General features: G+C 51.7%; 52 protein-coding genes (2 of these 52 cut by a window edge). 23 read left to right on the top strand and 29 right to left on the bottom strand.

What is annotated here, in order from left to right; all coding sequences use genetic code 11:
- Positions 1-255, top strand: partial view of an efflux RND transporter permease subunit gene (locus AC6I8A_RS19955; RefSeq protein WP_497819008.1) — the 3' end only. Its footprint begins 2,790 nt before the window's first position; the window shows 255 of its 3,045 coding nt (coding positions 2,791-3,045); the start codon falls outside the window, past its left edge; its stop codon occupies positions 253-255.
- A gap of 69 nt (positions 256-324) precedes the next feature.
- On the opposite strand, the gene AC6I8A_RS19950 is transcribed toward AC6I8A_RS19955, so the two are convergent.
- Together AC6I8A_RS19950 and AC6I8A_RS19945 are read right to left on the bottom strand one after the other, a co-directional pair.
- Positions 325-1,365 carry an AI-2E family transporter gene (locus AC6I8A_RS19950; protein WP_256699156.1) on the bottom strand — a complete coding sequence of 347 codons (1,041 nt, stop codon included), beginning with the start codon at positions 1,363-1,365 and terminating at the stop codon, positions 325-327.
- A 117-nt stretch (positions 1,366-1,482) separates the two neighbouring features.
- Complete coding sequence (locus AC6I8A_RS19945; RefSeq protein WP_479490754.1) at positions 1,483-4,170, bottom strand: cation-transporting P-type ATPase; 2,688 nt, start codon at positions 4,168-4,170, stop codon at positions 1,483-1,485.
- 760 nt (positions 4,171-4,930) lie between these two features.
- Between AC6I8A_RS19945 and AC6I8A_RS19940 the strand changes: the two genes are divergently transcribed.
- From AC6I8A_RS19940 to AC6I8A_RS19930, 3 genes are read left to right on the top strand one after another with little or no spacing between them, the layout of a single operon-like run.
- Complete coding sequence (locus AC6I8A_RS19940; RefSeq protein WP_265301760.1) at positions 4,931-6,016, top strand: efflux RND transporter periplasmic adaptor subunit; 1,086 nt, start codon at positions 4,931-4,933, stop codon at positions 6,014-6,016.
- Entirely contained in the window at positions 6,016-9,078 is a 3,063-nt protein-coding gene (locus AC6I8A_RS19935) for an efflux RND transporter permease subunit (protein ID WP_497819007.1), read from the top strand. Before AC6I8A_RS19940 ends, AC6I8A_RS19935 begins: the two co-directional genes overlap by 1 nt.
- On the top strand, positions 9,075-10,040 hold the full coding sequence (locus AC6I8A_RS19930) for an acyltransferase (RefSeq protein ID WP_497819006.1): 966 nt from the start codon (positions 9,075-9,077) through the stop codon (positions 10,038-10,040). The genes AC6I8A_RS19935 and AC6I8A_RS19930 overlap by 4 nt, the downstream gene beginning before the upstream one ends.
- Here AC6I8A_RS19930 and AC6I8A_RS19925 read toward each other — a convergent pair.
- Both AC6I8A_RS19925 and pagP read right to left on the bottom strand, forming a co-directional pair.
- Positions 10,027-11,544, bottom strand: a complete 1,518-nt coding sequence (locus tag AC6I8A_RS19925; protein WP_497819005.1) for an alpha/beta hydrolase — start codon at positions 11,542-11,544, stop codon at positions 10,027-10,029. The two genes, AC6I8A_RS19930 and AC6I8A_RS19925, sit on opposite strands and share 14 nt — an antisense overlap.
- Positions 11,534-12,091, bottom strand: a complete 558-nt coding sequence (gene pagP, locus AC6I8A_RS19920) for a lipid IV(A) palmitoyltransferase PagP (RefSeq protein WP_372340049.1) — start codon at positions 12,089-12,091, stop codon at positions 11,534-11,536. Before pagP ends, AC6I8A_RS19925 begins: the two co-directional genes overlap by 11 nt.
- An 814-nt stretch (positions 12,092-12,905) precedes the next feature.
- Between pagP and AC6I8A_RS19915 the strand changes: the two genes are divergently transcribed.
- From AC6I8A_RS19915 to AC6I8A_RS19885, 7 genes are all read left to right on the top strand, one after another.
- Positions 12,906-14,807: an acyltransferase family protein gene (locus tag AC6I8A_RS19915; RefSeq protein WP_497819004.1), complete on the top strand. Its 1,902-nt coding sequence runs from the start codon at positions 12,906-12,908 to the stop codon at positions 14,805-14,807.
- Between the two features lie 261 nt (positions 14,808-15,068).
- Positions 15,069-15,281 (top strand): transcription antiterminator/RNA stability regulator CspE, encoded by a 213-nt coding sequence (cspE, locus tag AC6I8A_RS19910; RefSeq protein WP_007885867.1) that lies wholly within the window; start codon positions 15,069-15,071, stop codon positions 15,279-15,281.
- 189 nt (positions 15,282-15,470) lie between these two features.
- Positions 15,471-16,094, top strand: coding sequence for a dTMP kinase (locus tag AC6I8A_RS19905; RefSeq protein WP_436333219.1), 624 nt, complete (start codon positions 15,471-15,473; stop codon positions 16,092-16,094).
- Positions 16,095-16,486: 392 nt separating this feature from the next.
- Complete coding sequence (locus tag AC6I8A_RS19900) at positions 16,487-16,747, top strand: hypothetical protein (RefSeq protein ID WP_265301777.1); 261 nt, start codon at positions 16,487-16,489, stop codon at positions 16,745-16,747.
- A 425-nt stretch (positions 16,748-17,172) separates the two neighbouring features.
- Positions 17,173-17,442 (top strand): hypothetical protein, encoded by a 270-nt coding sequence (locus AC6I8A_RS19895; protein WP_256698966.1) that lies wholly within the window; start codon positions 17,173-17,175, stop codon positions 17,440-17,442.
- A gap of 335 nt (positions 17,443-17,777) precedes the next feature.
- Complete coding sequence (ycgZ, locus tag AC6I8A_RS19890; RefSeq protein ID WP_179452499.1) at positions 17,778-18,020, top strand: regulatory protein YcgZ; 243 nt, start codon at positions 17,778-17,780, stop codon at positions 18,018-18,020.
- A 249-nt stretch (positions 18,021-18,269) separates the two neighbouring features.
- Positions 18,270-18,554, top strand: coding sequence for a biofilm development regulator YmgB/AriR family protein (locus AC6I8A_RS19885; protein ID WP_256698968.1), 285 nt, complete (start codon positions 18,270-18,272; stop codon positions 18,552-18,554).
- Positions 18,555-18,669: 115 nt separating this feature from the next.
- Here AC6I8A_RS19885 and AC6I8A_RS19880 read toward each other — a convergent pair whose 3' ends face one another.
- From AC6I8A_RS19880 to AC6I8A_RS19855, 6 genes are all read right to left on the bottom strand, one after another.
- The gene (locus AC6I8A_RS19880; RefSeq protein ID WP_256698970.1) at positions 18,670-18,921 is read right to left on the bottom strand and encodes a biofilm development regulator YmgB/AriR family protein; all 252 of its coding nucleotides are present in this window, start codon (positions 18,919-18,921) and stop codon (positions 18,670-18,672) included.
- Between the two features lie 65 nt (positions 18,922-18,986).
- Positions 18,987-19,271 carry a hypothetical protein gene (locus AC6I8A_RS19875; RefSeq protein WP_256698972.1) on the bottom strand — a complete coding sequence of 95 codons (285 nt, stop codon included), beginning with the start codon at positions 19,269-19,271 and terminating at the stop codon, positions 18,987-18,989.
- 758 nt (positions 19,272-20,029) lie between these two features.
- The gene (locus tag AC6I8A_RS19870) at positions 20,030-23,080 is read right to left on the bottom strand and encodes an efflux RND transporter permease subunit (protein WP_497819003.1); all 3,051 of its coding nucleotides are present in this window, start codon (positions 23,078-23,080) and stop codon (positions 20,030-20,032) included.
- Positions 23,077-24,177 (bottom strand): efflux RND transporter periplasmic adaptor subunit, encoded by a 1,101-nt coding sequence (locus AC6I8A_RS19865; RefSeq protein ID WP_497819002.1) that lies wholly within the window; start codon positions 24,175-24,177, stop codon positions 23,077-23,079. The genes AC6I8A_RS19870 and AC6I8A_RS19865 overlap by 4 nt, the downstream gene beginning before the upstream one ends.
- Positions 24,178-24,250: 73 nt before the next feature.
- Complete coding sequence (locus AC6I8A_RS19860) at positions 24,251-24,865, bottom strand: TetR/AcrR family transcriptional regulator (protein ID WP_479490762.1); 615 nt, start codon at positions 24,863-24,865, stop codon at positions 24,251-24,253.
- A gap of 416 nt (positions 24,866-25,281) precedes the next feature.
- A complete protein-coding gene (locus AC6I8A_RS19855; RefSeq protein ID WP_256698977.1) occupies positions 25,282-25,806 on the bottom strand; it encodes a phenolic acid decarboxylase in 525 nt (174 codons plus the stop codon).
- A 373-nt stretch (positions 25,807-26,179) separates the two neighbouring features.
- Here AC6I8A_RS19855 and psrA point away from each other — a divergent pair, with 373 nt between their 5' ends.
- Positions 26,180-27,091 carry an L-proline-binding transcription factor PsrA gene (gene psrA / locus AC6I8A_RS19850; RefSeq protein WP_312180984.1) on the top strand — a complete coding sequence of 304 codons (912 nt, stop codon included), beginning with the start codon at positions 26,180-26,182 and terminating at the stop codon, positions 27,089-27,091.
- Here the strand turns inward: psrA and AC6I8A_RS19845 are convergent.
- The 10 genes from AC6I8A_RS19845 to AC6I8A_RS19800 form a co-directional block, all read right to left on the bottom strand.
- Positions 27,054-27,860: a substrate-binding domain-containing protein gene (locus tag AC6I8A_RS19845; RefSeq protein WP_497819001.1), complete on the bottom strand. Its 807-nt coding sequence runs from the start codon at positions 27,858-27,860 to the stop codon at positions 27,054-27,056. The genes psrA and AC6I8A_RS19845 overlap by 38 nt on opposite strands.
- Before the next feature lie 15 nt (positions 27,861-27,875).
- Complete coding sequence (locus tag AC6I8A_RS19840; protein ID WP_497819000.1) at positions 27,876-29,171, bottom strand: MFS transporter; 1,296 nt, start codon at positions 29,169-29,171, stop codon at positions 27,876-27,878.
- A 325-nt stretch (positions 29,172-29,496) separates the two neighbouring features.
- Complete coding sequence (locus tag AC6I8A_RS19835) at positions 29,497-29,685, bottom strand: YjfB family protein (RefSeq protein WP_110867097.1); 189 nt, start codon at positions 29,683-29,685, stop codon at positions 29,497-29,499.
- Positions 29,686-29,776: 91 nt separating this feature from the next.
- Positions 29,777-31,003 (bottom strand): L-fucose:H+ symporter permease, encoded by a 1,227-nt coding sequence (gene fucP / locus AC6I8A_RS19830; RefSeq protein ID WP_497818999.1) that lies wholly within the window; start codon positions 31,001-31,003, stop codon positions 29,777-29,779.
- Positions 31,004-31,039: 36 nt separating this feature from the next.
- Entirely contained in the window at positions 31,040-31,390 is a 351-nt protein-coding gene (locus AC6I8A_RS19825; protein ID WP_497818998.1) for an L-rhamnose mutarotase, read from the bottom strand.
- Entirely contained in the window at positions 31,387-32,163 is a 777-nt protein-coding gene (locus AC6I8A_RS19820) for an L-fucose dehydrogenase (protein ID WP_293792428.1), read from the bottom strand. The genes AC6I8A_RS19825 and AC6I8A_RS19820 overlap by 4 nt, the downstream gene beginning before the upstream one ends.
- The gene (locus AC6I8A_RS19815) at positions 32,141-32,995 is read right to left on the bottom strand and encodes an amidohydrolase family protein (RefSeq protein ID WP_479485694.1); all 855 of its coding nucleotides are present in this window, start codon (positions 32,993-32,995) and stop codon (positions 32,141-32,143) included. The genes AC6I8A_RS19820 and AC6I8A_RS19815 overlap by 23 nt, the downstream gene beginning before the upstream one ends.
- A 1-nt stretch (position 32,996) precedes the next feature.
- The gene (locus tag AC6I8A_RS19810) at positions 32,997-34,283 is read right to left on the bottom strand and encodes an L-fuconate dehydratase (protein WP_436331728.1); all 1,287 of its coding nucleotides are present in this window, start codon (positions 34,281-34,283) and stop codon (positions 32,997-32,999) included.
- Entirely contained in the window at positions 34,283-35,128 is an 846-nt protein-coding gene (locus AC6I8A_RS19805) for a fumarylacetoacetate hydrolase family protein (protein WP_277966511.1), read from the bottom strand. The genes AC6I8A_RS19810 and AC6I8A_RS19805 overlap by 1 nt, the downstream gene beginning before the upstream one ends.
- A 13-nt stretch (positions 35,129-35,141) precedes the next feature.
- Positions 35,142-35,882, bottom strand: a complete 741-nt coding sequence (locus AC6I8A_RS19800) for an SDR family oxidoreductase (protein WP_265301810.1) — start codon at positions 35,880-35,882, stop codon at positions 35,142-35,144.
- 195 nt (positions 35,883-36,077) lie between these two features.
- On the opposite strand from AC6I8A_RS19800, the gene AC6I8A_RS19795 reads away from it, so the two are divergent.
- Positions 36,078-36,830 (top strand): FadR/GntR family transcriptional regulator, encoded by a 753-nt coding sequence (locus AC6I8A_RS19795; protein ID WP_256698990.1) that lies wholly within the window; start codon positions 36,078-36,080, stop codon positions 36,828-36,830.
- A 72-nt stretch (positions 36,831-36,902) separates the two neighbouring features.
- Here AC6I8A_RS19795 and AC6I8A_RS19790 read toward each other — a convergent pair whose 3' ends face one another.
- Entirely contained in the window at positions 36,903-37,796 is an 894-nt protein-coding gene (locus tag AC6I8A_RS19790) for an ABC transporter six-transmembrane domain-containing protein (protein ID WP_256698991.1), read from the bottom strand.
- 94 nt (positions 37,797-37,890) lie between these two features.
- On the opposite strand from AC6I8A_RS19790, the gene AC6I8A_RS19785 reads away from it, so the two are divergent.
- From AC6I8A_RS19785 to AC6I8A_RS19760, 6 genes are all read left to right on the top strand, one after another.
- Positions 37,891-38,463: a TetR/AcrR family transcriptional regulator gene (locus tag AC6I8A_RS19785; protein WP_497818997.1), complete on the top strand. Its 573-nt coding sequence runs from the start codon at positions 37,891-37,893 to the stop codon at positions 38,461-38,463.
- Between the two features lie 514 nt (positions 38,464-38,977).
- Entirely contained in the window at positions 38,978-40,126 is a 1,149-nt protein-coding gene (locus AC6I8A_RS19780) for an autotransporter strand-loop-strand O-heptosyltransferase (RefSeq protein WP_256699158.1), read from the top strand.
- Between the two features lie 63 nt (positions 40,127-40,189).
- Entirely contained in the window at positions 40,190-43,432 is a 3,243-nt protein-coding gene (locus tag AC6I8A_RS19775; protein WP_497818996.1) for an AIDA repeat-containing protein, read from the top strand.
- A gap of 417 nt (positions 43,433-43,849) precedes the next feature.
- Entirely contained in the window at positions 43,850-45,085 is a 1,236-nt protein-coding gene (locus AC6I8A_RS19770; RefSeq protein ID WP_265301816.1) for an oligosaccharide flippase family protein, read from the top strand.
- Positions 45,086-45,090: 5 nt separating this feature from the next.
- Positions 45,091-45,960, top strand: coding sequence for an ATP-grasp fold amidoligase family protein (locus AC6I8A_RS19765; RefSeq protein ID WP_293792436.1), 870 nt, complete (start codon positions 45,091-45,093; stop codon positions 45,958-45,960).
- A 248-nt stretch (positions 45,961-46,208) separates the two neighbouring features.
- The gene (locus AC6I8A_RS19760) at positions 46,209-47,288 is read left to right on the top strand and encodes a mechanosensitive ion channel family protein (protein WP_497819337.1); all 1,080 of its coding nucleotides are present in this window, start codon (positions 46,209-46,211) and stop codon (positions 47,286-47,288) included.
- Here the strand turns inward: AC6I8A_RS19760 and AC6I8A_RS19755 are convergent.
- The 3 genes from AC6I8A_RS19755 to AC6I8A_RS19745 form a co-directional block, all read right to left on the bottom strand.
- Positions 47,269-47,817 (bottom strand): GNAT family N-acetyltransferase, encoded by a 549-nt coding sequence (locus AC6I8A_RS19755; protein ID WP_497818995.1) that lies wholly within the window; start codon positions 47,815-47,817, stop codon positions 47,269-47,271. The two genes, AC6I8A_RS19760 and AC6I8A_RS19755, sit on opposite strands and share 20 nt — an antisense overlap.
- A gap of 232 nt (positions 47,818-48,049) precedes the next feature.
- Positions 48,050-48,397: an outer membrane protein assembly factor BamE domain-containing protein gene (bamE, locus tag AC6I8A_RS19750; protein WP_265301821.1), complete on the bottom strand. Its 348-nt coding sequence runs from the start codon at positions 48,395-48,397 to the stop codon at positions 48,050-48,052.
- A complete protein-coding gene (locus tag AC6I8A_RS19745; RefSeq protein ID WP_265301823.1) occupies positions 48,394-48,897 on the bottom strand; it encodes a hypothetical protein in 504 nt (167 codons plus the stop codon). Before AC6I8A_RS19745 ends, bamE begins: the two co-directional genes overlap by 4 nt.
- 357 nt (positions 48,898-49,254) lie before the next feature.
- Between AC6I8A_RS19745 and AC6I8A_RS19740 the strand changes: the two genes are divergently transcribed.
- Positions 49,255-49,716: an OsmC family protein gene (locus tag AC6I8A_RS19740; RefSeq protein WP_497818994.1), complete on the top strand. Its 462-nt coding sequence runs from the start codon at positions 49,255-49,257 to the stop codon at positions 49,714-49,716.
- Between the two features lies 1 nt (position 49,717).
- Here AC6I8A_RS19740 and AC6I8A_RS19735 read toward each other — a convergent pair whose 3' ends face one another.
- The 3 genes from AC6I8A_RS19735 to AC6I8A_RS19725 form a co-directional block, all read right to left on the bottom strand.
- Positions 49,718-50,794 (bottom strand): diguanylate cyclase, encoded by a 1,077-nt coding sequence (locus AC6I8A_RS19735; protein ID WP_436331733.1) that lies wholly within the window; start codon positions 50,792-50,794, stop codon positions 49,718-49,720.
- A 171-nt stretch (positions 50,795-50,965) separates the two neighbouring features.
- On the bottom strand, positions 50,966-52,801 hold the full coding sequence (locus tag AC6I8A_RS19730; protein ID WP_497818993.1) for a methyl-accepting chemotaxis protein: 1,836 nt from the start codon (positions 52,799-52,801) through the stop codon (positions 50,966-50,968).
- A 150-nt stretch (positions 52,802-52,951) separates the two neighbouring features.
- The gene (locus tag AC6I8A_RS19725; protein WP_497818992.1) at positions 52,952-53,869 is read right to left on the bottom strand and encodes a LysR family transcriptional regulator; all 918 of its coding nucleotides are present in this window, start codon (positions 53,867-53,869) and stop codon (positions 52,952-52,954) included.
- Between the two features lie 110 nt (positions 53,870-53,979).
- On the opposite strand from AC6I8A_RS19725, the gene AC6I8A_RS19720 reads away from it, so the two are divergent.
- Entirely contained in the window at positions 53,980-54,420 is a 441-nt protein-coding gene (locus AC6I8A_RS19720; RefSeq protein ID WP_497818991.1) for an ester cyclase, read from the top strand.
- Between the two features lie 302 nt (positions 54,421-54,722).
- On the opposite strand, the gene AC6I8A_RS19715 is transcribed toward AC6I8A_RS19720, so the two are convergent.
- Positions 54,723-55,772, bottom strand: a complete 1,050-nt coding sequence (locus tag AC6I8A_RS19715; protein ID WP_497818990.1) for an NAD(P)-dependent alcohol dehydrogenase — start codon at positions 55,770-55,772, stop codon at positions 54,723-54,725.
- Between the two features lie 111 nt (positions 55,773-55,883).
- Here AC6I8A_RS19715 and AC6I8A_RS19710 point away from each other — a divergent pair, with 111 nt between their 5' ends.
- The gene (locus tag AC6I8A_RS19710; protein ID WP_312663778.1) at positions 55,884-56,315 is read left to right on the top strand and encodes a winged helix-turn-helix transcriptional regulator; all 432 of its coding nucleotides are present in this window, start codon (positions 55,884-55,886) and stop codon (positions 56,313-56,315) included.
- Here AC6I8A_RS19710 and AC6I8A_RS19705 read toward each other — a convergent pair.
- On the bottom strand, positions 56,257-57,081 hold the full coding sequence (locus tag AC6I8A_RS19705) for a helix-turn-helix transcriptional regulator (protein ID WP_256699004.1): 825 nt from the start codon (positions 57,079-57,081) through the stop codon (positions 56,257-56,259). The genes AC6I8A_RS19710 and AC6I8A_RS19705 overlap by 59 nt on opposite strands.
- 103 nt (positions 57,082-57,184) lie before the next feature.
- On the opposite strand from AC6I8A_RS19705, the gene AC6I8A_RS19700 reads away from it, so the two are divergent.
- Positions 57,185-57,671, top strand: the 5' portion of a protein-coding gene (locus tag AC6I8A_RS19700; protein ID WP_497818989.1) for an SDR family oxidoreductase. It continues 401 nt past the right edge of the window; only the first 487 of its 888 coding nucleotides appear in the window; the start codon lies at positions 57,185-57,187; the stop codon falls past the right edge of the window.

Here is a 57,671-nt window from a genome sequence, read left to right as displayed (position 1 = left end):
CTGGTTGAGGAGACGCGCCAGCTGGCGCGGCATCAGCCGTTGCAGCAAGCGATTCTCGATGCCGCAACCTCGCGTCTGCGCCCGATTCTGCTCACCGCCTTCACCACCGTGCTCGGCCTGTTACCGCTGCTGCGCGATGTGTTTTTCCAGAGCATGGCGGTAGTGATTATTTTCGGTCTGGGATTCGCTACGGTGCTAACGCTGCTGGTGTTGCCAGTGCTGTATCAGAGTTTTTATCCGGATAAGAAGGTTTGATGCTTGGGGTTGAGGTCGCCATAAATGGCGACCCTACAAAAGCGAGATCGGTGTTCGTAGGGTCGCCATTTATGGCGACCTTTTTGAAATATGCTCTCCCTGCTTTTCGTTTCCTGCACTCGCCAGCAATATCTTTTTCAACATAAACGTCAGCGGAATCGCCAGAATTGCGCCGATGATGCCCAACAGCGATTGCCAGACAAGAAATGCCAACAGCTGTGTGGTGAGCGCCATATTTAATCGTTTGCCCAATAATAGCGGTTCAATCACTGAACTCAGGATTAAATTCAGTGCCACAAAGAACAGCGCGACCACCAATGCAGTTTGGATATCGTACAGCATATAACTTTGCAGCACGGGCGGGATCGCCGCCATAAATGAACCCAGCACCGGAATATAGTTGAAAACAAACATCAACACGCCCCAGAAAAAGGCGAACTTCAGACCAAGAAGATGCGCGCCAGCCCAAACAATAATGCCGCCGACAATACTGGTCAGGGTTTTTACCTGGGCATAAACGATAACGCTTTGCACGCCCTCTTCAAGCGCCACGTAATAACGCTGATATTTTCCTTCAGCCTGCTTGCGTAACAGGGTTTTCAAATTTTTCATTTCATACAGCATGAAAAACAGCATCAGAAATACCATCAGCCACCAGGAAAGAATGCTCGGTATTTGCGTGAGGAAACCAGTGACAAAGCGCACCACCGCACCCGCATCGACAAACGCCAGCATGTCGTTGGGCGTCAAAACAATGCCCAGATGACTAAACGTCTGCGTCACCGGGTCGAAGCGTTCGGCCAGTAGCTGGGGTGCCTGGCGGCTGAGCTGAATTAAATCGGGGGTTAATACCGTGAGCTTGATGATGGTGAACACAATCACCAGTAACAGCAGCACAATCACCAGCAAGGATGAGAGTAAACGCGGCACGCGTTTTGTTTCCAGCCGACTGATTAATGGGTCGAGCATTATCGCCAGAAACAGCGACAGCATCACCTGATTAATTAACGCTGATGCCAAATAAATACCGGTCAGAATTATGGTCAGCGTGGCGAGAATTAACAGTACGCGCAAAAGTCTTGACCATAAAGGAAACTCGTTCAATCCCATCATTAAGATCCTTCATCCTATACACAATGTATTATAGAGAAAAACCTGTGTGCTGGGCCTTGTTTGAGGTCAAAAACATTCAGGCCGTGATTGCTCCGGCCTGAATGTCACGCGCAATTAATTGATTCTGAATCTCCGCGTTAATGGTTTTTCAATTTCGACAATTAAAAACATCACGAAGCCAATTATCAGAGTAATAATCCAGTAGCGTAACGGTAGCGCGGTGGTGCCAAACAGCAGTTGCATAAAGGGCGCGTAAATAATCAGCAATTGCAAAACTAACAGCACGCCGCTGACAATCCAGATGCCCTTATTCATCAGCAAACCTTTGCTCAATGAGAAGCCGTCAGACACACGGCAGTTCAGCATATAGAACCACTGCGCTGTCACCAGCGTTTGTAATAACACTGTACGGATAAATTCCGGCGAATAGCCGCGCGGTTGCAGCCAGGCTTCCAGCACGAAGGCGCTGATGGCAATCATCGAACCAACAAAAATCACGCGCCAGATGGCGAAACCATCCATCACATGCAATTTGGGATCGCGTGGCGGACGACGCATGATGTTGGGTTCACCCGCTTCAAATGCCAGGCCAAAAGAGAGCGTGGCGGAGGTCGCCATGTTCATCCACAGAATCAATACCGGCGTCAGCGGAATTAAGTTACCGGCCAGCAGGGCAATGATGATCAGCAAGCCCTGCGCGAGGTTGGTTGGCATGATGAACAAAATGGTCTTTTTCAGGTTGTCATAGACACGCCGCCCTTCACGCACCGCGCTGGCAATGGTGGCAAAGTTGTCGTCGGTTAACACCATATCGGCCGCTTCTTTGGTCACTTCGGTGCCTTTAATCCCCATGGCGATACCGACATCGGCCTGCTTCAGCGCAGGCGCATCGTTAACGCCATCGCCGGTCATCCCGACCACCTCTTTCTTGCTCTGTAGCGCCTGCACCAAGCGGAACTTATCTTCCGGGCTGGTGCGGGCAAAGATGTCGTACGCCTGCGCCGCCTCGCCGAGTTGGTGTTCGTCCATTACTTCCAATTCGCGTCCGGTAATGGCGGTACTGGCGTTACCGATCCCCAGCATCTGCCCAATACTCATCGCCGTTTGCGGATGGTCGCCGGTGATCATCTTGACGCGAATCCCGGCTTGCAGGCAGTCGCCAATCGCGGTGATGGCTTCGGGTCGTGGCGGATCCATCATCCCAGCGATGCCGAGCAGAATCATACCCTGCTGCAGATCCTGATGCGTCAGTTCACTTTGCCCTGGCGTGGCCGGTTTCCAGGCCGCCGCCACCATGCGTAATCCCTCGCGCGCATACTCTTCAATTTTGGCTTCCCACCACGCCAGATCGATCGGTTGCAGCCCGGCTTCGGTTTGCTGCTGCTGACAATGCCTGAACAGCACGTCCGGCGCGCCGGTCAACAATACGCACTCTTCATCGCCGATCAGATAGTGCGTCGACATATATTTGTATTGCGAATCGAAGGGGATTTTATTGCGCAGTTCGGTGGTAACTGAAGGCAGATGTCCTTTGGCGGCCAGCACTTTGAGCGCGCCTTCGGTCGGGCCGCCGGTGATTTTCCACAGGCCGCTTTCATCTTTGATCAGCTGGCTGTCGTTACACAGATCGATGGTGCGCAGATAGCGCTCCAGTATCGAACCCTGTGCCACTTTCACCGGCACGGTGTCATCGGCTTTATGGATGGCGCCCACCGGTTCATAGCTGACGCCATCAACGCGGTAGATCTGATCGGCGGTGATAATCGCTTTCACCGTCATTTCATTCATGGTCAGCGTGCCGGTTTTATCCGAGCAGATCACCGTCATCGCGCCCAGCGTTTCCACGGTCGGCAGCTTGCGGATGATCGCCTGCTGCTTCGCCATGGTTTGTACGCCAAGCGACAGAATGATCGAGATAATCGCCGGTAATCCTTCAGGAACAGATGCCACCGCGAGGCTAATCAGTGACAGCATCAGCTCGGAAACCGGCATATCGCGGAACAGCAAGCTGAAGACAAACAGCGCGGCCATCATCGCCAGGATGATCAGGAAAATCGCTTTGCCGAGTTTATCCATTTGCACCAATAGCGGTGTGCGGTGCTTTTCGATGTCGGACATCATCTGGTTGATGTGGCCAAGTTCCGTGGCGCCGCCGGTGGCGATCACCAGCCCTTTTCCGCCGCCCGAACTGACGGTGGTACCGGAGAACAGCAGATTGGTGCGGTCGCCGAGCGGCAGCTCGCCGGTCAGCGCGTCCGTGCCCTTCTCGACCACGGTGGATTCGCCGGTCAGAATCGCTTCTTCAACGCGCAGGTTATGCGCCTCAATCACGCGCAGATCCGCCGGAATGCGGTCGCCGGCGCGGATCACCACCACATCACCCGGCACCAGTGCAGTGGTGGGCAGCGTTTCGTGATTGCCGGCGCGGATCACCACGGTTTCGCTGGAGAGCATATTGCGAATACTTTGCAGGGATTTCTCCGCGTTGCTCTCCTGAATATGTCCAATCAGGGCATTCACCACCGCGACACCAAGGATCACCAGCGTATCGACCCAGTGTCCCATTACGGCAGTCAGCAGCGCGGCGGCGAGCAGAACATAGATGAGAACATCGTTAAAGTGGGCGAGAAAACGCAGCCAAACCGGCTTGCCGGGTTTCTGTGGCAGAGCATTTTCCCCGTACTGTGTTAAGCGCGCCGCCGCTTCAGCACTACTGATTCCCTCGCTGGAACTTTGCGTACTGGCCAGCGTTTCATCGACAGAAAGTTGATAATAGGTACTTTCCGGTTTAGCAGTATTCATCGCTTTCTCCTCAAATCCTGTTTCGGAAATCAAGGCGGTGATATCCCGTGATTAACAAGTCGCCATTGAACGAAAAGATCAGACCTGACTTACCCGTCGAGTGAAGCGGTCCGTTTCAGATTGAAATATATGTAATTAATCGCTGCTCAGCGGCAGTGGAGCAGCCGTATTTTCTATACGAAATTGAAAGTCTTTTGGAAAATGAACGCTATAAACGTAGCACAGGGATATTCAACACATTCATTTCTCAATAAAAGTCGCGAGGCGGAAGCCATTTATCTCATCAGACTAATCCGATCGCGGAGAATAATAAAAATATAGTGTGATAATTCATAAGGCTGGCTGTTTTTAAGCAAATAATGAGGTTATTTTAAGAAAGTGTTTTATCCTTCTTTCGTGGTTTTTAAATCTTTTTATTAGATATTTAACGAATTTAAATACTGTTTATTTCGTCAAAAATATTACAAGCTATCTGCCTTTACTTTTTTTGACATCTGCGTCTATGCTCATCGATAACAAAAACATCCCGTTAATACTTCTCACCTTTTAGGGCGATGGCGCAGTTTTTCTGTGGTCATGGTTAATGGAGGCAACGATGTATGGTTATAGCCTGCTCCGTCTGAGTCTTTATGTTGTCATTGCAATCGTTACCTGCTCCGCCGTAGGACTATTCACTTATGCGGTTGTTTCTATGCTTGGTAATTAAATTATCCACTCAAATAATGCCAACAATGGATTCGTTGTTGCTGAGGATAAAACAGTGACTCGTTATATTACGCTGGTTGCCATTGTTATATTGATAACAACTGGTTGCGATCAAAAAACACAGGAAGTCACGCCACCGCCGCGCATGGTTAAAGTCGTTGAGGTTATGGCTTCCGGCGAATCTCAACAACGCATCTTCCCGGCACGCATTGAGTCCGGCGACTCCACCGATTTGTCGTTTAAACGTGCTGGACAAATTGAATCGCTGGATATTCGTCAGGGCAATCGCATTGAGCAGGGCCAGCTCATCGCCAGGTTAACGGCGCGTGAAGCACAGCAGCGCGTCAATGAACGCCAAACCGCCGCCACTCTCGCCCAACGGCAATTTGACCGCTTCCAAACGCTATCCGGTCGTCAGGCGATTTCAAAGGCAGAAATGGACGTGCAGCGTGCCAACCGCGATGCGGCGAATGCTGCACTACAGATTGCCCGTGAAGAGCTCAGCCAAATGACGCTGACTGCACCGTTCACTGGCGTGGCTGCCGTCGTCAACGTTCGCAACCATCAGGTGGTCGCCGCCGGACAGACCATCGCCACGTTGACCCGCAACGATCTGCTCGACGTGGTGTTCAGCGTGCCGGAAAACCTGTTTACCACGCTGGATATGCGCAATCTGAGCTATCGCCCGGTGGTGCGCATCAACTCGCTGCCGGACCGCGAATTCCAGGCCGATTACAAGGAGCACACCAACAGCAGTAACACCAACTCGCTGACCTGGCAGATCATTTTAACCATGCCGCGTCCGGACGATTTTCCCGCAGTGGGCGGCGTCAGTGGCACGGTGACGATTAACCTCGCCAATCTGCCCGCCAACGTGAACCGCGAATCGCTGGTGGTGCCGGTGGAAGCGGTGTTCAATCCCGATAACAGCCAGCGCAATGAGCCACATGTCTGGGTGGTGCAAGGCAGTGGCGATCAGCTGACGTTAGAGGATCGTAAAGTCAGCGTGGGTGAAGTGACCGATCGCGGCGTGGTGATCACCGCCGGGCTGCATGCCGGTGAGCGCGTGGTCGCTGCTGGCGTCAATGAGCTGCATGCTCAACAACCGGTTCGCATCTGGACGCGTGAGCGGGGGCTGTGATGGATATCTCCCGGCAGTTTATCGATAATCCGGTCCGCGTCTGGCTGGCGATTCTGTTATTGGGCGTCGGCGGTATTTTTGCTCTGCTCAATATTGGTCGTCTCGAAGATCCGGCGTTTACCATTAAAACGGCGGTGGTTGTCACCCACTATCCCGGCGCGTCTGCCCAGCAGGTGGAAGAGGAAGTCACCTTGCCGCTGGAAAATGCGCTGCAGCAGTTGCCCTATCTCGACAATGTCAGCTCCATCTCGTCCAACGGACTGTCGCAGATTACAGTGAACATTGACTCGCGTTACCACTCAAACCAGTTGCCGCAAATCTGGGATGAACTGCGGCGCAGAGTCGGCGATGCGGCGCGTTTCTTTCCTCCCGGCGTGGCCGCGCCGTTCGTTAACGATGATTTTGGCGATGTGTTTGGTTTCTTCTTCGCTATCTCTGGCGACAACTTCAGCAACCCGGAACTGGTGCAATACGCCGAACAGCTGCGTCGTGAACTGGTGCTGGTGCCGGGCGTCGGTAAAGTGGCGCTGGGCGGCGTGATCCCACAGCAAATCAATATCGATGTTTCCCTGACGATGATGGCCGCGCGCGGCATTTCGCTGCCGCAACTCGCCAGCGTGTTGAGCCGCCTCAACGTGGTTTCTAATGCAGGCGATATCAAAGCCGGCACAGAATCGATCCGTCTGCATCCGACCGGCGAGTTTCAGAATATCGAAGAGTTAGGTGACCTGCTGGTCAGCACCCCGGGCGATCACGCCACCACTCGCTTGCGCGATATCGCCACGCTGTCGCGCGGGTTGAGTGAATCGCCCGCCAGCATTTACCACGCTAGCGGACGTCCGGCGGTCACCATGGGCATTTCGTTTATTCCCGGCGTGAATGTGATTGATGTCGGGCGCGCGCTGGAGGCCAAACTGCAGCAGATGTCGGCAGAAAAACCGGCGGGCATCCAGATCAATGTGTTTTACGATCAGGCAGCGGAAGTGGCGCATTCGGTTAACGGCTTTATTGCTAACTTCCTGATGGCGCTGGCGATTGTGGTTGGCGTATTGCTGATTTTTATGGGCGTGCGCAGCGGCATTATCATCGCGCTGTCGCTGGCGCTCAATGTGCTGGGCACGCTACTGATCATGTATCTGTGCGGCATTGAGTTGCAGCGTATCTCGCTGGGCGCGCTGATTATTGCGCTGAGCATGCTAGTGGATAATGCGATTGTGATTGCCGAAGGCGTGCTGATCGCGCGTCAGCAAAATTCACCGCTAATGACCACCATCAACTTTGTCATTCGCCGCACCGCCTTCCCGCTGCTGGGCGCGACCATTATCGCCATCCTGGCGTTTGCGCCGATTGGTCTATCGCAGGATTCCACCGGCGAGTACTGTAAATCGCTGTTCCAGGTGCTGCTGATTTCCCTGCTGCTGAGCTGGTTCTCGGCGCTGACCATCACGCCGGTGCTGATCAAATGGTGGCTGTTCAAAGCGCAGGCACCGACCAAAGCGGCAGCCGAGGTTTCGCCTTACAACGGCGGTTTTTATCGTCTCTATCAGCGAATGCTCAAGGTGCTGCTCAGGCAAAAAACTGTCACGCTTGCGCTGATGGCGGTGCTGCTGGCGCTGGCGATTTGGGGCTTCGGATCGGTACGGCAAAACTTCTTCCCTTCGGCCAATACGCCGATCTTCTTCGTCGATCTCTGGCTGCCGTACGGCACCGACATCAACGCCACCGAGCAGATGGCCAGCGACGTTGAAAAATCGATTACCGGGCAGCAAGGCGTGGTGTCTACCGTCACCACCATTGGCCAGGGCAGCATGCGCTTTATCCTCACTTACAACGGGCAGCGTCAGTACAGCAATTATGCGCAAATCATGGTGCGCATGGACGATCAGCGTAATATCGCTGCGCTGTCACACCGCATTGATGCCTACATTGCGCGCCAGTATCCGCAGGTCAACGCCAGCACCAAACGGGTGATGTTTGGTCCTTCGGGCGGCAGCGCAATTGAGGTGCGGATTAAAGGTCCCGATCCCGACAGAATGCGTTTGATCGCCAGCCAGGTTGGCGACATCCTCACCGCCGATCCCGCCACTGACACCGTGCGCAATGACTGGCAAAACCGCAGTAAGGTGATTCGTCCGCAGTTCAATCTGGCGCTGGGCCGCGAGCTTGGCGTCGATAAACAGGACGTGGATAACGCGCTGGAGATGAATTTTACCGGGAGCCGCGTCGGGCTGTACCGTGAAGGCGCTGACCTGCTGCCGGTGATCGTGCGTCCACCAGCCAGTGAGCGCCAGGACGCCAATCATCTCAATAACGTGCTGGTGTGGAGCCAGAGCCAGCAGCAGTACATCCCGCTCAGCAACGTGGTAAGCGGCTTTACGCTGCAATGGGAAGATCCGCTGATTCTGCGCCGCGATCGCAGCCGGGTGCTCACCGTGCAAACCGACCCGAATCCGCTCAGCAACGATACTTCGGGGGATATTGTGGCGCGCGTGAAGCCGCAGATTGAGCAAATCCCGCTGCCGCACGGCTACAGCATTGAGTGGGGCGGCGATGCGGAGAGCTCCAGTGAAGCGCAGCAAGGCGTGTTTACCTCGCTGCCGCTGGGCTATTTAGTGATGTTCGTGATCACCGTGCTGATGTTTAGCTCGCTGAAAAACGCTGTCGCCATCTGGCTGACGGTGCCGCTGGCGCTGATTGGCGTGACGCCGGGCTTTTTGATCACCGGAATTCCGTTCGGCTTTATGGCGTTAATCGGCCTGTTGAGTCTGAGCGGCATGCTGATTCGTAACGGCATCGTACTCGTCGAAGAGATCGAACAGCAGAAGCTGTTGAAGCCGCAGGCTGAAGCGATCATCTACGCCGCCACTTCGCGTCTGCGCCCTATTCTGCTCACCGCCTTTACCACTGTGCTTGGGCTGGCGCCGCTGCTGCGCGATGTATTCTTCCAGAGCATGGCGGTGGTGATCATGTTTGGTCTGGGATTTGCCACGGTGCTAACGCTGCTGGTGCTGCCGGTAATTTACGCCTGCTTCCATCGTCAACAGGCGGCGAACGCATCATGAATGTGACCGGCCTAAACGTGATTAAAACGCTGGGATGTATGACGGCGGTGACGTTTTTTACCGTGTACAACACCTGGGATCGCTACGATTACGATTATCACTGGATTCTGGCGTTTCTGACCTTTATCTCCACCATCGCCACGCCGCTGTTTTTTGTCGTCGCCGGGATTATGGATGCCCGTTCCGAGCAGGATGTTAACTGGCAGATGGGCAAGATCCGCAATCTGGTGATCGTATTTCTGTTCTGGATGACGGTTTATTACCTGTGGGAACCCTATCAGCGCGGCTATCTGATTCAGCCATGGTTCGTCTTTTCGTTCATTATCATCTACAGCTTTCACCCGCTGATGCTGTGGCTCAGCCAGCATCGGCGCGCGTTCATTGGGCTCGTGTTGGCGCTGTTAACCTTTTCGTATGGCTACGATTTGCTGGCGGTACTGCATCCGGACGATCCGCTGTTCCGGCTCGAGCCGCAGTATCGGCTTTGGACCTGGCTGCTGTTTTATTTAACCGGCCAGCTGCTGTGCGATCCGCTGATTAATGACTGGATGGAGCGTAAAAAGGTGGCGCGCGGCGCGGTGATCGCCCTGCCCTTTATCTACCTGTTTACCTGGTTTTATGAGCAGCACTTCTTCTTTGCGTTATTCAAAGCCGATCGCAATGCCTTTATTCTCACCGGCTCGCAGATCTATCTGCTGGTGGTGGTGCTGGTGATCGCCGCCAGCCAGGTGCGCTTTCGCCGCAATGCGATAGTCAAAGAGACCATTCTGGCGGCCATCAGTAAAACCATGACCGGCGTTTACATTCTGCACTACTCGGTTTTCCATCTGCTCACCGCGCTGATTCCGATCACCTCGCTGGCCACCAAACTGACGCTGATTGCCGTGACCTTCGCCGCTTCGGTGCTGCTCTCCAAACTGATCCTCGCCAGCGGCTGGCTGAAAAAAGTCATAACGCTGTAAAGCACGCTGGCAGATTGGGCTGGCTGCTGCAATCAATGCGCCCCTTTATTTTCAGCATCATGTAATCAAAAAACGGATTGGAGGTGTTGCGCATCAGCGTATCCAGCCCAACGATCAGGCTGGCGGTTTCACCGCGCAGCGAGATGGTACCGAAGCTGATGCCATAGCGATTCTTCTCCGTCGGCTCGCGGCCATACAGCGAGTCGCTGAGCGGGAACGGCACGGCAATGTGGGATAACGAATAGGTATCCTGCGGCCAGGCTTCATGCATTGAACGCACGATCTCTTGTGTCTGATCCGCTGGCGTCATGCGCGCCAGCGTTTGATAGGTGGTCGGTGACGCGTTAGTGATCACCGTTGAGGCATAGCGGCGCGGCGCAGGCGGCAACAAATCATTGACCGCCGAATAGAGCGCGGGCCTGAACAGCGCGCGTAAGTTTGCGGCCTGGTTTACATCGAACATCACCAGTTCACTGCCGTTGTCCGGTAAATAGCGATAGAACGCATTGATCACCGCGCGGGTGCTGACGGTGGAATCCAGCACCGACTGGAAAGTCAGCACTGGCGGAAACGCCGTCATATTGCCGCCGCGAATCACATGCAGCAGCTGATCCTGCATCGCCTGAGTCAGCAGCCACGATTGACGCGCCGCGCGCACCGGAAACGAGTTGTACTTAAAGGGATTGTACTCCGGGATGATGCTCAGCCATGCCGCCTTGGCGAAGCCAGGAATGATGGCGGGCCAGCCGGCTAATCCGGCAAAGCGTGCATAAGCGGTGACGCCAATCATCGGCGACAGCAATACCAACTGTTGCGGCTTCCGCAGCGCGTTATTCTGCAGCGTATCAAGGCTGTATTTCACCGCCAGCGCACCGCCGTTCGAGTATCCAACCAGATGCAAAGGCACGTTGCTGCCCGCCAGGCGCGTCGCTTCCCGCACCGCCAGGCGGGTTGCCGCCATCCACATTTGCCAGTCAACTTTGGTAAGCGAACCGGGCGCCGTGCCATGTCCCGGCAGGCGCGGCACCACCGCCACAAAACCCTTCTGCTGATACGCCTGCGCCAGATAGCGCATGCTGTAGGGCGAATCGGTTAATCCATGCAGCAGCACCACCGCGCCTTTCACTTCGCCCTCTGGTTCAAGGATGTAAGAACGGTTCCAGTCGGTGTCGAATCGCGCCGGATAAACCGGGCTTTGTGTGTTGAAGCGATTGAGTGCCGTTTTCTCATCGTCACCGAGTTGATCGGTCACGTTGATTTTCATGTCGTGGAAAATCGCCGCTTCACGCGTCAGATAATCCGCGAAGCTGGCACGATCGATCTCATCCACCGACATTTCATCCGCCGACCACGTATGCCAGCGATGCAGTGGCGGTCCCTGCTCGGATTGGTAACCACGGATCACCAGGAACATCACCAGCAAAACCAGCAAACCCAAAGCGATGCGCTTAAGGACTTTGCTGATGCGGTCTTTGTGCAACGCGTTGGCGGAATCAGAAGGCATAGCGTACCCAGGCGAACAGCACGTTACCATTGTTGTACGTGCCAGGAATGTAGGTGAACTGCACGTTGAAACGTTTATAACCGGCGGAGAACAGCGGCAAAACAATCGGCAGCGGCACGTAATTGGCGAAGTCATCGCGCGCGGTAATCCCGGCGGTTAACCCAAGTCCAAGACGAAAATCTTGCGCTTGATCCAGATACCAGCCTTTCTCCCAGCCGTATCCGACAATAGGTTGCCATTTGTTATGCGAATCTTTAAACGCCATGGCATAGAGTGCGCTCCAGTTGCCGTCTTCGTTAATGCGAGAGACGCCAAACCCGCCGCCCCACGGCGTTTCATTGTAGTTATCGGTTTTCTCTTTATCGTAGGCGAAGCGCGCATGCCAGCTGATGAAAGGCAGATAGAGATCGTAATACTGCGGTTCCTGCCAGGTTTGTGAAACGTCCTGCTTTAGCCACTCCCAGCCATCGCTGATTGAGTTGGCCGCTGTGGCCGGACAGACAAACAGGGCCAGAGAGAGCAACCAGGCCGCCTGAAGAGTTCGCATCATGTATGCCTCTGCAATTCACCGCCACGAAAAGGAGTGGAAAAGCTGATGTGCTCTAAAGCAGATCAAGCCACTTAACCGGTTAGATTATATACCCTAAATAATTCGAGGTGCAGGAAGGCGGCAAGTATGTGAATCCCCTGGAGCTTACTTTAGTAAGTGACTGGGGTGAACATACGCAGCCAACGCACCTGCAGCTTGAAGTATGAAGGGTAAGTTGCTTGTTATTGCTATAGGAAATGACCCGGATTAGCTGTGATCGTGTTTTCAACCAAAAGCACGTGAAAGGGATATGTCGATAAAATGCGTTTTTTAAACATTTCGGATGAGACTAAGAAGCCCGGTATGGAGTTCTTCGTTTTTTATCAGGACGGTATCCACTTAATCGCCTAAGCTCATCAATTAAGCGCCTATCGGTCACCATAAATGGCGACCCTACAAAGGACTGGCGCGCTTTTCGTAGGGTGCGCATTCATGCGCACCTGCATACGTATGCAAATTAATGCTTAACTGAGCGGCATTACCATTGGCAACGGCTGAGCCAGTATATTTCTGCGTCTTTAGAAACAGAAGCGTGCGGCCTATTCTGAATATTAAGTGTGGTTTCTTATTTTAAAAATCAGCTGTTTAAAAAAGAGTGTGTTGATAAGCCGCTGAAATAGTTATTCGGCTAATTCAAAAATAAGATTAATGAGCTAGCAGACAGTTCCATCCCGATATCAACCAACCGAAAGTGATGGCTTTCACATCTGTTGATTCATATTTTCACAATCCTTACATTGTTTCTTATATTCTTCTGCGTGGATAACGCCTCATGAATTTCCGCACCGACATTAATGGCCTGCGCGCCTATGCTGTGATGCTGGTTATCCTTTATCACTTCGGATTTTCCAGCGTCAGCGGGGGTTTCCTCGGTGTGGATGTGTTCTTTGTCATCTCCGGATATTTAATGACGGGGATTATCCTGACGCGTCTCAATAAGCAGAACTTTTCCTTATTAGGATTTTATGCTGCGCGCTGTCGCCGCATTATCCCGCCGTTGATGGTGCTGTGCCTGATATTAATGCTGGTGGGCTATTTCCTGATGCCGCCGGATGAATATATGAAAATGGCGGAACATGCCGTATCCAGCCTGAGTTTTATGTCCAACGTGGTCTATTTCAAACAGGGCGGCTATTTCGAAACCGGCTCGGTGTATAAATGGTTGCTGCATACCTGGTCATTAAGCGTTGAGTGGCAGTTCTATTTGCTATTACCGCTGGCGCTGATGTTCACGGCACGTTTTCTGCGCCAGCAGTTTGCCTGGACGATGGGCATCGCCGCGCTGCTTTCATTCGGACTGGTGCTCGTGATGGTAGCGACCAACTTCCATCTCACTGCGACTTATTATCTGTTGCCAACCCGTGCGTGGGAGATGCTGGCAGGCGGATTAGTTTATCTGGCGCCAAAATCCGCGCTCAGCGGTCAACGCGCGGTTCCGCTGCTGGGCATTATTGGGCTGATTGTCTGTGCGCTGTGGTTTGATGAAAGCACGGCCTGGCCGGGCATCATGACGCTGATTCCAGTGTTACTGACCGCGATGATCATCCATGCCAACGTGCAAAACAGCATCTGGTTCAACAACCGAATTGTGCAGCACATCGGTAAAACCTCGTATTCGATCTATCTGTGGCACTGGCCGCTGTGGGTGTTTTGGCATCTGGCCGATTGGCCGATCACGCTAGTTAGCCAGGCGATGCTGATTCTGCTGTCACTCGCCACCGGTTGGGTGTCATATGTGCTGGTAGAAAACAAACACGGCTGGCTGAGTGGCAAAACCTACGTGACGCTGGGACAAACCGCGTTGGTGCTGCTGCTGGGTGTGCTGATCGTGGCAAAGGCAGGATTTCCCTCGCGCGCGCCGCAAGTGGTCGCCAGCATCAAACAGTATTCACTGGAGCGATTTGTACGTGGCGAAAACTGTTTTGTGTTCAGTGGCACCACGTCTCCGCAATGCGTCTTCGGCAATGCCAGCCAGGTTAATCTGGTGGTATTAGGCGACAGCCACGCCGCCGCGATGCTCTCTTCGATTGTCGGCAGCGCCAGACCGGAGGATTCAGTGGTGTTTATCGCGCAATCCGGATGCCCATCTGTTCCGGATATCCATCGCAGTGCTAGCCCCGATTGCGGTGGTTTTGTGAAGAATGCCATCGCGGATATCGAACGGAAATATCCCCATGCGTCGGTGCTGATTATTAACCGCCTATCCTTCTATCTACATGGCGATTATGGCAGCGGCAGCAATACGCCTAAATACTCATTTATCAATGACGGCAGCTCCATCGCCGCCTATCAGCAGCATTTCGGTGCGGCGGTGAAACAGCTCGCCACGCATCGTCGGGTGTTTATCATGACGCCGGTTCCCGAGTTTGGTTACGACGTGATCTATCGCATGTCGCGCGATGCCATGCGCGGCAAAGCATTGACTATTCAGCAGACGCGCGCCGAGTATCAATCTCACAATCAGGAGACGCTGGCGATGCTCAACAACATCGCGGCTCAATCCCCGAATGTCGCCCTGCTCGATGCGACCCAGGGATTCTGCGACAACAACTTCTGTTACGGTGCCAAAGATGATGTGCCGCTGTATCGCGACGATAATCATCTTTCCGAAGTGGGGAATAAAAACCTGAACGGCGTGTTTGGTGGCATGTGGAAAATGATCGACAGAATTTAGCAGCCGTTCAGCCATCCAGGCCTTTAAACGGTTAAAATAATTAAACTTATTCGTTGCTAAATTATTATCGCTATGTCTTAATGCATCACCGGTTTGGAACACAGACCTTATGAAAGCAGTTTTAGTAAAGCAGTCCTCAGTTCAAGTGTTATCCACAGATATCCTTCTTCGAGAGCCTCCTCCTAAGTGCCCAATAAGTAAATCTTTCACTTCAGGCCAAATTCGCCGCAATTGAGTGGCTCATCAAATAAGGAATTATCTATGTCTAACAAAATGACTGGTTTAGTAAAATGGTTTAACTCTGATAAAGGTTTTGGCTTTATCACTCCAAACGATGGCAGCAAGGATGTATTCGTCCATTTCTCTGCTATCCAGAGCGACAACTACAAAACGCTTGATGAAGGTCAGCAAGTTTCCTTCACCATTGAAAATGGCGCCAAAGGCCCTGCAGCGGGCAACGTTACTCCGCTGTAAGCCGCGCTCATTATCCGCGACGCTTAAAATAGCGATGAAGACAATAGTCTGAGCAGATAAGAACCGCTGATAATAAAAAACCCGCTTAGTGCGGGTTTTTTGTTGTCTAAAATTTAAATCAGAAGGAAATAACATGCTTTTGCCAGATTTGAGTTTTAAACAAACGTTATATCAACCGTCAGTTCGACTATGAGTCGTCCGTTATTTGTTTCACTTGATGGACCCAAGGGCGTCGGTAAAACCACGCTTTTAGAAGCCATTGCGAAAGTACTCAGGGCAGAAAACATCAAGGTAATCCGACTTAGCGAGAAAAACAGCGATCCTTACAGAAAAGAAACAATGGCCCTTGTGAACCGGCTCGCCAGAAATCCTTCGCTGGATTTAGAGTTGGAAGTTTGCGCGCGCTTTGCTGATAGCCGTGCATGGATTTCCCAGCATGTGCTGACTAAACAGCCACCGGACAGCCTAATTTTAATGGATCGATGGTACCCGTCGGAAGCCGCGTTTCGCCGGATGGTTCCCTTTGCAGAGATTTTACAGCTAAACATTGACCGAAACGTGCGAGCGCCGGACCTGCATGTTGGGGTTGTTACTGCCCCCGATATTTCATGGGCAAGGGCTGCAGCGAGATCGCGTGGGTTAAGCAGTACCGTGATTCATAAGCTGGACGATCATGTCGCTTGCACCCAGGCGTTCGAGCAGACCGTTGCAGAACACGGCTGGGTTTTATGCCGTAATGAAGGAACAATTGAACACGCAACGAAGCAGGTTATTACCGAGATTTACAGCGTGCTCGGATGCCCATTGGCTTGAGTGCTGTTAGACAAATTTTCTGCCACATCCCGTTAAACCTTTCAATGATTATCTGCAAGCTAATCTAATAATTCATTGAGCTTTTCATCAGAGAACTGCCGTTCATAAATTACGTTTCATTTAAGGATGTGATTCATCTTATGATGCCTAATCATTATTTCACTATGTCAATCACAATAATTAGAATTTACTGAGAACCGTCCCCCCTCTTGATCCAGACGTGATAAATAATGACACCCGCTTAAGCGGCTAATAACGGCAATGAATAGTCACCTTAGAAATATAAAAAATTTAAAATCCCATGGCTTTTAGGAATTAACCTTTAGCTAAATCCTATATAGCGCCTACAGTTTGTATTGAGGTTGTCATAAACGTGAAATGGAGGATGTTATATGTCTTTTCAACACGACGGGAAAGGCTACGTCATTATTGGCGAAGCGGCACTGAGCATCGCCTTAGGCCAGAGAGTTGTCAGCGTGCAATCGTTGATTGACGAACTGGACCATATGGCAAATGCAGGCGGCAGCAATGCAAGATTGTCTGATATTTCTGAAGCCGTAAGCTGGCTGAAGAGTTTTGAAGAGCCCGATCGCGCTGTCCGCAACGTGCCTTACCTGCAGACGCTTGCAGGCTTGAACGACGAAACGAACTGACGCTTAAGGACGTAGTCCGGCTCTGGCCGGAAGACGACGACGAGGATGACCTCAACGGTCGCGTTTAAACGTGTACCGGCCGGAGAAAATGTCAGGGACGACACTCTCCACACTATTAATCAACGCTCTTTTATTTGGCAATATTCATTTCCCATTTCTGGTTCACATACCAAAATCTTCATTAATTGAAGCATGCGCTTTCTTGAAAACGATTTCATTTAGATAATCTACAATTTGAGACTTTTCTTTATAACTAAGCTATGTGTTTACATTAATCTTTATTTAAGATAATTATCAGCCAGTTGGGTAGCTACTCTCACATTTTCTACTTGATAATTAGAAGTCTTTGGCCGATCTCGAGGACCTTAATCCATTTTTTTACTACACTAATATCATCGGTAACCGAAAATATTGGAGGAAACGCAGTGTTATTTCATGATGAAGAACAAGGCCACATCATTATTGGCGAGGCAGTGATTAATCTTGCTGTGAGTCACAAAGAAATCAACATTAATTCTCTCATTATTGAACTGGGCACCATGGCCGAAGGCGATGCCAGCGATAGCAGGCTGGCACAGATAGCCGACGCCAGACGTTGGCTAAAAGCATATGCAGAAACGTCTCCTCGAAATCGCGAAGAGCTACGCTGGCTTTCGGCATCCAGGCACTTGGGCATTACACGGAGAGAAAGCTAATCAGTGTCCAACGCTGATTCTGTTGAAGGATGCGCCTAAGGGCGCTCCGTAGTTTGTTGATAACTGACTGAATATAGCGGCTCCCCTTTTTTTGTGTTGTTACCCACCAATCAATCACTCTCCTATTTGCTATATCCCTTCTCCTTTGTTCTGAAATATCAAAGTTCAATCGTTTGTCCCAAAATCAAACATAACCATTTGAATACAATCAATAGAGTTCTTTCACTAAAAAATTAAAGCTGTACAAGTTAGTAAAACCTGTACAATTTTGAAAATATTGTCTAACTTTAGGTTCAGACTGAATCAACTACAAAGCAATCTACTATGAGGTTCGCATGCGTCAGAGTGTCTCAAAATTTCCCGATACGGCCAGCGATATTGCACATTATTTCAGCAAGGCGACCGCTCCAACTCAGCAAGAAACGCTGGGGCAAATTGTTGTCGAAATTCTGCGTGCTGGTAAGAATCTCAATCGTAAGGCTATCTGCACTAAGCTGTTAAGACGTCTCGAAGTCGCTGCCACATTGGAGGAAGAGCGCCACTATCAGACCTTGATCGGCATGCTTTTTGATCGCTAATTTTATGTTTTATGGAGTAATCTTGACATGAACATGTCAACGTATTTTGGATTAAAGCCGATCATTAGTTGATTACATCGATTTAAGTCGTGCCATAACAGAAATATGCGCTAAATTTAGTTCTGGATGTGTTTTGCCTGGGTGATTGGCACAGAAATGTTGAGCCCGGCCTTGCCAGGATCTAAAGCTTAATAGCGTAAAAAATCCTTTAAACGTAGCCGCAGAGATATCTGATAACAAGGAGAGAAAATGCAACAAAGCACACAGCAAACGTCCCGCGAAATAGACATTAACTACCATCTCCAGAAAGCAGGTGATAAACATTCTGCGGAGACGGCCCTGATTGATTCTGCGGTACAAAAGTTAGTGAGCCAGGGTAAGAGTGTCACCAATAGCGCGCTCATTTTGCACCTCATCTCGGAAATTGAAAGTACCACTGATCTTCTGCAACTTGACGCGTTACTCAACGCGTTAAAAGTTGTGGTGGGCTTTACACCTGATGAAGAAGAACGTTGGGCATTTTTCTATTGGTGAGTGAAGCCTCAGGGAATTGAGGTTTCAATATTGTCATCATGGACGAAGTGGTCAGGGAAGCGGGGAATAAATACAGCACTCCCCGCTGAAAGGCGGATAGGATAGAGAGTCTTTATTAGTCGTCTTCATTAGGCGTATGGCCCACAACAATTTCAAGGCAGTTGCGTAGCACATCAAGTTGCTCGATGTCGGTGGCGCTTTCCAGCTCCGCTATCAGGCTCAAAATAATAGCCTTATTCGTCACTCTTCCACTCTCTGCGATCAAAGACTTCACAATGATACCAATAACTTCTTTTTCCTGTGAATACTGATCACCAGTGCTTTGTAAATAGGTTTGAAGGTCTGACTCGATTGTATTCTGCTGCATAAAATGTCCTTACTGAGGTACGCATTTTTTGTTTCTCTTCCACGCCCTTAAGCCTTGTACCAGCGTTAATGTCGGGTCGAGTCGTCATTACCGTATTTGTCTATATCGAAATTCGCCATTTGTTCTCTGTCTCCAACCTTAGGAGAGTCACTTTCTGCGATTTCACTCATAACGTCCTGTATAGCAAGTTTTGTCGCATGCGCCCGTTCTTCATCCTGTTCAGCTTCAAGCATGAACTGAAGCTTCGCAAGGAGCGCTCGTCGCGAAATTCCCGCTTTTTCCTGCAGCAAAGCTAACACTGCCTCCCCAATGAGCAGGTCACACAGCTTTTCCTCACCGTGATTTTTCATATCAACCTTTACTGCTGATAGGAGTGCGAGGCGTGACTGAAATACTCAGCATTAACGATCACTGAATAGGATGTACCCAGGTTTTGTTGCAAAGAAACCTCACGTGTTCATAATTTAACCAGCTCGCCATGAGATAAAGTTATACAAGGATCGGTAAGTTGTACAGTTTTATTAGCATTAATTTATGAATAATTTTCAAGAGATAGGTTAAGTAAATAAAACGTTTTTTAATGGCAGGAAAAAATGACCTCTGAAAGTGGAAATCCCTAACGCTTTCAGAGGCGATGCAAAGCATCATTCGTTACGTGCGGAGAGTACCGCTGGGTCAATTTATAGAAGAATTAAAAAAATGCACGGGTTATATTTTTTTATTTTTCACCCATTACAGTCATTTAAATTACATCTTTATAAAATGAAACCGCTTCGGTTATTTATGGAATTGAGTACTGAAAAAAACCATTTTAATTGGCGTTGCTGGAAGTACCATTCAATGATTGATGTCTTAGTGAAATCAGCTGTTCAGTTGGTGGATACCATTACGGCTTTTCTCGCGAAGATAAAAGGTTAATTGATACGGTTTTACCGACGCTTTCATTTTATGCGTGGACCTGACTTGCAACAGTAAAATACAGTGACTACTCTTTTTTCGCTTCGTACTTTGTACGACGGCACACACAGCACGCTCAACGTGCGAGAGCCTTTCCCCTTGTTCATTTTTTCTACCCCGCTCCGGGCGGGGCTTTTTTTACAGTCCTACCCTACCTGATACGGAACCAGATGGCATACATCGCCGGTAAAAACACCAGCGTCATGATGGTGCCACCCAACGTCCCACCAATGAGCGTGTAAGCCAGCGTGCCCCAGAACACAGAGTGCGTGAGGGGAATAAATGCCAGAATCGCTGCTAGCGCTGTCAGGAGAACTGGCCGGGCACGCTGCACCGTTGCCTCGACGATAGCCGTGAAGGGATCGTGGCCTTCCCGCTGATTCTGATGTATTTGTCCGATCAGAATCAGCGTGTTGCGCATAAGAATTCCTGACAGCGCGATCAGCCCGACCAGCGCATTGATGCCGAAGGGCTGCTGGAACAGCAGCAGCATGGGCACAACGCCAACCAGCCCCAGCGGTGCGGTTAAAAACACCATCACCATCGCTGCCATGGAACGCACCTGCAGGATGATGATTAGCAGCGTCAGGGCAATCATGATCGGGAACAGCGGTAGCATCGCTTGGGTTGCTTTACCCGACTCCTCAATCGAGCCCGCCTGTTCAATGCGGTATCCCGGCGGCAATGATGCGATGAATGGCTGGAGTTTCCGGCTCAACGCGGTAGAGACATCCGGTGGCTGCAATCCGTCGGCAATATCGCCGCGCACTGTTATCGTTGGCGTCCTATCGCGGCGACGTAGCAAAGGATCTTCCATGCGGATTTCAGTCTCACCCAATTGGGATAGCGGAATGCGCTGGCCATCAGATCCGGCCAGCGTCAAAGCGTCAAGGTGCGCGGGATCGAGGCGCACCTCTCCTGCTGCCCGGCCGGTCACTTCCACTGAGCGGATATCTTCACGAATCGCCGTAATAGGTGCACCGCTCAGCAGGAACTGCAGCTGACGAGCCGCACCAGCAGGCGTCAGCCCCATGGCCTGCAGTCGATCTTGATCCAGCCTGAAATGCATTACCGGCACACGTGAACCCCAGTCGGTGTTGACGGTGCGCATCATCGGGCTGGTCTGCATCAGCACTTTCACCTTCGCGGCCAGCTGACGCAGCACGTCTGGATCGGGCCCCATCACCCGATAAGCGACCGGAAAAGGCGAATAGGGACCAAAAACCAGCTGCGTGACGCGCACCTGCGCTTCTGGCGCGAGCCCATCAGCCGCCGCTTCTCGCAGACGCTGTTTTAGTGCATCGCGGTCGTGCTCGCCATTGGTCAGCACCACGATTTTGGCAAATGAGGGATCCGGCAGCTCCGGCGCCATCGCCAGATAGAAACGCGGTGCGCCCTGCCCGATATAGGCGGTTACCGTGCGGGTTTCTTTTTGCTTTTTTAGCCATTGCTCAATCCGCGCCGTGGTCAGGCTAGTCTGCCCTATGGAGGTGCCGTAAGGCATTTGCACTTCAACCAGCACCTCAGGACGATCGGATGTTGGGAAGAACTGTTTTTTCACCAGCCCCATGCCCATGATCGCCAGCACAAAGCAGCCAATCACCGCGCCTGCCACCCACCACTTCTGCGCGATGACTTTGGTCAGCAGCCGTCTGAAGCGATTGTAGTGGCGAGTGTTGTAGATTGCCGCGTGACCACCCGCCACCGGCTTGATATCCGGCAGCATTTTCACGCCCAGATAAGGCGTAAACAGCACGGCTACCCCCCACGAGGCAATCAGGGCAATCCCCACGATCCAGAACATATTGCTGGTGTATTCACCTGCGGTGGATTGTGCGAAGCCGTTGGGCATGAAGCCAATCGCGGTAACCAGCGTGCCGGCGAGCATCGGCGCGGCCGTATGGCTCCAGGCGTAAGCCGATGCTTTGATGCGGTCATAGCCCTCTTCCATCTTCACCACCATCATCTCTATCGCAATGATGGCGTCATCAACCAGTAAGCCCAGTGCGAGGATGAGTGAACCCAGCGTGATGCGGTCAAAGTTTTTTCCCGTGGCGGCCATCACCACAAACACCACGGCAAGCGTCAGCGGAACCGCGGCAGCAACCACGATACCCACGCGCCAGCCCATGCTCACAAAACACACCACCATCACCACCAGCAGAGCCACGAAGAACTTCACCATGAACTCATCGACAGCCGAACGGATGTTAACCGCCTGATCGGAAACGTTGGTAAGCGTCATGCCCAGCGGCATGTCGCTATTTATGTCACGGACCTCTTTTTCCAGCGCCTTACCCAGCTCAAGTCCGTTCCAGCCTTCTCTCATCACCACGCTCAGCATCAGCGCGGGTTCACCCTCATTACGGATGAGGAAATCGGGCGGATCGACATAGCCACGTTCGACCTTGGCCACGTCGACAAGCCGCAGCGTGTGGTTACCGGAGACGACCGGCGTATTGCGGATTTTTTCGAGCGTATCCAGCGCGCCGTCAAGGCGGATAAACACCTCGGGACCGCGCGTTTGTATCGAGCCAGCGGGTGACAGGGCATTTTGCCCGTTCAGGGCGTTGAATATCTGTTCCGGAGTAATGCCTAACGTAGCGAGGCGATCGCTGGAAAAGGAGACATAAATACGTTCTGCCTGTTCACCAGTAATGGTCACTTTTTTTACACCCGCAACGTGCAGCAGCTGCTGGCGGAGTTTTTCGGCATCGCGGGCCAGATATCGCTGCGGTTCATCCTTTGCTTTCAATGCATAAAGGGCAAAAACCACATCCGAGAATTCATCGTTCACCATCGGCCCGATCACACCCGCCGGCAGGTTGCGGGCCTCATCGCTGATTTTTTTGCGCGCCTGGTAAAACTGCTCCTGCACTTCAGATGGCGGCGTGCTGTCCTGAAGGGACAGCATGGTGTAGGCCATTCCGGGACGGGTATAGGTTTCGGTACGGTCGTACCACTTCAGCTCCTGCAGCCGCTTCTCCAGCGGCTCGGCCACTTGATCCTGCATCTCCTGCGCGGTGGCGCCGGGCCAGGCGGTGATTACCGTTAGCTGCTTGACGGTGAACGGGGGATCTTCCGCGCGTCCTAATCCGAGGAAGGCCATTACGCCTGCGACCGTAACAAGAATGATCAGGAACAGCGTAACTGATCGTTCTCGCACTGCTAGCGCCGACAGATTAAAGCGGTTGCGACTCATGGCGTGGCTCCTTGCGACCCAGGCATTGCGGTGCGCACGACTTCGCCTTCATGCAGCAGATGCACACCTAGCGCAGCCACCTGTTCCCCACTCTGCAGCTGACCCGACACGCGCGCACTATCGTCGCTGATGCCGAGTAGCGTCACGGCACGCCAGCTGACTTTGGCGGGCTTACCTTCCACCAGCCAGACGCCAGCACCGCGTCCCGCATCCCACACCGCACTGAGCGGTACTGACCATGATTCTTGCGCCGCCGCAGACTCCGGGATACGCAAAGTAACGGTTGAACCCAGCGGAGCACCGGCGGCGGCACCGCTCAGCACATAGCGTGCTTCGTAGGTACGGGTTGCCGCATCAGCCGAGTCAGACAATTCGCGCAGCCTGGCATCGTTCTCGATCCCACTGCCGTAGAGGATCGCCGTGGCGGATGATCCAACCTGCGGCCGCAGCGTCTCAGGCAGACTAACCATCGCTTCACGCTGACCGGCGCGGGCGAGGCGCACCACAGTCTGGCCGGCGCTAACCACCTGGCCTGCATCGGCCAGCGTATCGACCACCACGCCATCTGCATCAGCGCTCAGTACGGCATATTGCGAGGCATTTAACGCCACGCGAGCCTGCGCCTGCGCCGCACTCAGCTCGGCACGCGCGGCATCTGCAGCTGCACGAATTTGACTGTAAGACGATGCAGAGACCGCGCCAGAACCCACCAATCCTCGATAACGTTTCTCATCATCACCGGTCTGGCGCGCCCTTGCCTGAGCAGCGGTTACCGCTGCCTCTGCTGCACGGACCTGCAACGCGAGATCGGCGGGATCGAGCCTCATCAGCACTTGGCCGCGTTTAACGCTTTGCCCCTTATCGATTAGCCGCTCAAGCACCTTACCCGACACGCGAAAACCCAGATCGCTCTGAAAACGTGCTGCCACGATGCCGGTAAAAGCGCGCGATTGCCCCGCAGCAGGCTCGACTTTAGCCGTTCTGATAAGTGGCGGCCGCGAGCGCGGATCGTCAGCGGCTGATGAAGGTTCGCCGCAGCCAGTCAGAATGACCGGCAGCATACAGACGACTGACAACAACGGAAGATGCCGGAGCATGGGTTACCTTACTCAAGAAAAGTATGAGAACGCCATTCTCTGACCAGTGACCAATTATGTCAATGGTCACAAATTACGGTGCGAGACTTCTTAGCACCAATGCAGCTAATTGATTTGCATCTTCTCCGGCAGTATCCAGTGAGATTTGCAGCTGTAATGGATCGGCAAGAGGTCTGAGTACCAAATATACGGCCATCGCGGTTTCATCTAGCGGTGTTTTCCGCTCAAATTCCCCCGCCGTGCGTCCTTCAAGCAGGATGGCGAGCAACCTTTCACGCAGTGCAGCTTCATATTGCACCGCAGCAGGCCAGTGCTCACGTGATGAGGCGGCGGCAATGTCATACAGTCGACGCTCGCGGAAAAACAGTTCACAGCCCGCCACAGCAAGCGTCTGAAACAATTGCCTTATTTTTTCCGTAGCCGAAGGCGATTTCTCCAGCGCAGCGTTTAGCCGTTCAGTAATATCTGCAAGGCAACTGGCGCAGATGACTTCACCAATTTCCTGTTTAGAACCGAAAAACTTATAAATATAGGCTTTGGAGAAGCCTATGGATCGTGCGAGGTCGGATACGGTGGTTTTCTCAAAGCCGTAATGGCTAAAGTATTCCATTGCAGCAGCCACAATCTGATCGCGGATGGTGTGATCGGATGGCCCACGGATGGCGGCGGCATTTTTTTTCTCTGTCATATTTCAACTTTGCTCGGTGAGCTGATGTAAAACGATGAGTGACCAGTGATTATTTTGGTCACAATTTCAGATCGCTTCAAGCCCAGATTGATTTCATCAAAATCTTAGCGGAATCTATGGATAATCGCTTTCAATAATTCCTTTCGCCCTGCGGGGCACACCGCTTGCGGATACGGACCGGGCTCGTCAGATTCTGATCCAGCATCATTTCTTTGAAGGGGTAAACCGCGTTTAACCTGCTTTTGAATGGATTATTGCGTTTAGGGGAGCTGATTATTTACGTTTTTGTTTTAGGTTTCCCGCCCTGCATAGCCATCTTATTTTCAAAATCATTTGGCGACATTAAAAATAATATCGCTGTATGGGGAGGCGGGGTTTCAATATTAACATTAACGCCTTCCATGGCGCTTTATTACTCATTTACCGTCGAAGAAATCGTCCGGGAGTTGCCCAGGTGGCATATTAATTACACTATTATTGTCTGCTCCTTCATTTTTCATATATGTGACCCGTGCAAATTCGGGTATCACAACATAGGGATATGCTGGACCCTCGTCACGAAAACGATGCATATCTTCAATAAATTCATTCTGATAACAGATCGTTTTTTCAGGATGCTGACCTTCCCCCGCGATCCACTGTGGGAAAAAGATGGTTCCATGAATAACTTTTCTTTCAATATCAAACAGTAAGCTCACGCAGGTTCCGGTTGGTTCATGCCAGTCCACTTTATAGATTCCAGGCGCGAACTGTACCGCATTCATCTCCTGATTGGTTACCCATCTTCCACCAACGAGTCCCTGATGTATACGGTAATCACAGGTATGATCGTTTCTTGCATACCATTCGTATTTCCATCCATTATCATAGGTATATACAAAGTGTGTACCTACAAACGCAGACAAATCTTTGGATATATCGTTTAACGTTCCCGATTCCATGACCACCTCATATTATGTTGCTAAAGGGAGTAATAAGAGAGTAGACGCTCATATTCTTCTTGCAAGAAAAATGAGAATTTCATATGAGTTGATTTATTACAATTTAATTATTTACTTATAATGTGCTTATTACACTTAGAAATATGCAGTGCAATGTTGCGGTAGGATAGGCTGTTACATACCTCTTCGGTTCACTAAAGTGATATTATCGTCTGCTTGAATATTCTGGCCAAATCATAAGGTGATCCTGCTTAAAACATAGCTATGCGAGTCTCTTGAGTGCGGCAGAGCGTTCACGAGGTTGTCGTTATCGATTATGTGGTTATCATTTCTTTTTTGAATCACTGCTGGCTTCTAAGGATTGTCCGCTACCATGCCTGTAAACTTTGATCTCAACGATCTTTATGCCTTCCGTGCACTGGTTGAATACAGTAATTTTCGGCTTGCGGCAGAGTCCATCTGCCTTTCTCAATCAGCATTAAGCCGCAGAATTGAAAAGCTGGAATCGGCGTTAGGTATCAAGCTATTCGACAGAACCACCCGGCGTGTCACGCTAACACTTTATGGTCAGACTTTTGCTGAACGCTCAGATCAGTTACTGGCGAATGTGGAAATGGTATTAGCGGATATCGATAAGGTCAGTCAGGATCGGGTGGGACTGGTCACCGTTGCTACGGTACCCTCGGCAGCTTACTATTTCATGCCCGGTGTCATCCGCCGTTTCCAGACACGCTATCCACGAGTACGCGTGAAAATTATTGATAGCAGCGCAGGTAATGTCATTGAAGCGGTAGCCAGTGGTCAGGCAGACTTCGGCATCTGTTTTGCGAGAGATCTGCAAGCTAATATCGAATTTCTACCCTTGACGGGCGATGCCTACGTAGCGGCCTGCAGGCGTGATCATCCACTAGCCAGTAAAAAAAACCTGACCTGGCGAGAGTTTTATCAGCAGGATTATATTGAGCTGGATAAGACCTCCGGGAACCGCAATCTGCTTGACAAGCTGCTGGAACACATCATTCCTGAGCGCCCCAGTATCTGCGAAACCCGTCATGTGACCACCATGCTGGGTATGGTTGAAGCGGGTATCGGCATTGCTGCCGTGCCCGCTATGTCGATGCCGATGTCAGAGCATTCAGTGTTAACGCAGGTTGCACTGACTGAGCCGGTGGTAAAGCGTACGGTTGGCTTGATCAGGCGCAGTGGCCGTATGCAGTCCTACGTGGCAGCTGAGTTAGAGAAGTTGATTACTGAACAGTATCATGTTGTTTTACCGGCAGTTTAGCCGTCACAGATCGTAACCCGGTAGCGCGAAGGGTATTTTGCGCCTCTGCTGAAGAGAGGAAACGCAGTAACGCTTTGCCCTCCTGCCCGTTTTTTGCTTTGCCGGTCACCGCACCGGCAAAACGGGTGACGTATTGCACATCTTCAGGCAGTTCACCAATGAAGGTGACGCCCGGCACAGGCAACAATTCACTCACTTGCTGGAAACCGATAGCATAGTGGCCTTTAGCCACTTCAGACGCGACCGGAATGCGCTCTATCATATGCGCTTTTGATTCCACCTTGTCTTCAATGCCCAGTTTTTTAAATAGATGACTGCTGACATAGCGGCCGCTGGCACTGTCAGAATAAGCAATAGATTGGACTTGCAAGAGAGTATTGCGCAGATCTGCATCCGTTTTGATAGTCGGTTTTGGCTCACCTTGTTTGACCACCATACCAATTGAAGAGTCGGCTAATTCCACGCGCGAACCCGGCTGAAGCCAGTTATCCTTTTCCAGATTGTTCAACGCATCACCCACCATAATCACCACATCCGCATGCTCACCGCGCGCCAGGCGCGCCGGAATAGCCTGAGGCGTCTTCCCCATTGAGGGGCCGGATATCAAAATAATCTTGTTGCCGCTTTTGGCTTCAAATTGTGGGGCCAGTTTTTCCAGCGCCGCTTTGAATCCACCTGAAATCATGACGGTGACGTCTTTGGCAGCCACTGAAAAACTAACGAAAATAAATAACAACGTGGAGATAAGTGAACGATGTATTTTTTGCATGATGTCATTCCTGCGTTAACCCGCGGTTTGAAGTGATAATGCGCTGCGACGGTATAAATAAAAGGTTGCGAGCAGTGCACATACGGCAGCAAAGCTCATCCAGTAGCCGGGCGAGGCCTTATCGCCGGTATACTCAATCAATGCGGTTGAAATAACCGGCGTGAATCCGCCAAAAATAGCGGTTGCCAGACTGTAGGCCAGAGAGAAGCCCGCAACCCGCACTTCCACCGGCATAATCTCGGTTAACGCTGGGATCATGGCGCCGTTGTAAAGTCCGTAAAGGAAGGACAGCCATAACAGCACTGTCAGCATCATGGAAAAGCTGGGCGCTTCAGCAAGCAGGCTAAGCGCCGGATAGGCAGTGATCAGCGCCAGCATCGCCATGGTCACCAGAACGGGCTTGCGGCCAAAACGGTCTGACAGGGCACCGCCAACCGGTAGCCAGAAAAAGTTGGATATCGCAACCAGCAGAGTCACCAGCAGGCTGTCAGAAGCGCTCAGCATCAGCACCTTTTTACCAAAAGTAGGTGCATATACGGTGATCAGATAAAACGCAGTGGTGGTCATGGCGACCATCAACATACCGGCGACAACAACCTGCCAGTTTGCTAACAGCGTTTTAAACACGTCACGCATTGCCAGATGACTGCGACGGGCGGTGAACTCTTCGGTCTCTTCCAGTTTACGGCGCAAGACAAAGATGAAAGGAACAATCAGGCAGCCAAACAGGAAAGGCAGACGCCATCCCCACTCGCGCAGGGTGCTTTCTTCCATTACCGCATTCAGTGCGAAGCCCATGGCCGCTGCAACCATAATGGCCACTTGCTGGCTGCCAGATTGCCAGCTGGTATAAAAGCCCTTACGGCCAGGCGTGGCAATCTCTGCCAGATAAACGGATACGCCGCCTAACTCTGCGCCCGCTGAGAAGCCTTGTAATAAACGGCCACATAGCACTAATAACGGTGCCCAGAGCCCAATCGTTTGATAGGACGGAATCAGAACAATCAGGAAAGTCCCCGCTGCCATGATCGACAAGGTCACAATGAGCCCTTTACGTCTGCCAACTTTATCAATGTACGCGCCCAGCACGATTGCACCGACCGGACGCATTAAAAATCCCGCGCCAAACACCGCGAAGGTCATCATCAGCGAGGCAAATTCACTGCTGGCCGGGAAAAAAGTATGGGCGATGTAAGTGGCATAAAACCCGAACAGAAAGAAGTCGAATTGTTCCAGAAAATTGCCAGAAGTCACCCGCAGTATCGCGCTGCATCGGGTTCGAGTGGTCATGGGTAGGTTAGAGGAATGCATGTTTATCTCCAGTTTGTCATTAGCGCTTTTACAGCGCCTGCTTCTGCAGACTGGATGAGCAAAACAAACTATATAAGCGCAATAAACTCATGAGTTGATGCGTTTGACGCATTAATTAGAGCTTAAAATTTCATTAACAAGCTGTAACGGTGTATTAACAGCATCTCCGTTCAACACGGTGTTCATTGAAGCCTAAAAACGTTATATCGATTTTGTGACAAGGTTCATAACGAGCACGCTGTAAAAATAGAGCGCTGGGCAATGTGGAATGATGGGTGGAGTGATGCCAGACCGACATCCCTCCATAAGACCGTTAAAGATGACTTCAGGCAGTGGTATTAATGTTGCGCCCAATTGCCGGATTTGCCGGCAACTGAGGTATCGAATCCAGAATGCCAGATGCCATCGATTGCTGATTATCCAGCGTCTTCTTCAGCACTAGCGTGCTGATTTTATTCGCCAGTTCCATGTTATCAAGGCCGGTAGCCAGTGATGTAATTTGTGATACATCCATCTTGCTCTCCTGATTAATACGAATATTGAGTAGCTAAAAAGCCAGAAACAGTCATCGGCAATTTGGCGAAATACTTTATATGTGGCATCCCTCATGAATGCTTGCGCTGCCTCAACGCATAGGCCAGCACCACCACAAAGCACAGCAGCGGCAAACTGTATGCCACGGCGGTACTGACGTGGTCAGAGAGCAGGCCCATGAAATAGGGCATGATCGCGCCGCCGACAATCGCCATGATCATAAACGAGCTAGCCTGTTTGGTGGATTCGCCAAGATTTTTAACGCCCATGGCAAAGATGGTTGGGAACATGGTGGACATAAAGAAGAAGATGGCGATCAATGCAACCACGGAAACATCGCCTGCGCCCAGCATCACAATCGCGCACAGCACGATGTTGATGAGCGCGTAAGCCGCCAGCATTGCAGCCGGTTTGACCCGGCCCAATAACCAGGTTGAGAAGAAACGTCCGAGCATAAAGCAGATCATCGCAACCGAAAGCATATAAGCCGCGCTTTGGTTGGTCACACCGTGCCAGTGTTCGGTGGCGTAGTTAATAAAGAAGGCGCCCACGCCAACCTGCGCGGCAACATAAAAGAACTGCGCAATTACGCCGCCGACAAAATGTTTTTGTTGCCATAAAGTCGCGCCGGGCTGCTGAATATGTTGGCTGGCGGATTCACGAATATCAGGCAACGCGGTGCGTTTAAATAACAGCGCGATGGCGATAACCACACACGCAATCACCACATAGGTGATTTTGACGCTCTCTTGCGCTGCATCAGCGCTAGCGTGCGTGAAGAACAGCGAGCCGCCAATCATCGGTCCAACAAACTGCCCTAACCCGTTAAAGGACTGCGCCAGATTGAGACGACGTTCCGCGCCGTTGGGATCGCCCAACACCGTGGCATATGGGTTAGCGGCGGTTTCAAGGCAGCCCAGTCCACACGCCAGCACGAACAGCGCTAACAGGAATACCGAGAAGTTATTGACCATCGCCGCCGGCACAAACAGCAGTGCGCCAATCGCATACAACGATAACCCCGCCAATATTCCGGCTTTATAACCGTGACGCTGCATAAAATAACCGGCTGGCAGCGCGACAATAAAATAGGCACCGAAATAAGCCGCCTGTAATAATCCCGATTGGGCTTTGGTGACGTTTAACGTTTCCTGAAAGTGTTTATTCAGCACATCCAGCAGGCCGTATGACACGCCCCACATAAAAAACAGGGTGGTAATTAGCATGAACGCCCAGCGCAGGCTAATAGTTCCCCTGACGCCCATATTTTCAGGCGTCTCGACGCGTTGTGTAGACATGGTTATATCCTCGTAGGGTACAGTCGGTAAGTGTGGTTATTGGTCCTGCAAAGAGAATATTCGCGCCATCGCCACCCATTTTTCCCCTTCGGGCGTCCAGGGCGTTGGCTGTTGGAACTGCCACATCAGCGCTTCCCAGCGCTGAATATGCGGATCCTGCTCAGAAGCCTGAGCAAAATCATGCGTGTTAAAGCGATCGTTCACCTCCATCAGCATAAAAAGTCGGGTGCCAAGACGGTAAATCTCCATATTTTCGATGCCGTGCTGGCGCAAATGCTGCGCCACTTCCGGCCAGATGCGCTGATGCAGGCGCTGGTACTCGGCGATCTTCTCTGCATCGTCCACCAGATCCAGCGCCAGACAATAACGCCTGGATGCGCCACTCATAACAGCGCCCGATCAAGATGCAGATAGCCGCCATCGACGCTTAGCCATTCGCCGGTGGTGTGCGAAGCGCGCGACGACAGCAAAAACACCACGGTGTTAGCGATCTCTTGCGGCGTGGTCATGCGTTGGCCGAGCGGAATACGCTGGGTGATTTTCTCCAGTTCGGATTGCGGATCGGCGAAGGTGCCGATCCAGCGTTCGTACAGCGGCGTCATCACTTCAGCGGGCACTACGGCGTTGACCCGCACGCCGCTGTGTCGCAGTGATAATGCCCATTCGCGTGTCAGTGACAGAATCGCTCCTTTCGCCGCGCAGTAGCCGCTGGTGCCGCCCTGCCCGCTCAGCGCGGTTTTGGACGCAATATTGACGATCGATCCGCGGCTGTTTTCCAGCGCCTGCTGGCAGAAATGCGTCATCTGGTAATAGTGGATGAGGTTCTTTTCCAGCGAGGCCACAAAGGCGCTGCGCCCGGCTTCCAGCCCAACGCCATCATTGACGCCAGCGTTATTTACTAGCCCGTCGATGCGGCCAAACTGCTGCTGCACGGCTTCCACCGCTTGCTGGCAGTTATGCTCGTCGCAGAGATCGGCGAGCAGCACTTCGCTTTGTGGCTGCAATTCGCGCAACGCAGCCAGCCACATCTCATCTGGTTGTGCGTTACTGACGATGACGGGAATCGCGCCCTCTTCCGCCAGCAGACGTGAGATGGCGGCACCAATGCCCGATCCGCCGCCGGTGACGATAATCACTTTATCCTGCAAAAACAGATTCATTCTTCTCTCCTGTCAGGCTGTAAACCTGCGCGGCGGTGTTGCCCCAAATGGCGGCCTGTTCATCGGCAGACAGCTCCGCTAGCGCGTCGTCAACTAACTGCGCCACCGCGTGATATTCCGCTGCCAGCAGGCAAACTGGCCAGTCTGAACCAAACATCAGGCGATGCGGACCAAAACGCGCCAGCGCCTCATCGATAAAGGGCCGCAGCTGCGCGCTGCTCCACTGACCGTGCGGTGCTTCGGTGACCAATCCGGACAATTTGCACACCACGTGCGGCATCGCGGCCAGTTCTGCAACCTGCTCGCCCCACGCCTGTGCGCCGCGCGCAATATCCGGTTTTCCCAGGTGATCGAGCACCAGCCAGTGGCGATCGTGCTGCGCGGCAAAGCGCGTGGCATCGGCCAGATGTCGCCAGGTCACCAGCATTTCCCACACGTAATCTCGCCGCTGAATCTGCGTGATGCCGGTTGCCACGCGCGGTTGCCGCAACCATGCGGCGGGATCCTGTTCATCCTGCACCTGATGACGAAAACCGCGCAGCAACGGATGTTGCAATGCCGTCAATTGCTCCGCCAAATCTGCGGCGGTGACGTCGATCCAGCCAATCACCTGCGTTGCCGGTTGCTGCTGCGCCCATTGCAACAGCTGCTGCGTCTCCGCTACACACTGCCGCGCCTGTACCGCAATCGAAACCTGCAACTCATGTTGCGTCAGCAGCGGTGCGAGATCGTCCGGCAGATAATCCTGTTGCAGACGCGTCATGGAATCCGTGATCCACGGAAAGTCCGCCGCGTCGTAACGCCAGAAATGCTGATGAGCGTCAATTCGCACGTCAGCCTCCCTGCGCGCGATAGCGATATTGCTCGCGCGAAGCGGGATACATTTCGATTGAGAAGCCAGGCGCGGTGGGCGGCATATAAGCCGCGCCGCGGATTTCGCACGGATTAAGGAAATGTTCGTGCAGATGATCGACGTACTCGATGACCCGGCCTTCATGGCTGCCGGCAATACAAACAAAGTCGATCATCGACAGATGCTGAACGTATTCGCACAGCCCAACGCCGCCCGCATGCGGGCACACCGGCAGCTGGTATTTCGCCGCCATCAGCATCACCGCCAACACTTCGTTCACGCCGCCGAGACGACAGGCATCGATCTGCACCACATCAATCGCCTCACGCATAATCAGCTGCTTAAAGATGATGCGGTTCTGGCACATTTCCCCGGTAGCGACCTTAACCGGCGCAACGCCCTGACGAATTTTGCGATGTCCTTCGATATCGTCCGGGCTGGTGGGTTCTTCGATAAACCACGGACGCGCGAACGCCAGCTGTTGTACCCAATCCACCGCATCATTCACTTCCCAAACCTGGTTAGCATCGATCATCAGTTGACGATCCGGCCCCAACACTTCGCGCGCAATGCGCACGCGGCGAATATCATCCTCGAGGTCGCGCCCCACTTTCAGCTTGATGTGGGAGAACCCGGCATCGACTGCCTGCTGGCAAAGACGGCGCAGTTTCTCGTCATCGTAGCCAAGCCAGCCCGCCGACGTGGTATAGCAAGGATATCCGTGCTGCTCGAGCTGGCGGATGCGCTCCGCTTTGCCCGCCTGCTGCGCCGTCAGCAATGCTAGGGCTTCGTCCGGCGTGATGCAGTCGGTGAGATAACGGAAATCGATGCAGCGCACCAGTTCCTGCGGCGACATATCGGCCACCAGCCGCCACAGCGGCTTCTCTTCTGATTTCGCCCATAAATCCCATACCGCGTTGACCACCGCGCCGGTCGCCAGATGAATTGCGCCTTTATCCGGGCCGATCCAGCGCAGCTGGCTGTCGCCGGTGATATCACGCCAAAATTGCCCCATATCGGCGACAATCGACTCCAGTTGACGGCCGACGATCAAGTGTTCCAGCGCACATATTGCGGCACAGCAAATCTCATTGCCGCGCCCAATGGTGAAGGTCAAACCGTGACCGCTGATTGCGGCGTTATCGGTCTCGATGATGACGTAAGCGGCGGAATAATCCGGGTCGGGATTCATCGCATCCGAACCGTCGAGATGTTGGGACGTGGGAAAACGGATATCTTCCACGCGCAGTGCCGTAAGTTTGGTCATTATTCGCTGCCCTCGGTGATTTGACGCTGCTCGCCCAGCCCGGCGATGCCCAATCGGATAACTTGCCCTGCACGCAAGTAGACCGGCGGTTTCTGCCCCATGCCGACGCCCGGCGGCGTGCCGGTTGAGATGATGTCGCCTGGCTGCAAACTCATAAAACGGCTGAGGTAGCTGATGATGTGCGCGACCGAAAAGATCATGGTGCGCGTGTTACCGTTTTGATAGCGCTTGCCGTCAACCTCCAGCCACAGATCGAGCTGCTGCGGATCGGCAATCTCATCGGCGGTCACCAGCCAGGGACCGATCGGGCCAAAGGTGTCGCAGCCTTTGCCTTTGTCCCAGGTGCCACCGCGTTCGATCTGATATTCACGCTCCGAGACGTCGTTAACCACGCAGTAGCCCGCGACATGCGACAGCGCATCCTCTTCGGCGATGTAGCTGCCGCCTTTGCCGATCACCACGCCCAGTTCCACTTCCCAGTCGGTTTTCACCGAGCCGCGCGGAATGCGCACCGCATCATTCGGCCCGACTACCGCGCTGGTCCATTTTCCAAACACCACCGGCTCGAGCGGAATGTCGGCGCCGGTTTCGGCGGCGTGATCGGCGTAGTTCAGGCCGATACAGATGAACTTGCCAATCTGTCCGACGCAGGCACCAATGCGCGGCTGACCGCTGATTTTTGGCAGTTCGCTGAGCGGTAGCTGGCGCAGTCTTTCCAGCGCGGACGGCAGCAGCGCATCGCCCGCCAAATCATCGATGAAATGCGACAAATCGCGTAGTTCGCCCTGCTCATCCAGCATTGCCGGACGCTCTTTGCCCGGTTCGCCGACACGTAATAATTTCATTCTTCCACTCCTGTTAGTTGCTCCAGCCGCCATCAATAATCTGTGCGGTGCCGGTGGTATAAGCGCTGGCATCGGAAGCCAGATAGGCCGCCAGATAAGCGATCTCTTCTGTGGTGCCGATACGGCCAATCGGCTGACGTGCGACAAAGGCGTTATAAACCTCAGTTTCGCTGCGCCCTTCCGCCTGCGCCTGCGCGGCAATGCGCTGACGCAGTGAGGGTGAATCGATGGTGCCGGGGCAAATGGCGTTACAGCGGATGCCATTACCAATGTAATCCGCTGCCACCGAACGCGTCAGGCCAATTACTGCCGCTTTGGTGGCGCTGTAGGCGAAGCGATTGACCACGCCTTTCACACTTGATGCCACCGATGACATGTTGATGATCGACCCATGCTGCTGTTGCAGCATCGTGGGCAGAAACGCCTGAATCATGCGAAACATCGCCGTGACGTTGAGGTCGAGCGCGAACTGCCACTCCTGTTCGCTGCATTCCAGCAGGCTGCCGCTGTGAACCACGCCGGCGCAGTTGAACAGCACATCCAGCGTACCGAGTTCCTGCGCCGCTGCGCTGATCGCCTGGCGATCGGTGACGTCCAGCTGATAGGCGCGAATGCCGGGCAAATCATGCAGCGCGGCAATGTTGATATCGCTGGCAATCACATCTGCGCCTTGCTGAGCAAAGTAGCGCGCGCTGGCCAAACCAATGCCTTGTCCGGCAGCGGTAATCAGCACGCGTTTTCCATGTAAATTCATTGCATTTCCTCTGGTCCAAAGATCTAATGGTCAGGCCATTGAAAGGTGATTTCTTCCCAGCGGGAGAGCAAAATATCGCTGGCTACTTTTTCGCTTACGCATTACGTTTTATTGACAATTACGTAACATTGACAAGTGTCCTGACGATTATTTGTGCAACTGATCACTTAATTTATTTAGACAGGGAGCAGCGCAATGCCGATCAAAAAGATGGAAAACCCGAGGCTTTACAGACAAATAGCAGACCAACTCATTGCACTTATCGACAATAACGAATTTCCGCCCGGCAGCCGCCTGCCAGCAGAGCGTGAGTTGGCTGAACAGCTGCAGGTCAGTCGTGCATCGGTGCGTGAAGCGCTGATCGCGCTTGAGGTGATTGGTCTTGTGGATGTGAAGGTCGGCAATGGCGTGATCGTGAAAGCGCGTTCCAGTACGCAGGAGCCGGTGATGATGCAGGCCGGACGCGATCAATGGAATGAGCCGGACGATGAACTGGGCATCAACCTGGATTTCTCCACCGAGCTACCGCCGTTCTCACTGTTGCAAGCCCGCCGTCTAATTGAGCCGGAAGCCGCTGCGCTTGCTGCGGTGCATGCCAGCGAGCAGGAACTGGCGCTGATCCGCGCGGCTTATCAGCAAAACTGCGAGGATAACCGCGCGCAATCGCGCACCCATCCCGGCGACCGCCTGTTCCATATCCGCATTGCCCAGGCGAGCGGCAATCCTGCCTATGGATTTATCATCGGCCACCTGCTCGGCCATCGCTATGGCAGCATGTTCCGTATGTTGCAGGCGCACTACACGCCTAGTGATATGCCGTTTGTTTCAGAATCCGAGCATATGGCGATTCTTTCCGCGCTGGAGAAACGTGATGCCAAAGCAGCGAGAAATGCGATGAAGAAGCATATTGATCGGGTAATTGCGACCTTTGAGCGTGTGCAGGAGTGAAAGGACTATGCGCGCCTGGTCGCCATAAATGGCGACCCTACGGGATCGAGCGGTTGCCGTCCTTCAGCGGCTTCAGATAGGATCAGTCTTCACCCTTTTCCCTATATCTTTCAGCTGGGAATATTTCTCCAGTAGTTGGGGCCCATCATCAAGGCTCATCGCGAACATCCAGAGATAAGTCATGACGGAATAAATATGGCCGGCATCGGTCCCACCGCGTAAAGCCATGGCGAAAATGGTCATGGCAAATAATACAGCGGTGACCGCGCCAATCGAAAGATATCCCATCGCTTCGCGATCGGACAGGCGGATACGCAGCCCCGCCAACACCCGATAATGTCTGCTCAAAGAGGCCACCGGCGCACTGCTGACAAAGCCCACTTCTTTTTCAAGTCGACCATTAAGCCGGAAAAATAGGGCCTCATTTTTATTGGTGTAACCAGGCAGAAAAAACGAAAAGAACACTAAAACGGCCAGGCAGGCGATGCCCGACCAGAATTCAATCGCCAACAACATTAACGCCGCCCCGGTGATAGAAGCCAGGGAAGTAATCAACACTGGCAGATGTTTTTCAAAGAAGTCGACGAACTCCCTTGAAAGCGCAACACGGGCGGCGATGGTTGAATGACTGTGATTTTCCCGACGCTGGGCCACGATAACCGGCACCGCCAGTTCAGCATAAATTCGCGCGAAAGTGCGCGTATCAAGGCTGCGCCTGGCGGCACCAATCACCCACATGGTAAAAACCATCAGGGCATAAAATACGGCATGCCATGCCTTACCTGCGACGATAGCATTGATGGCAAAACCGGCCAGCAATGGATAAAGCAGATAGGTCACGTTTTCGGCGATAACCAGCAATAAGGTAAAGAAAAGCTTTCTGTAATGACGGCGTCCAATGTTTTTAAGGGTATTAACCGCGCTGCCGGTAACGTTGACCGGTTCAATAATTTCATGCGTTTGCATAGGATCAATTTCTGTTAATATTAATTTGAGCGAATGCTCAAATTCTGATAAGAAGTCTATTTGAGCAACTGCTCAAAGTCAACGGAGCCGCAATATGAAAGAAACCAAGGAAGCGTTAAAAGCGCGCATATTGGAGGGCGCTGCCGCGCTATTCATAGAGAAAGGTATCGAGAACGTTTCAACGCGCGAACTCACCGAAAGGCTCTCAATCTCCCGTAGCCATATTTATTATTATTTCAGCGACTGGCACACGCTATGCATCGAAGCTCTGACAAGGTATTTACAGAACGAGCTGGATGACTTTTCGCGATCAATTGAATCAACGCTACCTGCTGACAAACTCAATACTGCCATTGAAAACTATTTGCCGGATGCCCCGGACGCCGTCTGGCAGCTTTACGGCTCACTCTGGCAGATGGCGGGGCGCGATAAAGCCTTTGCTGATCTAGCAGAGTTGTTTATTAATAAGTGGACCCATTTCATCACCACCATCGTTGAGGAAGGGATTGCTCAAGGTATTTACCGGCCTGTTAAAAGCGGACGTTTTACACGCCAGTTCGGCGCCATGCTTAACGGCTATGCCGACAGCCTGATGATCAGTCCTAGTCCGGCCAAACATCGTGAAGCTGTTGAGGATATTCAGGCGTTTATTCGACTGACGCTTTAAGGGGTTTTAGGTGAGTGGATTGGCAGGTCAGATGCATACTTATTAGCCTGCCAAAAGTGATCCTATATTGTCCTTGAGCTTCTCTGAACATCTCATCTACGTGTGTTTTTTTAACCCCTCTAATTTTCAAACTGTTATCACTCCCGTTAACAAAAAACCATTTTCCATTGGCGCACAGAAATCATTGCAGGCCTGCTTCAATGCCCGAAACAAAGGTGCAGATGATTAGTTTTTTTTCACTCTAAATAATTACTAAACAGTTCCGATAACCACCCTCAAGAACAACACCAATAAGAAAATTCTTATTTCCCAGGGCGGGTTATCTATGAATCAGACCATCTCATCTCCGGCTTGTGGCCTGCACTCGATGCGCTCCGTGCGCACCGTGCGCTTCGTGCGCTCAATTTTAATCAGAGGCTGAGCCATGACTCAAAATCCCCCTCTGCAGGTCGCTGCCCATAACGCACTTTCAAAGGTTCAGGAGACGACACAATATCCTTTCGTTAGTGCACCCATGCTTCCAAGCCGGGAGGGACCGGCAGGCATTCGTTACGACTTTAACGATGGTGCCCGTGTCTTGCTGCCGGAAGGCCGCTGGCGCGTTGCGCTCATAGATGAGGATTCAGGCAATATTCTGTTCCACTGCGAATCCAGCGCAGGCTGGGTAACGTCTGCTAAAAAGTATTACATCCGCTTTCGCATTCGGGTCTGGCGTGGTGATGAGACCTCACCTCTGCTTGATGAAGTGCTTTCGCTCAGGGATCAGCATGTGTTGATTTCATTTCCAGTCGGCACACTGGGTGACCTGCTAGGGTGGTTCCATTACGCCGAACGCTTTCGCACTCAACATGGATGCAGACTTGAGTGCAGTATGGCGCCCAACATCATCACACTACTGGAAGGCCAGTACCCCGACATTCGTTTTTCGACTCCTGCAGAGGCGGCGTGCGCGCCTTATGCCACTTACCGCATCGGTTTATTTTTTGGCGGGAACGATACCCATCAACCACTCGATTTTCGTCAGACCGGTTTTCACCGTATCGCCGGGCACATTCTGGGCGTCGACCATCGGGAAGAAGCGCCTCGGCTTAATCTCAGCGCCCCGCGAACGATCGCCGAGCCCTACGTCTGTATTGGTGTGCAGTCAACCTGCCAGGCCAAATTCTGGAACAACGGCCGCGGCTGGGCCGAGGTGGTAACACACCTTAAAACGCTGGGCTACCGAGTCCTTTGCATTGATCGCGACCCAACGACAGGCCACGGTTTTGTCTGGAATCACATCCCTTACGGTGCGGAAGACTTCACCGGCAACCTTCCGCTGCAGGACCGAGTGGATCTGCTGACACACGCGAGCTTCTTTATTGGCCTATCCAGCGGCCTCTCATGGCTTGCCTGGGCGTCGCAGATTCCCGTGGTGCTGATCAGCGGCTTCACGCTGCCAGGCGCTGAGTTCTTCACCCCCTGGCGGGTGTTCAGCAGCCATGGCTGCAGCGGATGCTGGGACAGCATGCATGAAAAATTCGATCACCAGGACTACTTCTGGTGTCCCCGTCACAAGGGAACTGATCGACAGTTCGAGTGCACCCGGCTTATCACCGGTAGACAAGTAAATGGCGTGATTGACCGTCTCGACGCGCAAATCCGTGGAAATCAAAAAACGTAACTAAACCACCCATGCGTAATCGACATTTACTCGCAGGGAACAAAACTTATAAGAGGCAGGGACATGAATAAGGCTTACAGAATTGTCTGGAGCGCTGCGCGCCAGGCGTGGGTTGTTGCGTCAGAACGTGCTGGATGCGGTGGGCGACCACCGATGGCCGTGAAGCGCATCGTCGGCACACTCCTCCTGATGGGAATGGCAGGTACTGCCGCCGCTACGACCTATGATGGCACGACAGTGAGCTCGGGTAGCTTAACGCTGAATAACGGAGACATTGCCAACAATATCTCGGTGATCAGCGGTGGAAACCTGAACGTGAACAACGGCGGGTTGGTGACCAGCAGTAACGTAGGTAACGGCGTAAACCTTTCCAACATTGTTGTTTCCAGCGGAGGCAGCGCAGTTTCTACTATTGTCAACTCTTCAGGCAGACAGTACGTAAACAGCGGCGGCAGCGCCACCGGTACCATCCTGAATGGTGGTTCTGAAATCATTTATGTTGGTGCGCATGTTTCGGGCTCCACTGTTAATAGCCGTGCACAGCAGGAAGTTTATGGCAACGTGACATCGACTACCGTTAATAACGGTGGCTCCCTTCTGGTTCTTGGCGGGACAACACAGTCGACCCACGTGACATCCGGTGGTCTTGAGTACGTTATCAGTGGAACAAGTGAATCTGCGCTCATTGATGCTTGGGGCACCCAGACTATTTACTCCGGAGCCAATGCGGTGTCAGCGGTCATTGCAGGCGGGACGCAGCGGGTCAGCGGCTCGGCAATCGATACCACAGTGAAGTCAGGCGGGGTCCAGTACGTCAGTAGCGGCGGTTCCTCCACCGGTACAATTATTGAAGCAAATGCTTCTCAGGGCATCTACGGCACCGCCACCTCCACTCAGGTGAACTCGGGCGGTGCTGAGTATGTTTACAGTGGCGGCAGCGCAAGCCTCACCACCGTTAAAGACGCTGCTTACATGCAAATTTTTACTGGTGGGTCAGCCTCACAGGCAACCATTAATTCAGGTGGCACCCTTTATGCTTTCGAGGGTGCTAACGCGACAGATCTGGTCATTAATGCCGGCGGCCGTCTCAATACTTTCACCGGTGCTACATTAAGCGGCACAAACGCGCTGGGCGAATTTTCGATCATCTCAGGCCATGCTAAAAACGTGCTGCTTGAGAACAACGGCTCATTAACCGTAGACGCCACGGATTCTTCAGAGAGTACCATTATTAATCAGGGCGGCGCCGAGTACGTGAACGGCAGCGCTTCCGGCAGTGTGGTAAATAATGGTGGTGTGCAACGCGTAATGGCTGGAGGCACGGCCAATGGTACAACTGCCAATGCCGGTGGTGAGCAGCAGGTTTACGGTACCGCTATTTCAACGACGGTTAACTCCGGTGGCGCACTTTCCGTGTTTGACGGCGGCGTCGCAAAACAGGCGATGATTAATAGCGGCGGTTCTTTGTCGGTCAACAGTGGAGGAACCGCGACAGATACCACCGTTCAGGCTGGCGGACTGCTGAATATAGCTGATGGAGGAATTCTGACACTTGCCGACAATCATTTTGTGAACAACGGTACGACAGCTTACGATACAGCCAGCGACATGTCCCTGGATACTAATCTGTCTGGTACCGGTCAGTTGACTAAGAACGGAAGCGGCACGCTGACGCTCGGTGGCACCCTTGCTCAGTCGCAGGTCAATCTGAATGCCGGTTCGCTGATTATGGATGGTTTGCAGGCCACCACTGACATAGTGGCGATCTCCGGCACATCACTATCTCTGGTGAACAGTGCCAGCCTGACGGGTATCATCGACCCGACCGATGTCAACATCGACAGCAGCAGTACCTGGAATATTACGGGCGACTCGTTGGTTGACACGCTGACCAATGCCGGCAGCATTGTTTTTGCCGCACCTCAGGGTACGTTCACTCCTCGCACGCTCACCGTGACCAATCTTGTTGGCAATGGGGGGACCATTACCCTGAATACCGTTGCAGGCAACAGCAGTTCACCTACCGATAAATTGATCATTGATGGCGGTCAGGCGACGGGCAGCACAAGTCTGCGAGTGCTAAACCGCGGCGGACTTGGTGCACAAACCACTGGAAACGGGATCAACCTGGTCAGTGCGATTAACGGTGCAACAACAGATTCAGGAGCCTTCAGTCTTAACCAGCCGCTGGTAGCAGGCGCCTATTCCTACAGTCTTTACCGTAATGCCGATCAGAGTTGGTATCTGACCTCCCAGCAAATCAGTACCTCAACACCTGCCACGCCTGCAACACCTGCAACGCCGGGCACACCGGATCAGGACAGCGGAACAGGTACGCCGGTCAGTAACACAGTCAACTACCGTGATGGCATGTGGAGCTATGCTGCACTTCCTGCTCTTTCGTTCGATTATGACCGCCTGGTTGCAGGCACCGCCGATACACGTTTCCATTATGCCCAGGACAGCCGTATGTGGGGCCGCGTGGTGGCAGGTCAGTTGCGTCACGACAATAATGGCAGCCTGACTGGCGGCGGGGTTCCGGAAAGCAGCGGCGCTTATAGCTTCCTGCAAATTGGCGGCGACCTCTGGCAGTTCTCGGGATCCACTGCCGACTGGCGTGCCGGTATTTACGGTGCAACCGGGTTGATGCGCAGTGACGTCTGGCGTGATGGTGGGAAAAGTGAAGCGGGCACCGATCGTGATACCGTCTACACGGGTGGCGCCTATCTTTCAGGTCAGAGCCTTGAAGGATTGCGTTTGGATGGCCTGTTGCAGGTAAGCCATCACAGCATTTCCACGGCCTCCAATGACGGCACGCGGTTGTCGACATCAGGCACCGGTTGGCTTGCTTCGGCACAGGCTGGACAGGCGTTCATGCTGACTCCTACCCTGTCGCTTGAGCCACAACTGCAATACACCATCCAGGGCATTTCACTGGATAATGCACAGGACGATGCCGCATCACTGGACTGGTCTGACAGTCGCCGCCAGTCCGTTCAGGCGGGATTGAGGATCGGTGCTCCTCTGAACAGCCCGGCGAAAGTGCTCTGGTGGGTCACACCTTCACTGACACAGTCTTTTGGTGGCCATAGCAACGTATCAGCCTCTGTGCAGGGCGTTTCAGATTCAACGGCTTCATTCCGCACTGACCTTTCAGGCACCAGTATCGGCCTGAACGGTGGCGTAAACGCGCAAATACGTGAGAATGTTAAGCTCGGCGTACAAGGTGGATATTCCGAAGCGCTTCACGGTGGAGAGTCTGGCGGCTTCTACGGTCTGGTCAATCTGGGCTATTCATTCCGCTAAGCGGCAATACAGTGCCGGGCATAGCTGCCCGGCGCTTCTTGTTTATATAGTCCGCAGTTCCACCGTATTAGTAAATATCGTCTGCAGGCTTCATCAGAAAGTATTGGCGCTATTAAAAACGATCATCGTCACATTATCCATAGTCGAATAGCATTAAATAATGGACTCATTATTTGAGAATGCACGTCATTAATCTGATTAATCAAAAAACCCTTCACTAATTCAATTTCAGCAGCCACACTGTCAACCAAATTAATCAAGTATAAATAAATAATATGACATTGAGCGCTGCTCATATATGAGCATACTGCAATAAAACATAACATTAACGCATATAGCAAAAAAGTTTCATATTGCTGATGATTCATTACTCGCGCTGAACATCATCAATACTGCTATGGATATGAGAAACGAGCAATGTACTCTAACTCAATATGGATCATGTTAGAAAAGTCGGTCAATATCATCGGGCTTATCTATATCAATGCACTGATGGCAAAATACATTGGCCCTGAAGACTTTGGTAAGATCAACATTTCGACTTCTCTATTTATATTTGTGCAAACGCTGTCGTGGTTTGGTGGTCAGAACATCCTGTTTAAGCGCATGAGTGAAAATACTAAGTCAGGAATTGCGTTAGCGATGCACACGCAAAATCAACGGCGTATTTTCTTCCTGCTGTCATCAAGCTCAGTGTTGATCTATCTCTATTTTTTCACCGACATCATTGTGTTTTTATTTGGTGTGGCCAACGGTATTGCTACGTACTATATCGTGATGGACTTCTTTTCCATCTACAATAACACCCAGTTAAAATCAAAAATCAACACCATCACTAATGTGATTGGCTTATCTGTTGCTCTGGTGATTCGGTTCTATATTTCACACTTTAAACTGCCAGTGTACTACTTCACCCTGCCGATTATTCTCATCCCGCTGATACCTTACATCTTGCGTCTCCTCTATTTTAACTACACCACAAAAGTACACAACAATCGTAAGGGCGCCGGTGTGTATAACCGGCATATGCTGTTTACCGGAGGAGCGCTGATTCTGTCGAGTCTATCTGCGGACATCTACACGCAGATATCGAGTATTTTTCTGGCAAAAATTCTCTCTTACTCAAACCTGGGCGTTTATAGCGTCGCGTTAACCATAGGAGGTGCCTGGTCATTTATCGTGCTGGCATTAATAACAAGCTTCTTCTCAAAGATCTACAGCGAAAAAGATCAAATCACCGTTGAAATGCTGCTGATTAAAATCAATCGCATTGTCATCCTGTTTTCGCTTATTGCCTTAGGTGGATTCTATATTTTTGGTGCTTACTTTATCCATTTATTGTATGGCGATAAGTATATGGATTCGGTAAATATCATTCCCATTATTATCATTGGCACGATGTTCTCTGCATTAGGCACAATTTGTTATCGCTATATGATAAAAGAGTCCGGATACAGTTACCTGGCTAAAAAGATGTTTTTATGCTGTGTCTTAACCATACCGCTATCCTGGCTAATGATTAATTCTTACGGGATTAATGGGGCTGCATACTGTTTTTTGATCGTTGAGATTTTGTCTTGCACTTTACTCAATTACTTTTTCAGAAATAAAACAATCATCAAAATGCATCTTAACATTTTCAAACTGAGATAATTTTAATGAAAATGATAAAACACACAGTCAAATCCGCATTAAAAATCAGCGCTCACATGTACCCAGAATTTTGCGCAAAAACTCACTACTACATTAAGTTCAAGAAAAAGCTGAACTTAACCAACCCAATCAATTTCAATGAAAAAATTCAGTGGCTTAAATTTAATGAATTAAAAGGTGACATTTATACGTTGTGCGCAGATAAGTATAAGGTGCGGGAGTATGTTACAGCGAAAGGGTGTGGTGAAATACTTAACCAACTCTATGGCGTGTATGATGATCCGCAGGACATTGACTACCGCGCATTACCCGATAAGTTTGCCCTCAAGTGTAACCATGGCGCAGGCTATAACATCATTTGTGACAACAAAGCTTCACTGGACATTGATAAAACCAACAAGCAACTCAATAAGTGGTTGAAGCAGGATTTCTCATCCCATTTCATTGAACCGCAGTATAAGAAAATAGACCGAAAAATATTATGCGAAAAATATATTGAGAATGAGCGTGGAGGTTTTCCAGAGGATTACAAATTTTACTGTTTCAATGGAAAACCTTATGCGGTGATGGTTTGCATGGAGCGAGAAAACGGCAAACCTAAGTTCTATTATTTTGACATGAACTGGAACCCGCTTCCCTTTGAAGATACTGTTGAATTAATCAATGCCAACAGTTATCCGAAAATGCCCGAAGGTTTCCATGAAATGAAAGAATATGCGGTTAAACTGGCATCGGATTTTAAATTTGTCCGCGCTGATTTTTACCTTCTCAATGGTAACGTTATTTTTGGTGAATTGACCTTCACACCGTCTGCCGGGCTCGATGTTACGTTGCAGGAAGCCGATGCTATTTTGGGCAGTCAGCTAAAGTTATAGCGTTGAAAGTGACTGATTTGCCAGTTTTCACAATAGGTGCGCATGAATGCGCACCCTACAAAATCCCCGCCAATCCATCGTAGGGTCGCCATTAATGGCGACCGATGCCCACCTGACAACCAAGCCTGCCACAGCGTCTATACTGATAAGCGTAAAGAAATAATCTGCAGATAACCGATTAAAGAATGGTTACTGAATTTTTAACTTATCTGACAACCTTGGTTGTTGGCTTAATAAAAGGGAAAGTAATGCCATTATTATTTGATGAGTTATCGGGTGCGCCAACTTGGGTGCCTGCTGTGTTACTTGTCACGCTCTCACTCGCAGTGGGTTTTCTGGCGCGATTTATCCTGCTCAGGTTTATTCGCTACTGGCAGAATCGTGACAGAAAACTATTCAAATCACTGGAAAAGCATCTGCGTGGTTCGATGTTTCTGTTTATACCTTTGCTGTTAATCAGTACAGGGCTTAATTCTGTTAATATCCAGCCTGGCTCCCTGAACTTTATCACGACCACCATTAATATATTTATTATTCTATCCTTCTGCTCTGTGATAATTCGATTGATTAACGTGGCGCAGGATATGCTGTTCATTCGCTATGATATTAATCTCTCAAATAACCTTCGCGCGCGAAAAATCCGCACGCAGATAATGTATGTGAAAAAAGTCGCAATCGTCGTACTGGTGACGTTATGTCTTTCACTGATTCTCCTTAGTTTCCCTGGCGTGCGAAAATTCGGCACCACCATTCTCGCCGGTGCTGGCGTTGCCGGTATTATCATTGGCTTTGCGCTGCAGAAGTCGCTGGTTAACTTGTTTGCCGGTATTCAGATTGCCTTTACGCAACCCATAAAAATTGATGATGCCGTGGTAGTGGAAAATGAATGGGGCTGGATTGAAGAGATCAACCTGACGTATGTGGTGGTGCGTATCTGGGACCTGCGCCGTCTGGTTCTGCCCATTACCTACTTTACCGAAAATGCCTTCCAGAACTGGACGCGCAATAACGCCCAAATATTAGGCTCGGTTTTTCTCTACCTCGATTATTCCATGCCATTAGATCCTCTGCGCAAGCATTTTGAAAAAGTCCTTAGTGAAACCAAACTTTGGGATCAACAAACTCAGGTGCTACAGGTTACGGATACCACCGATAAAACCATGACCATCAGACTATTAATGACGGCGCAAAATTCCCCCACCGCCTGGGATTTACGCTGTTACGTGCGGGAAAAGATGATTGAGTTTATTCAGCAAAATTATCCGCAGAGTCTTCCTCATGTGCGGGCGACATTTACTGACGCCGGGTTTAGAGAGGCGAGTCAATAAAGTTCTCGTGGGAAATCTTATATAGCACATGCTTAGCCAGCGCGTGATCGGCAGGTAATGCGGGATGGAGAAAGGTAGTTTTTTTCTGCATCCCCAATCGCTTCATCAGATTCTCAGATGGCGTGTTATGAATGCTGGTAAACGAAACGACCTCGGGAAGATGCAAAACATCAAACGCATAAGCCAGCGATGCTTCGGCGGCTTCTTTGGCAATTCCCTGCCCCCAGAATTTTTTATTAATTCGCCAGCCAATTTCCGTGCAGGGTGAAAAGTCGAAGCGATCTGGCTGATGTGCTAAACCCACACTGCCGACAAATTCGACGGAGTCTTTCATTTCAACGGCCCAAAAACCCCAACCCTGGTTTGAAAGAATCATATCCATGAATCTTGCAACGACGTTGTCGCTTTCCTGGCGACTCAGCGCTTTTGGGAAATACTTCATTACTTCAGGATCGGCGTTGAGTTCGGCAAAAGGTTGTAAATCCTTTTCCTGCCACTGTCGGAGGATCAGGCGGTTTGTCTCTAACATTTTAAATTTACCCTAAAAAACGCTAACGATTCCCTGATTTTACCTAATAGCGCCTCGAAAATCCCATCTGCATCGATGAAAATTGATGTCATCAAGCGCATACACTTTAGCGATGCCAATGAGTGAGTAATGCTTCAAACGGTCGCCATCAATGGCGACCCAACGATTATTCGGCAGGTTATTGCGCAATAAATGGCGTTGTTGCGGAATGTTGGTAGTTCAAACTTCGCAATCACTTTTCATCATAGTGATAAGCTGTGATTATTCCTTTATCTGAAAAATCGACAGTGAGAGATTGCTCTCTGTCATTGATTAATGGGATGAGGAAATAGATGCGTCTATCAACAATTTTAGAGTAATATTCCCAACGCTTAGCATTATTATAATTTACTGAATTTATCGGAGTGCCAAAAGTGAGCAGTACTTCTTTACGGCTCGTCACTTCAGGGACGAGTTTCTGCTTGATTTCTTTCTCTGAATAGTCTGAAAGCCGAGTCTCTTTTGTACGATCAACGTTAGCTGCACATGAAGAGACGAGCGCGAAAATCGATCCTGTGAGAATTAATCTCCCCCATTTCATTTTGAAAGTGCCTTTTCAACGTAGATTCCATTTACACTATCAAGCACAACTTCCTTGAGGTATAGAACACAATATCCTGTCTTATCGCCATAGCTGATATGAGCTTCATAAATTTTTTTCTTTTCAGGGACAAACGGCAGATTCACATGACACCCCTGATATAATGAGTGATGAATGATGGTTTTTTCATCAGGAACAAGCAATGTCTCGACATAATCGTCCTGATATTTCTTGCCTGTTATTTTTGGTAATCCGATATCCTTTGTAGAACCTAAAAAAGGATTAAGATATGCATTATGCTTTAAGACCCATCCACCGGTTTTTTTACCTGAACTGTCAGTCTGATACAATGCATAACTCATTGGTGCACCGATAAGACGAATTTTTGCCACATCAGAATTTTCAGTTGGCGGTGTGAATTGTTTGGGTTCAGGGAATAAATTAGAGCAACCTGAAAGGCTCAGAACTACGGGGATTAACAAGGCGTTTAAACACTTCATAAAATTTCCTTATTCAAATCTTAAAAAACCAACAAAAATGAAAGAGTGAAGTTCAAGAGATATAAGATGGAATGGTCTTCTGATAAATGCGAAAAAGGTTATCGGCAATATTTGCTATAACTTTATTTTTTTTATGCGTTTTACTATTGCATGTTGGTAAACGGATTGATGAGGATTTGCCGCTCGTGTTTGATTTCTGGTCGCCATGAATGGCGACCCTACGTTTATTTGGCAGGTTATTGAAGGGGGCGCATTCATGCGCACCTGCATACATACGTGCTGATCTGACATAAATGGCGACCTTGCTGGACACAGGTTAGACTGCGTGCCTCTTCCGTTATAAAAGGAGCATCAGAAATGGCAGCAAAGGAACACCATTATCAGGTCACAGTGCGCTGGACTGGCAACCGCGGCAACGGTACCGCATCTTATACCGCTTACGACCGTAACGCGGAGCTGATTGCCGCTGGCAAAGAGACGGTTGCACTGAGCGCCGATCCGGCGTTTCGCGGTGATGCGGCGCGCTGGAATCCGGAAGAGTTACTGCTGGCATCGGCCTCGGCGTGCCACAAATTGTGGTATCTGCATCTCTGTTCTGACGCAGGCATTATGGTGGAAGCCTATGAAGATGCGGCGGAAGGGACAATGATTGAGGGCACGCGCGGCCGGTTTACCAGCATCACGTTGAAACCGCGTATTGCGTTGCGCGATCCGGCGGACGCGGACCGCGCGCGTGAATTGCATCATCAGGCGCATGAAGCCTGTTTCATTGCGAACTCGCTTAACTTTACGGTGAACTGCGAACCCGAGTTCGTATAATTCAGGCCGCGCCGGCCAGCGACGGTTGCCATAAGCGCACGCCGTTGCGTCCGGCGCGTTTCACCTCATACAGCGCTTCATCGGCATGCCGCAGCCAGTGACGAATGGATTCTGCATGCGCTGCCGATGCAATACCAATACTCACCGAGCAACGAAACTCCGCCGACGCCGGTAAGCGCACCTGCGCGATCTTTTCCTGCAATCGTTGGGCCAGCGCCACTACCGATTCATCGCTGGCATGATGCACAATTACGCCCAGCTCATCGCCGCCAAAACGTGCCGGAATATCCTGCAATCCCACATGATTACGCAGCAGTGCGGAGATTTCTGCCAGCAGGAAATCCCCCGCTTCATGGCCCCACGTATCATTTACTGTTTTGAAATAATCGAGATCCATCAGCAGCAAATAACCGGTGCTATCGCCACGACGCGTGCTGAGAAATTCGCTCTCCAGCCGACGCTCAAACAGGCGACGATTGGGAATTTCCAGGCCGGGATCCATCAGCGCTATACGTTCCAGTTCACGATTACGTTTGCGCAGTTGCCAGGTGAGATTGTACGACGTGACGCTGAGTACCAGCATGTAACAGGTCGCGAGCGGCAAGGTCAGCCAGACGGTTTGCGTACTGAATGTCAGGTTTACGCCTGCGCCATCCATCAGCCATACCATGACAAAGCCGCAAATAAATGCCTGCATCGCTGCAATTAACTGCGCGGCACCGCCCGCCGCATAGCGATCCGAGGCCAGCACCGCCATGATGACAAATGAAGGCAGCGGGCTCAGCGCCATTAGCGCCACCCAAATACCACCGAAGGCAGCGTCGAGGGTTAAATTATGCCGTTCGGTGGTGGTGGAATCTTCGGCCCGCAACGCGCGGCGATACGCCAACCACGGCCAGAGAAACGCATTCACAAATAACAGGGCGCTAAACGCCAAATCACGATCCATCTCCATCAGTACTGAGAGGATTGGGAAAAAACATAAAATCGTGCCGAGCTGACGCATGATAAACATGCGACGAACGAAGCGTTGGGAACGCCGCTTCAGGTGACTATCGTCAGGTGAGTAGTAGTTCATGCACGGGAAGTATCAGGACGACAAGAATTGCATTTTAACGGGAAACGTTATCCGTGGAGTGGAATATTTTAAGAATATTTACCTTGCGCTTCTGCAATCGCACAAAAATGTCGCACCCTGATGAAAAGTGAGAAAATGGAAGCCGATGTTGATCGACTTCCACTGTGTTTTCTAATGTGCAGTACCCTGCAAGCGGAACTGCGCCACTAATCGCTCCAGCATCATCGCCTGCTCTTCCAGCGAATTCGCTGAATGCGAGGAGGCGCTGACCAGCGTGGCGTTCTGCTGCGTGGTGGTATCCAACTCGCCCACCGCACGGGCAATTTGCTCGATGCCGCGGCTCTGTTCATCCGACGCTGCTGAAATCTCTTCCATAATTTCATTTACGCGCGCGATGCTGCCGAGGATCTGATCCATGGTTTCACCGGCGCGCGCCACCTGCTGATGGCCATTGCTAATACGTCCCACCGATTCACTGATCAACTGCTCGATGTCTTTGGCCGCACCGGCACTGCGCTGTGCCAGATTGCGCACTTCGCTGGCGACCACGGCGAAACCACGTCCCTGCTCACCGGCTCGTGCCGCTTCCACCGCCGCGTTCAGCGCGAGGATATTGGTCTGGAAGGCGATGCTATTAATGACGGCGGTGATATCGGCGATCTTTTTCGAGCTGTCTGAAATTTCGCCCATGGTGTTCACCACATCACGCACCGCGATGCCGCCTTTGTTGGCGTTATGTGACGCTTCCGCCGCAATCTGACTCGCCTGACGCGCATTGGCGGCGTTGTTTTTCACTGTGGCAGTGAGCTGCTCCATGCTGGCAGCGGTTTCCACCACCGCCGCCGCTTGTTGCTCGGTGCGTGAGGATAAATCGAGGTTACCCTGGTTAATCGCGCTGGCCGCCTGCGACACGCTGCTGACGCTGCTCAGCACATCGCCAATCATGCTGCGCAGCCGTTCGTTCATGCGTCCCATCGCCGACGTCAGCTTGCCGAGTTCATCATGGCGATCGGTGACAAATTGCGAACTGAGATCGCCATTGGCGATGCGCTCCGCCAATTCCAGGTTATGGAATACCGGACGCGTAATTTGACGAATGATGTACCACGCCACCAGCACGCCGAACAGAATCGCCAGACCACCAATCAGCAGTGAAATCGCCGCCGATCCGTTGGCCAGTTCATCGTTGCGCGCTTTGACGATGGTGATGATCTGTTTGATCGCCGCACTGCTTTTATCGCCCGCCACTTTGACAGTATCTTCCGCCGTACGCAGCTGACCGTAGGCATCCGCCGCTTGCAGGCTGAGGCTTTTGAATTTCTCGGTGTCCTGCCACAACGCGGTAAATTCGCCCTGCTGTTCCGGCGGCAACAGCGCCAGCAGCGCTTTCATGCCCTGATCCGCCTGCTGAAAATGGTTCTCCAACGTTTTACGCAGCGCATCACTAACGTTAAAACGCAGCGCCCAGGCTTCTTCACGCACGTTGCTAATGGCGAACAGCTGCTCGTAAATTTGGTTGGTGAGTTCAGGATTGGTAACGGGGGTGCGAATCAGTTGAGTGTAGCGCGAGGTCATGTCTTGCTGGCTTAAGGAATCCAGCTGTGAGCGTAGGCTATTGAGTTGCTGCGTGGCTTGCGTCATGGCGCCAATGCTGTTCTGGAAACTGGCGAGGTGAGTTCCCAATTCATCCACCCGCGCTCTGGCGCCATCCGACCATGAAAGTTGTTTCGCTTCACTGGTGAGCTGTTGCGCATGCGTGACGTAGTTCGCCATCACCTGGCCAGATTTATCATCGCCATACAGATATTTGAGGCGATTAATTTTGGCCTGAAACACTTCAATGTTGATGTCATAAATCAGATTAGTTTTCTGATAGATGTCATGAATGGCGTTGAAGCGCTGCACGCTCAATCCGGTTGCCAGTGCCACTAACAACAGCACGATGCCGAATCCTGCCGACAGTTTACGCGTGATGCGCACATTACGTAATCGGGATACCAGCCCCATGTTCCCTGCTCCTGCGATTGTTGTTTTTGTAAAGTTTGTAAGGGAGTTATCGGAGCAGTACGAGAAATGTTTATTCAGGATTGTGCAAAAAGTGATTGCAGGATGTGACGCGCCGCTGGAAATGTTGTCGTGATGTGCACGATAAAATTGTCAGGTTTGACAAGTGGCAGCAACATCGTTGATCACTTGTCGCAACCATTGGTGAGCCGGATTTTCCTGAGTGCGACGATGCCACAATAGATGGAAGGTTATGGTTGGTAGTTCAATGGGTGGCGTGAATACGTTGATAAGCGTCTGATTTGCTGTGTGAGTTGCCACACGACTTAGCACGGTGGCGATATAATCGGTGCCAGGTAACAACGCCGGTACAGAAAACATTGTGGGTAACGTCAAGCCGATATCGCGTACCAGGTTGTGTTCTCGCAACTTTTGATCCACCAATCCATAATGATTGCCTTCCGGCGACACCAGAATATGACGCATTGCGACAAAAGATTTTAGGTCGATTCCCTTTTCTGCGACGTCATGGTGGCGTCCAATCATAGTGACAAAATCATCGGTTAATAGCGGATGAGAAAGTATCCGGTTTTCAGCCTTGGTCGGTGGCACGCCAATCGCAATATCAATTTTCCCGGCATCTAATAAGGCTACGGTTTCATCACGATGGGTAAAATAGCGCACATGAATACTGCAATTCGGCGCTAATAAAGCCAGTTTCTGCGTTAAAGAAGGCAAAAGTACGTGAAGTGGATATTCCGTCAATCCCAAGGTAAAGCTGCGCGCTTTTGTGGCAGGATCGAAAATCTGAGTTGGATTCATTAGGTTTTTCACCTGCCCTAATGCTTCAGCAACCGGCACGGCTATCTCTTGTGCTTTGGCTGTCGGCAGCAAGCCTTCGGCACTACGAATAAACAGCGGATCGTTAAATACGCGCCGTAAGCGAGATAAAGCTGCACTCATCGCCGGTTGGCTTACACCCACAATGGCGGCGGCTTTAGTGACATTACGCTCCAGCATCAACGCATTAAACGCCACCAGCAGGTTGAGGTCGAACCCATCAAAATTCATATTTTATATAATGCGGTATATTGGCCATTTGTTTGATTGATAGTGACAGATTCAGGAATACTGCTCAAGTCGGTGAGATGCACCGTTAAATATGATGCAAGGGATCCAATATGAATGTCACAACTGAACTCAATCACCGTCTTAAAGTAGAGCGTGAGGCGGTAGAAATGCTGTACCGCGCCTTTAGTGATAAAAAACCGGATTTACTGGATTTAGCCGTAACCCAAGACTGGAATGATATTCCATTAAGTCCGGGGCAAGGTCCGGGACCCGGAGGTTTCAAGCCGCTTCTGGCTAGTTTTATTAAGGCGTTTCCTGATATCAACATCATCGTGCACGATATGGTGCAAGAGCCAGGGAAGATTGCGGTGCGCGCCGAGATCACAGGCACGCATCTCGGCGAGTTTATGGGCATTGCGCCAACCGGACGTGGCATTAGCGTGCGTCTTCATGAATTTCATCTACTGGATGGTGAGCGCGTTACCACAACCTGGCATATGGAAGATTGGCTCGCGATGTTCCAGCAGTTGGGTCAGTTTCCACCGGCTTAATACGATGACTTCTCCGTACTGAATTTGCTCCTAATCTGCCCTGTTTATAGGTAAAGTTTTAACTGTGATTGCAGGTAGCTATAACCAACTTAGCTGCCTGATTAACCAAACCACAGCAGCGAGGCCAGAATTTACGGGAGAAATCATTACAGTATGTTGTAACTATATCACTTAATATTAGGGCACCGGCGAATTTCTATCCACAATGACGGGTATAGTTCAGCGTCATCAGCATGTTATTGCGCCAGGCTCAGGCGATTTCAGGATGAAATCGCCTGCAACCATGTGCAGGCGAATAACGTTTACCAGCGCGTCGCTTGCATATCGATAACGAAGCGGTACTTCACATCGCCCTTCAACATGCGTGCGAACGCAGTTTCGATAGCTTCACCGGCAATCAACTCAATGTCAGCCGTGATATTGTGCTTACCGCAGAAATCCAGCATCTCCTGGGTTTCCTGAATGCTGCCAATCGATGAGCCGCTGATGCTCAAACGACGATTCACCATCGGCGTGACGTTTGGAGACTGGTGCGGCTGCTCGGGAATGCCGACCAGCACTAAACGACCGTTGGTTTTCAGCGTGGCAAGGTAAGGATCGAGATCGTGCGGTGCTGAGACGCAGTCCACAATGAAATCCAATGAAGTTTGCGCGGCCGCCATCTGCGCCGCATCGCGTGAAACCACCACGCGCGACGCACCTAAGCGCAGCGCATCTTCACCTTTGGCCGGGGAAGTGGTGAACAGCGTGACTTCTGCGCCCATTGCACTCGCCAGTTTAACCGCCATATGACCTAATCCGCCCAAGCCGACCACGCCGACTTTATCTCCCGCTTTCACGTTAAAGTGACGCAGCGGCGACCACACAGTGACGCCCGCACACAACAGCGGCGCAACGCCTGCTAACGGCAAAGTTTGAGGTACGGACACCACGAAGTGCTGATCGACCACGACGTTCTGTGCGTAGCCGCCCCACGTGCTGTCGCCGGTGTATTTATCGATGCCGTTGTAAGTTGCAACAAAGCCAGATTCACAATATTGCTCTTCTTTCTGCTGGCAGAAATGGCATTCGCGGCAGGAATCGACCATCACGCCCACACCCACGACATCGCCCGCTTTGAAATTTGTTACGTCCGCGCCGGTTTCCAGCACGCGTCCGACGATTTCATGTCCCGGTACCAGCGGATAGCGGCTTACCGCCCATTCGTTACGTGCCATATGCAGATCCGAATGGCACACGCCACAATACAGAATTTCAATTTTGACATCCTGCTGCTGTAGCGGACGCAGTGCAATCTGGCTGGAAGAGAGCGGTTTGGCCGCATCATGTGCGACTAATGCATTGATTTTCATAGTGCCTCCGAAATGAACTGGCTTTGGCTAGCTGAAGGCGGCAGACTATAGTGAACATGGTGCAAAATTGATAGTAGTTACCTTTTGGTAACCATACAGGAGGCGAAAACGATGCCCGCGATTGTTGACGGAAAGCTGTTTTTTTATGCGGATTCGCCGCCGCGCCGGCTGATGGATCTGTTTTCGGTGAAATGGAGCAGCATGGTTCTGCACGCGCTGTATCACTGGCCGAACCATCGCGCACGCACTGGCGAGTTGCAGCGCAGCCTGCAGGGAATTTCGAAGAAGATGCTGTTTCAAACGCTGAAAGAGCTGGAGCAGCGCGGCCTGATTGCCCGTCACGTTTATGATGTGGTGCCGCCGAAAGTCGATTACCGCTTAACGCCGCTCGGGATGACGTTCGCGGCACCGATTGAGCAGATGTATCAATGGGGGCTGGAGAATCAGGCGGCGCTGGATGAGATGGAAGCCCACTATCGCGCCGCTACGGACGCGCCATCAGCCGCGCTACACAATCCCGATCGTGCTGCTGACGCGGATTAAACACCACCAGACTTAAACCCGGTTTGCCTTCAACCGCGAAGGTGCTGTATTCCAGCTCCAGCACACCTTCGTCGGGCAGCCACAGCTGTTTGATGCCTTCGCCATGCTGACTCACTTCCTGCGATTGCCACAGCTGGCGGAAGGTGTCGCTCATCTCGCACAGCTCATCCACCAGCGCGCGCACATGCTCGCTGGCGCCGGTTCGCGCCACATCCGCGCGGAAGTTGGCCACCATGCCGCGTGTCACTTTATGCCAGTCCGGCAGACGCTTTTTCATCTCCTCATTACGGAACATCATCAACAGGATATTGCGCTGGGCAGGCGGCAGCTCGGCGTAATCAACAAATACTTTTGTCGCCGCACGGTTCCACGCCACCACTTGCCACTCTGCGGTTTTTACCAGCGCTGGCGTGTTCTCCATGCTGTCGAGTACGCGCTGTAGCGATGGCGAAACATCCACGCCCGCTTGCCATGTCACGCCCGGCAGACGATTTTGCGCCAGCAAAAACAGGTGATCGCGCTCGGCGGCGCTCAGCTCCAATGCGCGGGCTAAACGTTCCAGCACTTCTTCTGAGGGCGCGCCGCCTCTGCCCTGCTCCAGCCACGTATACCACGTGGTGCTGACGCACGCGCGCACCGCCACTTCTTCCCGGCGCAGGCCCGGCGTGCGGCGGCGCAGCAAGGTGTAACCGAGTTTCGCCGCATCCAGCCGCTGGCGGCGTTCACGCAGATAGTTGCCGAGCACGTTGTCATCTTGCTGAGTCATGCCTTTATCCTGTTAGTGCGTATACCTGTATAAGCTCACGACTTTTCGCCGCGTCGCAGACTTTTATGATAGTGCTTCAACTTTGAAAAAGTGGAGCACCAATATGCGAATTTTTGTGACCGGGGCGAGCGGCTTTATCGGTTCCGCCATTGTGAAAAAATTGCAGGCACGCGGTTATCAGGTGCAAGGTCTTGCGCGTAGCGAGGCGTCCGCCGAAAAACTGCAGCAGCAAGGTGTGCAGGTGATTCACGGCGATCTTGAAGATCTCGTCGGTCTGCGCAAGGCCGTTGAACAGAGCGACGGCGTGATCCATGCCGGTTATATTCACGATTTCAGCCGCATGGATCATGCCGCCGAGGTCGATCAGCGTGCGATTCTTGCGATGGGTGACGTATTGGTAGGTTCAGATCGCCCGCTAATTGTCACCACCGGCACCGCGTTAGTGTCGCCAGGACGTCTCGCCACCGAACAAATCAGACCGGCAGCGGGCGCACATCCCCGCTCCAACTCTAACGTCGCCGCGCTGGCGTTGGCTGACAGCGGCGTGCGCGTGGCGCTGGTGCGCTTACCGCCAACCGTGCATGGCGCAG

The organism is Pantoea sp. X-Soil-ISGK-275 (genome assembly GCF_059730795.1).
Note: the sequence above shows the minus strand (reverse complement) of the source record. Positions and strands in the feature narration are given on the sequence as shown.

Bases quoted from the DNA above. Each gene is read 5' to 3' on its own strand.
- AC6I8A_RS19950 (WP_256699156.1), bottom strand. From the start codon at position 1,365: ATGGGATTGAACGAGTTTCCTTTATGGTCAAGACTTTTGCGCGTACTG.
- AC6I8A_RS19945 (WP_479490754.1), bottom strand. From the start codon at position 4,170: ATGAATACTGCTAAACCGGAAAGTACCTATTATCAACTTTCTGTCGAT.
- AC6I8A_RS19935 (WP_497819007.1), top strand. From the start codon at position 6,016: ATGGATATCTCCCGGCAGTTTATCGATAATCCGGTCCGCGTCTGGCTG.
- AC6I8A_RS19930 (WP_497819006.1), top strand. From the start codon at position 9,075: ATGAATGTGACCGGCCTAAACGTGATTAAAACGCTGGGATGTATGACG.
- AC6I8A_RS19925 (WP_497819005.1), bottom strand. From the start codon at position 11,544: ATGCCTTCTGATTCCGCCAACGCGTTGCACAAAGACCGCATCAGCAAA.
- pagP (WP_372340049.1), bottom strand. From the start codon at position 12,091: ATGCGAACTCTTCAGGCGGCCTGGTTGCTCTCTCTGGCCCTGTTTGTC.
- AC6I8A_RS19915 (WP_497819004.1), top strand. From the start codon at position 12,906: ATGAATTTCCGCACCGACATTAATGGCCTGCGCGCCTATGCTGTGATG.
- cspE (WP_007885867.1), top strand. From the start codon at position 15,069: ATGTCTAACAAAATGACTGGTTTAGTAAAATGGTTTAACTCTGATAAA.
- AC6I8A_RS19905 (WP_436333219.1), top strand. From the start codon at position 15,471: ATGAGTCGTCCGTTATTTGTTTCACTTGATGGACCCAAGGGCGTCGGT.
- AC6I8A_RS19900 (WP_265301777.1), top strand. From the start codon at position 16,487: ATGTCTTTTCAACACGACGGGAAAGGCTACGTCATTATTGGCGAAGCG.
- ycgZ (WP_179452499.1), top strand. From the start codon at position 17,778: ATGCGTCAGAGTGTCTCAAAATTTCCCGATACGGCCAGCGATATTGCA.
- AC6I8A_RS19885 (WP_256698968.1), top strand. From the start codon at position 18,270: ATGCAACAAAGCACACAGCAAACGTCCCGCGAAATAGACATTAACTAC.
- AC6I8A_RS19880 (WP_256698970.1), bottom strand. From the start codon at position 18,921: ATGCAGCAGAATACAATCGAGTCAGACCTTCAAACCTATTTACAAAGC.
- AC6I8A_RS19875 (WP_256698972.1), bottom strand. From the start codon at position 19,271: ATGAAAAATCACGGTGAGGAAAAGCTGTGTGACCTGCTCATTGGGGAG.
- AC6I8A_RS19870 (WP_497819003.1), bottom strand. From the start codon at position 23,080: ATGAGTCGCAACCGCTTTAATCTGTCGGCGCTAGCAGTGCGAGAACGA.
- AC6I8A_RS19865 (WP_497819002.1), bottom strand. From the start codon at position 24,177: ATGCTCCGGCATCTTCCGTTGTTGTCAGTCGTCTGTATGCTGCCGGTC.
- AC6I8A_RS19860 (WP_479490762.1), bottom strand. From the start codon at position 24,865: ATGACAGAGAAAAAAAATGCCGCCGCCATCCGTGGGCCATCCGATCAC.
- AC6I8A_RS19855 (WP_256698977.1), bottom strand. From the start codon at position 25,806: ATGGAATCGGGAACGTTAAACGATATATCCAAAGATTTGTCTGCGTTT.
- psrA (WP_312180984.1), top strand. From the start codon at position 26,180: ATGCCTGTAAACTTTGATCTCAACGATCTTTATGCCTTCCGTGCACTG.
- AC6I8A_RS19845 (WP_497819001.1), bottom strand. From the start codon at position 27,860: ATGCAAAAAATACATCGTTCACTTATCTCCACGTTGTTATTTATTTTC.
- AC6I8A_RS19840 (WP_497819000.1), bottom strand. From the start codon at position 29,171: ATGCATTCCTCTAACCTACCCATGACCACTCGAACCCGATGCAGCGCG.
- AC6I8A_RS19835 (WP_110867097.1), bottom strand. From the start codon at position 29,685: ATGGATGTATCACAAATTACATCACTGGCTACCGGCCTTGATAACATG.
- fucP (WP_497818999.1), bottom strand. From the start codon at position 31,003: ATGTCTACACAACGCGTCGAGACGCCTGAAAATATGGGCGTCAGGGGA.
- AC6I8A_RS19825 (WP_497818998.1), bottom strand. From the start codon at position 31,390: ATGAGTGGCGCATCCAGGCGTTATTGTCTGGCGCTGGATCTGGTGGAC.
- AC6I8A_RS19820 (WP_293792428.1), bottom strand. From the start codon at position 32,163: ATGAATCTGTTTTTGCAGGATAAAGTGATTATCGTCACCGGCGGCGGA.
- AC6I8A_RS19810 (WP_436331728.1), bottom strand. From the start codon at position 34,283: ATGACCAAACTTACGGCACTGCGCGTGGAAGATATCCGTTTTCCCACG.
- AC6I8A_RS19805 (WP_277966511.1), bottom strand. From the start codon at position 35,128: ATGAAATTATTACGTGTCGGCGAACCGGGCAAAGAGCGTCCGGCAATG.
- AC6I8A_RS19800 (WP_265301810.1), bottom strand. From the start codon at position 35,882: ATGAATTTACATGGAAAACGCGTGCTGATTACCGCTGCCGGACAAGGC.
- AC6I8A_RS19795 (WP_256698990.1), top strand. From the start codon at position 36,078: ATGCCGATCAAAAAGATGGAAAACCCGAGGCTTTACAGACAAATAGCA.
- AC6I8A_RS19790 (WP_256698991.1), bottom strand. From the start codon at position 37,796: ATGCAAACGCATGAAATTATTGAACCGGTCAACGTTACCGGCAGCGCG.
- AC6I8A_RS19785 (WP_497818997.1), top strand. From the start codon at position 37,891: ATGAAAGAAACCAAGGAAGCGTTAAAAGCGCGCATATTGGAGGGCGCT.
- AC6I8A_RS19780 (WP_256699158.1), top strand. From the start codon at position 38,978: ATGCTTCCAAGCCGGGAGGGACCGGCAGGCATTCGTTACGACTTTAAC.
- AC6I8A_RS19775 (WP_497818996.1), top strand. From the start codon at position 40,190: ATGAATAAGGCTTACAGAATTGTCTGGAGCGCTGCGCGCCAGGCGTGG.
- AC6I8A_RS19770 (WP_265301816.1), top strand. From the start codon at position 43,850: ATGTACTCTAACTCAATATGGATCATGTTAGAAAAGTCGGTCAATATC.
- AC6I8A_RS19765 (WP_293792436.1), top strand. From the start codon at position 45,091: ATGAAAATGATAAAACACACAGTCAAATCCGCATTAAAAATCAGCGCT.
- AC6I8A_RS19760 (WP_497819337.1), top strand. From the start codon at position 46,209: ATGCCATTATTATTTGATGAGTTATCGGGTGCGCCAACTTGGGTGCCT.
- AC6I8A_RS19755 (WP_497818995.1), bottom strand. From the start codon at position 47,817: ATGTTAGAGACAAACCGCCTGATCCTCCGACAGTGGCAGGAAAAGGAT.
- bamE (WP_265301821.1), bottom strand. From the start codon at position 48,397: ATGAAATGGGGGAGATTAATTCTCACAGGATCGATTTTCGCGCTCGTC.
- AC6I8A_RS19745 (WP_265301823.1), bottom strand. From the start codon at position 48,897: ATGAAGTGTTTAAACGCCTTGTTAATCCCCGTAGTTCTGAGCCTTTCA.
- AC6I8A_RS19740 (WP_497818994.1), top strand. From the start codon at position 49,255: ATGGCAGCAAAGGAACACCATTATCAGGTCACAGTGCGCTGGACTGGC.
- AC6I8A_RS19735 (WP_436331733.1), bottom strand. From the start codon at position 50,794: ATGAACTACTACTCACCTGACGATAGTCACCTGAAGCGGCGTTCCCAA.
- AC6I8A_RS19730 (WP_497818993.1), bottom strand. From the start codon at position 52,801: ATGGGGCTGGTATCCCGATTACGTAATGTGCGCATCACGCGTAAACTG.
- AC6I8A_RS19725 (WP_497818992.1), bottom strand. From the start codon at position 53,869: ATGAATTTTGATGGGTTCGACCTCAACCTGCTGGTGGCGTTTAATGCG.
- AC6I8A_RS19720 (WP_497818991.1), top strand. From the start codon at position 53,980: ATGAATGTCACAACTGAACTCAATCACCGTCTTAAAGTAGAGCGTGAG.
- AC6I8A_RS19715 (WP_497818990.1), bottom strand. From the start codon at position 55,772: ATGAAAATCAATGCATTAGTCGCACATGATGCGGCCAAACCGCTCTCT.
- AC6I8A_RS19710 (WP_312663778.1), top strand. From the start codon at position 55,884: ATGCCCGCGATTGTTGACGGAAAGCTGTTTTTTTATGCGGATTCGCCG.
- AC6I8A_RS19705 (WP_256699004.1), bottom strand. From the start codon at position 57,081: ATGACTCAGCAAGATGACAACGTGCTCGGCAACTATCTGCGTGAACGC.